50 protein-coding genes, 1 tRNA gene and 1 pseudogene (2 of these 52 running past the window's edge) are annotated in these 57,671 nt (G+C 47.1%); 20 read left to right on the top strand and 32 right to left on the bottom strand.

The window, feature by feature from the left end; translation table 11 throughout:
- Window positions 1-289, top strand: the end of a protein-coding gene (locus tag ACZ45G_RS01005; RefSeq protein WP_464174747.1) for an MBL fold metallo-hydrolase. Its footprint begins 857 nt before the window's first position; only the last 289 of its 1,146 coding nucleotides appear in the window; its start codon lies beyond the left edge, outside the window; its stop codon occupies window positions 287-289.
- On the opposite strand, the gene ACZ45G_RS01000 is transcribed toward ACZ45G_RS01005, so the two are convergent.
- From ACZ45G_RS01000 to nifJ, 6 genes are all read right to left on the bottom strand, one after another.
- Window positions 286-1,428 carry a lipocalin-like domain-containing protein gene (locus tag ACZ45G_RS01000; protein WP_464174746.1) on the bottom strand — a complete coding sequence of 381 codons (1,143 nt, stop codon included), beginning with the start codon at window positions 1,426-1,428 and terminating at the stop codon, window positions 286-288. The two genes, ACZ45G_RS01005 and ACZ45G_RS01000, sit on opposite strands and share 4 nt — an antisense overlap.
- A 5-nt stretch (window positions 1,429-1,433) precedes the next feature.
- Window positions 1,434-3,974 (bottom strand): FtsX-like permease family protein, encoded by a 2,541-nt coding sequence (locus ACZ45G_RS00995; protein ID WP_464174745.1) that lies wholly within the window; start codon window positions 3,972-3,974, stop codon window positions 1,434-1,436.
- Window positions 3,971-4,660, bottom strand: a complete 690-nt coding sequence (locus ACZ45G_RS00990) for an ABC transporter ATP-binding protein (RefSeq protein ID WP_464174744.1) — start codon at window positions 4,658-4,660, stop codon at window positions 3,971-3,973. Before ACZ45G_RS00990 ends, ACZ45G_RS00995 begins: the two co-directional genes overlap by 4 nt.
- A 200-nt stretch (window positions 4,661-4,860) precedes the next feature.
- Window positions 4,861-5,745 (bottom strand): LuxR C-terminal-related transcriptional regulator, encoded by an 885-nt coding sequence (locus ACZ45G_RS00985; RefSeq protein WP_464174743.1) that lies wholly within the window; start codon window positions 5,743-5,745, stop codon window positions 4,861-4,863.
- Between the two features lie 584 nt (window positions 5,746-6,329).
- Entirely contained in the window at window positions 6,330-6,449 is a 120-nt protein-coding gene (locus tag ACZ45G_RS00980) for an acyl-CoA dehydratase activase-related protein (protein ID WP_464174742.1), read from the bottom strand.
- Between the two features lie 154 nt (window positions 6,450-6,603).
- Window positions 6,604-10,113 (bottom strand): pyruvate:ferredoxin (flavodoxin) oxidoreductase, encoded by a 3,510-nt coding sequence (gene nifJ / locus ACZ45G_RS00975; RefSeq protein WP_464174741.1) that lies wholly within the window; start codon window positions 10,111-10,113, stop codon window positions 6,604-6,606.
- Between the two features lie 696 nt (window positions 10,114-10,809).
- On the opposite strand from nifJ, the gene ACZ45G_RS00970 reads away from it, so the two are divergent.
- The 6 genes from ACZ45G_RS00970 to ACZ45G_RS00945 all read left to right on the top strand — a co-directional run bounded on the left by ACZ45G_RS00970 (window position 10,810) and on the right by ACZ45G_RS00945 (window position 19,389).
- Window positions 10,810-11,262, top strand: coding sequence for a universal stress protein (locus ACZ45G_RS00970; RefSeq protein WP_464174740.1), 453 nt, complete (start codon window positions 10,810-10,812; stop codon window positions 11,260-11,262).
- Window positions 11,263-11,376: 114 nt separating this feature from the next.
- Complete coding sequence (ppsA, locus tag ACZ45G_RS00965; RefSeq protein WP_464174738.1) at window positions 11,377-13,788, top strand: phosphoenolpyruvate synthase; 2,412 nt, start codon at window positions 11,377-11,379, stop codon at window positions 13,786-13,788.
- A 195-nt stretch (window positions 13,789-13,983) separates the two neighbouring features.
- Window positions 13,984-15,561 (top strand): anaerobic glycerol-3-phosphate dehydrogenase subunit A, encoded by a 1,578-nt coding sequence (gene glpA, locus ACZ45G_RS00960; RefSeq protein ID WP_464174736.1) that lies wholly within the window; start codon window positions 13,984-13,986, stop codon window positions 15,559-15,561.
- Entirely contained in the window at window positions 15,558-16,865 is a 1,308-nt protein-coding gene (gene glpB / locus ACZ45G_RS00955) for a glycerol-3-phosphate dehydrogenase subunit GlpB (protein ID WP_464174735.1), read from the top strand. Before glpA ends, glpB begins: the two co-directional genes overlap by 4 nt.
- Window positions 16,862-18,547, top strand: coding sequence for a 4Fe-4S dicluster domain-containing protein (locus ACZ45G_RS00950; protein ID WP_464174734.1), 1,686 nt, complete (start codon window positions 16,862-16,864; stop codon window positions 18,545-18,547). Before glpB ends, ACZ45G_RS00950 begins: the two co-directional genes overlap by 4 nt.
- A complete protein-coding gene (locus ACZ45G_RS00945; RefSeq protein WP_464174733.1) occupies window positions 18,544-19,389 on the top strand; it encodes a CoB--CoM heterodisulfide reductase iron-sulfur subunit B family protein in 846 nt (281 codons plus the stop codon). The genes ACZ45G_RS00950 and ACZ45G_RS00945 overlap by 4 nt, the downstream gene beginning before the upstream one ends.
- Window positions 19,390-19,439: 50 nt before the next feature.
- Here ACZ45G_RS00945 and ACZ45G_RS00940 read toward each other — a convergent pair whose 3' ends face one another.
- From ACZ45G_RS00940 to ACZ45G_RS00910, 7 genes and pseudogenes are all read right to left on the bottom strand, one after another.
- Window positions 19,440-19,661, bottom strand: coding sequence for a hypothetical protein (locus ACZ45G_RS00940; RefSeq protein ID WP_464174732.1), 222 nt, complete (start codon window positions 19,659-19,661; stop codon window positions 19,440-19,442).
- Window positions 19,662-19,725: 64 nt separating this feature from the next.
- Window positions 19,726-20,229 (bottom strand): ferritin-like domain-containing protein, encoded by a 504-nt coding sequence (locus tag ACZ45G_RS00935; protein ID WP_464174731.1) that lies wholly within the window; start codon window positions 20,227-20,229, stop codon window positions 19,726-19,728.
- A 570-nt stretch (window positions 20,230-20,799) separates the two neighbouring features.
- Window positions 20,800-21,597 carry a hypothetical protein gene (locus tag ACZ45G_RS00930; protein WP_464174730.1) on the bottom strand — a complete coding sequence of 266 codons (798 nt, stop codon included), beginning with the start codon at window positions 21,595-21,597 and terminating at the stop codon, window positions 20,800-20,802.
- Window positions 21,598-22,014: 417 nt separating this feature from the next.
- Window positions 22,015-22,959, bottom strand: coding sequence for a UV DNA damage repair endonuclease UvsE (gene uvsE / locus ACZ45G_RS00925; protein WP_464174729.1), 945 nt, complete (start codon window positions 22,957-22,959; stop codon window positions 22,015-22,017).
- 48 nt (window positions 22,960-23,007) lie between these two features.
- Window positions 23,008-23,478 carry a phosphohistidine phosphatase SixA gene (gene sixA / locus ACZ45G_RS00920; protein WP_464174728.1) on the bottom strand — a complete coding sequence of 157 codons (471 nt, stop codon included), beginning with the start codon at window positions 23,476-23,478 and terminating at the stop codon, window positions 23,008-23,010.
- A 56-nt stretch (window positions 23,479-23,534) separates the two neighbouring features.
- Complete coding sequence (locus ACZ45G_RS00915) at window positions 23,535-24,350, bottom strand: ZIP family metal transporter (RefSeq protein WP_464174727.1); 816 nt, start codon at window positions 24,348-24,350, stop codon at window positions 23,535-23,537.
- Between the two features lie 171 nt (window positions 24,351-24,521).
- Window positions 24,522-24,716: pseudogene (locus ACZ45G_RS00910) on the bottom strand (hypothetical protein); the annotation flags it as partial.
- A 47-nt stretch (window positions 24,717-24,763) separates the two neighbouring features.
- Here ACZ45G_RS00910 and ACZ45G_RS00905 point away from each other — a divergent pair.
- Entirely contained in the window at window positions 24,764-25,129 is a 366-nt protein-coding gene (locus ACZ45G_RS00905; RefSeq protein ID WP_464174726.1) for a hypothetical protein, read from the top strand.
- On the opposite strand, the gene ACZ45G_RS00900 is transcribed toward ACZ45G_RS00905, so the two are convergent.
- The 3 genes from ACZ45G_RS00900 to ACZ45G_RS00890 form a co-directional block, all read right to left on the bottom strand.
- Window positions 25,076-25,498, bottom strand: a complete 423-nt coding sequence (locus tag ACZ45G_RS00900; RefSeq protein WP_464174725.1) for an acyl-CoA thioesterase — start codon at window positions 25,496-25,498, stop codon at window positions 25,076-25,078. The two genes, ACZ45G_RS00905 and ACZ45G_RS00900, sit on opposite strands and share 54 nt — an antisense overlap.
- Window positions 25,499-25,530: 32 nt before the next feature.
- Window positions 25,531-25,986: a tellurite resistance TerB family protein gene (locus tag ACZ45G_RS00895; RefSeq protein WP_464174724.1), complete on the bottom strand. Its 456-nt coding sequence runs from the start codon at window positions 25,984-25,986 to the stop codon at window positions 25,531-25,533.
- Between the two features lie 230 nt (window positions 25,987-26,216).
- Window positions 26,217-27,188 carry a patatin-like phospholipase family protein gene (locus ACZ45G_RS00890; protein ID WP_464174723.1) on the bottom strand — a complete coding sequence of 324 codons (972 nt, stop codon included), beginning with the start codon at window positions 27,186-27,188 and terminating at the stop codon, window positions 26,217-26,219.
- 167 nt (window positions 27,189-27,355) lie between these two features.
- On the opposite strand from ACZ45G_RS00890, the gene ACZ45G_RS00885 reads away from it, so the two are divergent.
- From ACZ45G_RS00885 to ACZ45G_RS00860, 6 genes are all read left to right on the top strand, one after another.
- The gene (locus tag ACZ45G_RS00885; protein WP_464174722.1) at window positions 27,356-28,207 is read left to right on the top strand and encodes a DMT family transporter; all 852 of its coding nucleotides are present in this window, start codon (window positions 27,356-27,358) and stop codon (window positions 28,205-28,207) included.
- 164 nt (window positions 28,208-28,371) lie between these two features.
- Window positions 28,372-30,099: an ABC transporter ATP-binding protein gene (locus ACZ45G_RS00880; RefSeq protein WP_464174721.1), complete on the top strand. Its 1,728-nt coding sequence runs from the start codon at window positions 28,372-28,374 to the stop codon at window positions 30,097-30,099.
- On the top strand, window positions 30,089-31,897 hold the full coding sequence (locus ACZ45G_RS00875) for an ABC transporter ATP-binding protein (protein WP_464174720.1): 1,809 nt from the start codon (window positions 30,089-30,091) through the stop codon (window positions 31,895-31,897). The genes ACZ45G_RS00880 and ACZ45G_RS00875 overlap by 11 nt, the downstream gene beginning before the upstream one ends.
- Before the next feature lie 266 nt (window positions 31,898-32,163).
- Window positions 32,164-32,598, top strand: a complete 435-nt coding sequence (locus ACZ45G_RS00870; protein ID WP_464174719.1) for a DUF3842 family protein — start codon at window positions 32,164-32,166, stop codon at window positions 32,596-32,598.
- Between the two features lie 7 nt (window positions 32,599-32,605).
- On the top strand, window positions 32,606-32,791 hold the full coding sequence (locus ACZ45G_RS00865) for a CooT family nickel-binding protein (RefSeq protein WP_464174718.1): 186 nt from the start codon (window positions 32,606-32,608) through the stop codon (window positions 32,789-32,791).
- 197 nt (window positions 32,792-32,988) lie between these two features.
- Window positions 32,989-34,803 carry a hybrid sensor histidine kinase/response regulator gene (locus tag ACZ45G_RS00860; protein WP_464174717.1) on the top strand — a complete coding sequence of 605 codons (1,815 nt, stop codon included), beginning with the start codon at window positions 32,989-32,991 and terminating at the stop codon, window positions 34,801-34,803.
- Window positions 34,804-34,813: 10 nt separating this feature from the next.
- Here the strand turns inward: ACZ45G_RS00860 and ACZ45G_RS00855 are convergent, their stop codons facing one another.
- The 15 genes from ACZ45G_RS00855 to ACZ45G_RS00785 all read right to left on the bottom strand — a co-directional run bounded on the left by ACZ45G_RS00855 (window position 34,814) and on the right by ACZ45G_RS00785 (window position 50,556).
- Complete coding sequence (locus ACZ45G_RS00855) at window positions 34,814-35,626, bottom strand: MBL fold metallo-hydrolase (protein WP_464174716.1); 813 nt, start codon at window positions 35,624-35,626, stop codon at window positions 34,814-34,816.
- The gene (gene pnp / locus ACZ45G_RS00850; RefSeq protein ID WP_464174715.1) at window positions 35,613-37,703 is read right to left on the bottom strand and encodes a polyribonucleotide nucleotidyltransferase; all 2,091 of its coding nucleotides are present in this window, start codon (window positions 37,701-37,703) and stop codon (window positions 35,613-35,615) included. The genes ACZ45G_RS00855 and pnp overlap by 14 nt, the downstream gene beginning before the upstream one ends.
- Before the next feature lie 259 nt (window positions 37,704-37,962).
- A complete protein-coding gene (gene rpsO, locus ACZ45G_RS00845; protein ID WP_464174714.1) occupies window positions 37,963-38,232 on the bottom strand; it encodes a 30S ribosomal protein S15 in 270 nt (89 codons plus the stop codon).
- A gap of 163 nt (window positions 38,233-38,395) precedes the next feature.
- Window positions 38,396-39,310, bottom strand: coding sequence for a tRNA pseudouridine(55) synthase TruB (truB, locus tag ACZ45G_RS00840; RefSeq protein WP_464174713.1), 915 nt, complete (start codon window positions 39,308-39,310; stop codon window positions 38,396-38,398).
- 20 nt (window positions 39,311-39,330) lie between these two features.
- Complete coding sequence (gene rbfA, locus ACZ45G_RS00835; RefSeq protein WP_464174712.1) at window positions 39,331-39,753, bottom strand: 30S ribosome-binding factor RbfA; 423 nt, start codon at window positions 39,751-39,753, stop codon at window positions 39,331-39,333.
- Window positions 39,754-39,762: 9 nt separating this feature from the next.
- A complete protein-coding gene (gene infB, locus ACZ45G_RS00830; protein WP_464174711.1) occupies window positions 39,763-42,825 on the bottom strand; it encodes a translation initiation factor IF-2 in 3,063 nt (1,020 codons plus the stop codon).
- Between the two features lie 66 nt (window positions 42,826-42,891).
- Window positions 42,892-44,364, bottom strand: a complete 1,473-nt coding sequence (gene nusA, locus ACZ45G_RS00825; protein WP_464174710.1) for a transcription termination factor NusA — start codon at window positions 44,362-44,364, stop codon at window positions 42,892-42,894.
- A 17-nt stretch (window positions 44,365-44,381) separates the two neighbouring features.
- Complete coding sequence (locus ACZ45G_RS00820) at window positions 44,382-44,834, bottom strand: ribosome maturation factor RimP (protein WP_464174709.1); 453 nt, start codon at window positions 44,832-44,834, stop codon at window positions 44,382-44,384.
- A 187-nt stretch (window positions 44,835-45,021) separates the two neighbouring features.
- Window positions 45,022-45,097, bottom strand: a tRNA-Gly gene (locus ACZ45G_RS00815).
- Window positions 45,098-45,146: 49 nt separating this feature from the next.
- Window positions 45,147-47,585: a phenylalanine--tRNA ligase subunit beta gene (gene pheT, locus ACZ45G_RS00810; RefSeq protein WP_464174708.1), complete on the bottom strand. Its 2,439-nt coding sequence runs from the start codon at window positions 47,583-47,585 to the stop codon at window positions 45,147-45,149.
- A 1-nt stretch (window position 47,586) separates the two neighbouring features.
- Complete coding sequence (pheS, locus tag ACZ45G_RS00805; RefSeq protein ID WP_464174707.1) at window positions 47,587-48,594, bottom strand: phenylalanine--tRNA ligase subunit alpha; 1,008 nt, start codon at window positions 48,592-48,594, stop codon at window positions 47,587-47,589.
- A gap of 12 nt (window positions 48,595-48,606) precedes the next feature.
- Window positions 48,607-48,960, bottom strand: coding sequence for a 50S ribosomal protein L20 (rplT, locus tag ACZ45G_RS00800; protein WP_464174705.1), 354 nt, complete (start codon window positions 48,958-48,960; stop codon window positions 48,607-48,609).
- A 74-nt stretch (window positions 48,961-49,034) separates the two neighbouring features.
- The gene (gene rpmI, locus ACZ45G_RS00795; RefSeq protein WP_464174704.1) at window positions 49,035-49,232 is read right to left on the bottom strand and encodes a 50S ribosomal protein L35; all 198 of its coding nucleotides are present in this window, start codon (window positions 49,230-49,232) and stop codon (window positions 49,035-49,037) included.
- Window positions 49,233-49,393: 161 nt separating this feature from the next.
- Complete coding sequence (gene infC, locus ACZ45G_RS00790; RefSeq protein WP_464174703.1) at window positions 49,394-49,927, bottom strand: translation initiation factor IF-3; 534 nt, start codon at window positions 49,925-49,927, stop codon at window positions 49,394-49,396.
- A 98-nt stretch (window positions 49,928-50,025) separates the two neighbouring features.
- Window positions 50,026-50,556: a nucleoside deaminase gene (locus ACZ45G_RS00785; RefSeq protein ID WP_464174702.1), complete on the bottom strand. Its 531-nt coding sequence runs from the start codon at window positions 50,554-50,556 to the stop codon at window positions 50,026-50,028.
- 144 nt (window positions 50,557-50,700) lie between these two features.
- Between ACZ45G_RS00785 and ACZ45G_RS00780 the strand changes: the two genes are divergently transcribed.
- Both ACZ45G_RS00780 and ACZ45G_RS00775 read left to right on the top strand, forming a co-directional pair.
- Entirely contained in the window at window positions 50,701-51,798 is a 1,098-nt protein-coding gene (locus ACZ45G_RS00780; protein WP_464179833.1) for a deoxyguanosinetriphosphate triphosphohydrolase, read from the top strand.
- A gap of 27 nt (window positions 51,799-51,825) precedes the next feature.
- The gene (locus ACZ45G_RS00775) at window positions 51,826-52,377 is read left to right on the top strand and encodes a hypothetical protein (RefSeq protein ID WP_464174701.1); all 552 of its coding nucleotides are present in this window, start codon (window positions 51,826-51,828) and stop codon (window positions 52,375-52,377) included.
- Here the strand turns inward: ACZ45G_RS00775 and ACZ45G_RS00770 are convergent.
- On the bottom strand, window positions 52,343-53,686 hold the full coding sequence (locus tag ACZ45G_RS00770; protein ID WP_464174699.1) for a PP2C family protein-serine/threonine phosphatase: 1,344 nt from the start codon (window positions 53,684-53,686) through the stop codon (window positions 52,343-52,345). The two genes, ACZ45G_RS00775 and ACZ45G_RS00770, sit on opposite strands and share 35 nt — an antisense overlap.
- Before the next feature lie 264 nt (window positions 53,687-53,950).
- Here ACZ45G_RS00770 and pta point away from each other — a divergent pair, with 264 nt between their 5' ends.
- The 4 genes from pta to ACZ45G_RS00750 form a co-directional block, all read left to right on the top strand.
- Entirely contained in the window at window positions 53,951-56,062 is a 2,112-nt protein-coding gene (gene pta / locus ACZ45G_RS00765; RefSeq protein WP_464174698.1) for a phosphate acetyltransferase, read from the top strand.
- A gap of 24 nt (window positions 56,063-56,086) precedes the next feature.
- Window positions 56,087-56,371: a hypothetical protein gene (locus ACZ45G_RS00760; RefSeq protein ID WP_464174697.1), complete on the top strand. Its 285-nt coding sequence runs from the start codon at window positions 56,087-56,089 to the stop codon at window positions 56,369-56,371.
- A 390-nt stretch (window positions 56,372-56,761) separates the two neighbouring features.
- Window positions 56,762-57,625 (top strand): phosphocholine cytidylyltransferase family protein, encoded by an 864-nt coding sequence (locus ACZ45G_RS00755; RefSeq protein ID WP_464174696.1) that lies wholly within the window; start codon window positions 56,762-56,764, stop codon window positions 57,623-57,625.
- Window positions 57,606-57,671, top strand: partial view of a pyridoxal phosphate-dependent aminotransferase gene (locus tag ACZ45G_RS00750; RefSeq protein ID WP_464174695.1) — the 5' end (the start) only. Its footprint extends 1,038 nt past the window's final position; only the first 66 of its 1,104 coding nucleotides appear in the window; it begins with the start codon at window positions 57,606-57,608; its stop codon lies beyond the right edge, outside the window. Before ACZ45G_RS00755 ends, ACZ45G_RS00750 begins: the two co-directional genes overlap by 20 nt.

The following is a 57,671-nucleotide window of genomic DNA, read 5'->3' as shown; positions in this document are numbered from 1 at the left end:
CATCGACTATGCCTTCATGGCCACCACAGCCTACCACCCCCGGTGGTTTATGCAATACCAGCACATGAACATCCAAGAGGCTGTCAAAGGATTTGAAGAGATTGGGGCCCGAATCTTTATCCCCACCCAATGGGGCACCTTTCATTTGGGAAGCGAACCCGCGGGATATCCGGGACTGGACCTGGCCCGCCACATCCGAAACAACCGATTAGAGCAGGATCGATTCAAGATAATGGATATTGGTCAGATTCTCCCCATGGACCATCCCTATGACCATCAGGCAATCTAATATCCGGTCATCTCCACATATCCTTCCCCCTGTATCTCGTGGCTGCCCCCTTTTATCTTTACCGCCCCTTCCCAATAAACCATTTGATGGGTGTGCTCCTGGTCGGGGATGACGGGCGCAAGGTGCAGAAAAAGGTCCTGGTCCGGCACGGCTATCTCCCATTCTCCGGGATATCGTTTGCCCGTGGACGGGCTTGTCCAGTACCCGGTTGGGGTGATGGTAAATTGATCCGCTGTCAGGATCTCATAGGTCCCGTCGGGCCGGGAGAAACTGCCGAACCCATATCCGTTGGGCTGACCAGCCGCATCTCTGATCTGGCAGACCATCAGATCCCGGCCATCTTTCAGGTGAATTGAAAACCAGTCCCACCCGATCACATCCCGGCCCAGGGCAGTGGTGCTCCATTCATGGTCAAACCAGGAGTTCCCCTTAACCCTGTGGGTTTGGGACCCTATTTTCAGGGTTCCCCGTGTCGTCAACCGGGGCAGGGAATAATAATAGGAAGCGTTGGACACCCCCGGGCCCTTCCGGCTGAACCCCTGGTCCCCCTGCAAAACAAGTGGACCCTCCCGGGTCAGCCTCAGGTTCAGGGTTGTGTCCTTCTCCCTGGCCATTAAAACCATTTTGTCCAAAGTCCCGCCGGCAGACCAATTGTCAACCCATACGGCAAAAGGGGCGGCCGTGCCACCGGCAATCCCCAGGCTTTGCCGGTTCATGCGGGAACTTGAATAAAACCGATTGCCAAGGGTATCTGTCACGGCAAAATGCGAAAAATAAACCTGCTGGGTTCGCCATTTGGAGCTGCCGCCTGGGGGTGCGGCAATTGATTCACAGGCCAGTGCCCTGCGAAAAAAAGTCAGCTGGTATCCGAAATCTTGTCCTTCATCTGTCCGAAGGTTGCCGGTATAATACCACCATTCGGTCTGAAAAGCAGGATGAGGGCCATGATCTTGCGGGAATTTAAGGGCGGCAGGACGGGTGGCCGCCTGATAGCAATCACCACTTGCTTCAACGGAAAGGGCCTGGACAATATTGATACTCTCCGTTTCTGCGGGCCGGCAGCCCCCCACCGCCAGAAAGATCAGGGCGGACAGCAACAAAAAGGAGCAGAAAAGAAAAAAATTAATACCTTGTTTCATTAGGGTTACTCCATGTGAATGGCTTGTCCAATATTGGTTCTGCCGGCAGAAATCCCCGGAAACACTCCGGCAGCTACAGCTGCGACACTTGCCAGCAAAAGCGCCTGAATAAAAATCCATGGGGTCACCACCATTTCATAGGTCCATCCAAAAGACCGGAAATTGACCACATGAACCAGAATCCAGGCAAGCCAGGCCCCAAGGGGTAGGGCCATCAGACCGGATACCACGCCGCAGACCAAGCATTCCCACAGCAACAGCCGAAATACCTGCTGCCGTTCGGCACCACAGGCCCGAAGGATTCCCATCTCCCTTGTCCGTTCCAGCAACAGGGCCATGAAAGAATTCAATATGCCGGTCAGGGCCACCAGGGCGGTGAGAATCTGAAGCGCAGAGGTAATGAGAAAGGTTCTGTCAAACACCGCCAGAATACTGTGTTTGATGGAAACCCCCGACACCACCCGAACCATGGATGTTTCCGGGATAAAAGCGTTGATCCCATCGATCACCGGTGCCACGGGGACCCCCGGATCTAAAAAAACCTGGAGGGCCGTGACATCATCATGGCCCCAAAAGTCGGTCATCACCTCCCGGCTGACGACAATCCGTCCGCCCCCCATGAAAAAATCCCTGAAAATACCGGCAATTTTAAAGGAAACAGGACCCTGTTGCGTCTCTAACACCACCCTGGCAGAGGTGGTGGGAACAATATTGTTTTGCCGGGCAAAAATTTCAGACACATAGATCCATCCCTGGTCAAGCAATTGGGGAAGCCTTGCTTCCTCCGCAGCCGTCCAGGTCCATCTTTTCTTTGAAAGATCCCGGACATAGGAGAAAATATGAACTTCTCCCGATGTTTGGGAAAAAATCCGGTGAATATTATAGGCGGAAATATCGGCAACCCCCGGAAAATTGCGGATAGTCTCCACCAGCACAGGATCCAGAAACCGTTGAGTCTCGTCGGCGGAAGAGACATGAACGTCACCGCCGATATGGCCATCCACCCAGTCCTCAATGGAAATCCTAAAACTTTGGGTCATGATATCCACCCCGATATACACCGATGTGACCACGGCCAGTGTTGCAATGAGCACGCTGGTCCGACTCAGGGACCGGACAATATTTTTCATGGCCATTCTGACGATCCCCCGGACAAAAGGGCTTGTCACAAATAGCACCCCTCTGATGAAACCCAAAATGAAAACAGGTGCCAGAAACCCATATCCCAGGAAGGCCAGAAACACACCGATAAAATCAGATTCCGGCGACCCGGGGAATCCAAAAATGACCCCCAGGGCAATCCCGATAACCAGCAACCCGCCAAGGGTCAAGGCAGGCAGTCGTTGGTTCAATGTGCTTTCCGATGCAGATCGCTGCATAAGGGTAATCGGCTGGATGTGTGCTGCGGTCACTGCCGGGAAGAAAGCCGCCAGAGCTGAACTGAGCATACCGGCCAACAGCCCCTTTACAAGAGTGGATGTGACAATTTCCACCTGGCTTACGGTCAGGACAAAATACATATCTGAAACCGTGCTGCAAACCGCAGACACCACCCCATGGCCCAGCAGCACCCCCAGCAAAACCCCCAGAACAGACCCTGCCAGGGCATAGATCATCACCTCGATCATCACCGCCCAAAAAATCTGACTTCGGGTTGCGCCCAAGGCCCTCAGGATTCCATTACGCTTTCTTTGCCGGGCCACGGAAAAGGAGACCGTGTTATAAATCAAAAAAATCCCCATGAACAGAGCCAGCATGGAAAAGGCGGTCAGGCTGGTTTCAAATGAGGCGGAAAGGCTGCGGACCACACTGTTCTGCCGGCTTGTTTCCACCAGGAGTGTGCCCCTGGGCAGGATCTGACGGATCTGATCTGCCTGGGAGGCATCGGTTAACATCAGATCAATCCGGCTGATCTTCTCTCCCATCCCCAAAATTTCCTGGGCAAGGGAAATATCTGCCAGTATTACCCCGTCCAGCATCTTGTTTGAGGCGGTATCCAAAGTGTCCACAAACCCTGCTATCCTAGTTTCCTTCCTACGATCCCCAAATAAAAGCGTGAGGGTATCCCCCGGCTTCAAACCGTATTGCTCGCCATGGCCTTTTGACACCAGCACCCCGTTTGCCTGGGTTAAAAGCCCGGCAAGGTTCGGGTTGACAACCCCCTTCCGGGCCTGGACCACAAGACGTCTAAAATGGGTTTCGGAAAAAGGATCTACTCCCATCAACGTCAAAACCCCTGCCCCCAACTCCTTCACCCGCACATGGGTTTCGATCACCGGGGCGGACCGGGCAATTCCCAGACCGGTTCTGATCCGGGTGAAAATAGACTGGTCAATTTCAAACCGGCTGCCCTTTATCTGGTGGGTGGCCCGTGATGTAAGCGCTGCCGTGGACAATTCAAAGGACCGGTTCACACTGGTTTTGGCCACATCAATGGCCACCACACAACTGACACCCAAGGCAATTCCCAACACCATCAACACCAGGCGAAACGGGTGTTTAAGGCTGCCAAAAAAAAAGAGCTTTATAAGACGCAATGACATCATGCCCCCACGGATCCGGGCCGGGCAATCAGAGTATGATCCGCCACTACATATACCTGATCGGCATAGGCAATTGCTTCGGGACTGTGGGTCACCATAATAAGGGTTTTACCGCTGTTTTTGGCCAGATCGGTCAGCATTTTAAGAACGAGATTACCGGTTTCCTGGTCCAGGTTCCCCGTGGGCTCGTCAGCAAGCAGAATATCCGGATCATTGACCAGAGACCTGACAATGGCCACCCGCTGCTGCTCCCCGCCGGAAAGGTTGTCCGGATAACGGCGGCACAGGTCTGACAGCCCCACCGTGTCCAACAGCGAAAGGGCCTTTTCCCTGGCAATACGGAGCGGCACCCCGTCCAGTTCCGCCACCAGGGTCACATTTTCCAATACCGTGAGCACAGGGATCAGGTTAAACGATTGATATACAAACCCGATATGCTGTCTTCTGAAAATGGTTCGCTGGGTATCGTTCATTTCACAGACGCGATGGGGTCCAATGGTAATGCGGCCTTTGCCGGGCAGATCGATCCCGCTGATTAAATTGAGCAAAGAACTTTTACCCACACCGCTTTTCCCCATAATCACCGAAAACTCACCCGAGGGGAAAACAGCTGTCATTCCGTCAAATATAACCCGTTGGTCGCCGCTGTCATCATATGCCTTAAAAATATCATTGAGTGAAATATCCACACCATCCCCCTCCATGAACCTGTCAGCGCCTCGTTGAGGAACTGACAGGTTGCTGTTTACTTATCCGCCTGCTTATCCGCTTATTTATCTGGCGACGTCGATGCCGGGATCACATCCCAAATGTGAATCAGGCGCTTCACATTCAAAATTTTTCTGCCGGGTATCCACATGGACTTGGCCACTTTCTCGTTCACTAAAGGCTATGACATGGATAACAAGAAAGAACGAAGATTGGTCTGTTTGTTTTTCAGCCCCAATTTTGACCGCAAATTTTTTCTGTGAAAACTGACGGTTGCCTCTGAAACAAAGAGGACCTGCGCAATTTCAGATGTGGTTCTACCATCCTTCACCAATGTTGCCACCTGCATTTCCTGGGGGGTCAGCAAAACATGGGCATTGGATAATCGCACAATCAAGGGGGACATGATATCATTGAGCTGATCGTCGAGTATGCGGACCAGGGTGCGGTCCTTTTCACTTAAACGACTCTCCTTGAGCCGTTTAATATAGGGCAGCACAAAGGACTTTAAATTGGTTAGAATTTTATTTTCCATTTCGGACTTGTCGGTTTCACGCTGGGCAATCACCACCTTCAAAGCAATATTGACCTCTTCCAGGCTTTGATTTCGATCCTCTAAAATCTTCTGATGCGCCTTTAATGACTCCTGGGTCAGTTTCAATTCCGTGATATCTTCATGACTGATGATCAAGTGCAAATCCCCTTCATCTGCCATGGGAACCACCCGCATGTAAAACCATCTGCGGCCTTCCGGCGAATGGCAGGGATAATCGTATCGGAATTCATCGATTTTTCGATCTATGACTTGCCGGATCCCTGCCGCAACCTTGCAGGCATCCTCAGCGCCCTCAGTGGTTGCGGCCTCACAGACATGCAGATAATTCATCTGGTTGAAATCCATATTTTCCGGCAGCCCGTTGGAAATGGAAAACTGTTTCCAGGTCCTGTTGGTTTCCAGGATTACCCCATTTTCATCAATAATAGCAATATGGGCGGACAGGGAATCAAATAGGGTGCGAACCAGTTTGTCTGAAAACGAAATGTTATTGTTTTGCTGTAACCCCATAATTTTTATTAGGCTCTCCTCTTTTATCCTTCTTATATTGTTTATATTTTTCAATATTTATTGTATTTTTTCAACAAAAATCTCTATATTATACAACTATATCTAATTTTCAAATGAAATATATTGAAAATATTACCATTATTTCAGGTTTAATATGGCACAATCATCACCATATGATGAGGCTGTTCCCGTTGCCAGCATTGCGGTGCAGACCTACGGGGATTTTCAAAATTTTAATCCACATCTCCATGCTATCGTTTCTGATGGATGATTTCTGGACGATGGCAATTTTAGCACGGCACCCGGCTTCATGATGAATTGATTTACGATGATTCAGACTCCCAGATTCCAGCATTTGACTATTGGAGTCGAGGCCTTACCTGTAGGATGTATTTTAAAAATTGACTTGTGTGACTTACGGAGTTACTGGTGAGTTATGATCAAAATCAGCAAAAAATTGATAGTTTTCGATCTTTTCATATAAAAATCCAGATTATTTCCATCACCTCACTTTAATGCCTATATTTTATTTCAAGAATTTTCTGACCCAGTCGGGATCGAGCACATATTTCAGCTTTTGGAATCTATTTCATACTTCTATTAACAAAAAGCGTCTTCCTATCTATGTCCACTTTTTTTTCTATCAGATCCATGACATGGCCGTGAACAAGCTTGGCTGGAAAACAGATACTGTCGGACATCACGGTCCCGTCCGAATGGGGATATAATTTTTATTAGTGGCCAGGCTTTTTTCGGCTAAAAATATAATTTATTGCGGCTTTTTAAGAAGCCAAGATCAGTTTATTATTGCCTGAATTTTGCGAGCAAAATTCAGGCAGTATTTTTTTTCTTACCAGCTTATTCTGCTGCTGCTCTTAGTTCCATAGCTTCATAACGCTCCGTAAGTTCTTCTTCAATACGGGCACGCAATTTTTTTGATTCTTCCGGAAAGGTTTTTTCCAGGGAAGCATATCTTACTTCTCCGCTTAAAAATTCCTGAAGAGTTCCATTCGGCTTTTTGCAATCAAGTATAAATGGGTTCTTTCCCTGTGCTTTCAATTCGGGATTATAACGATACAGGGGCCAGTAACCCGATTCAACTGCAAGCTTTTCTTCTTCCTGGCTTTTGCCCATACCCTTTTTAATGCCGTGGTTGATACATGGCGCATAGGCCATAATCAAAGAGGGTCCGTCATAGTCTTCGGCTTCTGTCAACACTTTCATAAGCTGCTTTTTACTGGCACCCATTGCTACACTGGCAACATATACATAGCCGTAACTCATCATCATGCTTCCCATATCTTTTTTGGCTGTTTTTTTGCCCGAAGCGGCGAACTTTGCAACTGAACCTGTGGGAGTTGCCTTGGAAGCTTGGCCGCCTGTATTGGAATAGACTTCTGTATCCAATATAAGTATATTAATATCTTCTCCTGAAGCCATGACATGGTCAATACCGCCAAAAGAAATATCATAGGCGCTGCCATCACCTGCAAAAATCCAGTATGATTTTTTTGTAAAGAGTTTTGACATCTCGTTGATTTCGCTTAAAAGGGAATGATCCTTGTAACCGGGTAACAAAGCTTTGAGCAGGTCTCCATATTTATTTGATCCATCAGGATCATTCATATTGTCCAGCCACCCGGACATGGCATCCTTTACGTCCTTGGTGATATCGGAATTGAGTGCTCCTTGCATCATCGCAGCCAGCTTTGTGCGTTGATGAAAAGCACCTAAAAACATACCATAGGTAAATTCCGCCGGATCTTCGAACAGGGAGTTACCCCATGTAGGTCCGAAACCGTCCTTATTCACACAATATGGAATTGCCGGAGCTGATCCGCCCCAGATAGAAGAGCATCCTGTTGCATTTCCTACCACCATTCGCTCGCCAAAGAGCTGTGTAAGTAGTTTTACATAAGGTGTCTCACCGCATCCTGCACATGCGCCGGAGAACTCTAGGAGCGGCTGAAAAAACTGGCTCCCTTTAACCGAAGTCCTCTTAACCAGATCGTCTCGCACAGGAAGTTTAACCGCATATTCATGGTTTGGAACCTGGATCTGGGTTTGAGTTTCAAGGGGCTTCATAACCAGAGCGGGCTTTTTGGCCGGGCATATATCAGCACAATTACCGCAGCCAAGACAGTCTAAAGTATTAACCTGCATGCGGAAGTGATAACCTTTCAGCTCCTTTCCGACAGCTTGTTTGGTTCCAAATCCTTGCGGTGCATCGGATAACTCTTTATCTGTTAAAATAACAGGACGTATGGCTGCATGGGGGCAGACCATTGCGCACTGGTTGCATTGGATGCAGTTATCCATATCCCACTCTGGAACCAAAATTGCCACACCGCGTTTTTCATACTGTGAGGTGGCCACAGGAAAGATACCATCCGGCCGGAATGCGCTCACCGGAAGCCTGTCGCCTTGCTGGGCCAGAATGGGACGCATTACATTGGTTACAAATTCCGGTTCATTCTTTACGCTTATAGACTGATCCTTGGCATCGCCCCAGGATTCGGGGCACTTTATTTCTACAAGATTATCAAGTGTATTATCTACTGCTGCAAAGTTCATATTAACGATCTTACCTCCCTTTTTCCTGAACAGCTTTTCAATCTGATCTTTGAGATAAGAGATAGCATCCTCTACCGGAATTACGTTGGCAAGTTTGAAAAAAGCAGTTTGCATGATCATGTTGATTCTGCCGCCCAGACCGATTTCAGATGCAATCTTAACAGCATCTATATTATAAAATTTAATCTTCTTTTTAACCAGGGTGCGAAGCATATGGGCTGGAAGTTCTTTTCCCATGTCATCAGCAGACCAGTGTGAATTAAGCACAAAGGTTCCGCCTTCTTTGATTCCCTCTAGGACATCGTAGGTATGAATATAGCTCGATTTATGACATGCAATATAGTCTGCCGCATTAATAAGATATGTTGACTGAATCGGAGTTTTGCCAAACCTCAGATGGGATATGGTAACACCACCGGATTTTTTAGAATCATATGCAAAAAAACCCTGGGCATACATATCAGTGTGATCGCCTATAATTTTGATAGCGCTCTTATTGGCTCCAACGGTTCCGTCTGCGCCAAGACCCCAGAATTTACACCGAACTGTTCCTTCCGGGGCAACGTCAAAGCCCTCTTCTACTTTTAAAGATGTATGTGTGACATCGTCAGTGATACCTACCGTAAAATGGTTTTTTGGTTTAGCTGAGCTCAGGTTGTCAAAAACCGCCTTAACCATGTCAGGGTTAAATTCCTTGGAACCCAGGCCATAACGTCCATTAACTATTAAGGGCAATTCACCGCGCTCGAAATAAGCAGTACATACATCAAGATACAGAGGGTCGCCGGGTGCCCCTCTTTCTTTTGTCCTGTCAAGGACTGTAATACGTTTTGTCGTGGAAGGGATTGCTTTAAAAAGATGCTCAGCAGAGAAAGGACGGTACAAGCGTACCTTTACCAGCCCGACCTTTTCACCTTGTCGGGCCATATAATTGACAACCTCTTCGATGGTTTCACATGATGAAGCCATTGAAATGATAATATTCTGTGCATCAGGTGCACCTACATAATCAAAAAGGTTATATTTACGGCCGGTCAAATCGCTGACCTTTTTCATGGCATTTTCAACAATTCCCGGAATTTTTAAAAAATAGGGATTTGACGCTTCTATTCCCTGGAAGTAAATATCAGGATTTTGAGCCGTACCTCTGAGTTCAGGTCTTTCCGGACTTACCCCCCTGGCTCTGAATGCTTTTACCGCATCCTGGTTTACCAGTTTTGCCATGTCATCATATTCGATCATTTCGATTTTTTGAATTTCGTGGGAAGAACGAAAGCCATCAAAAAAATGAATAAAAGGAAGGCTGGCATCAATGGCCGAAAGATGTGCCACAAGACCCAGATCCATAATTTCCTGCACAGAAGCTGATACGATTTGCGCAAAACCTGTCTGGCGAACCGCCATTACATCCTGGTGATCGGCAAAAATAGAAAGTGCATGCCCTGCCACTGACCGGGCTGTTACATGAAAAACAGCGGGCAGAACTTCTCCGGAAATTTTATACATGTTTGGAATCATCAAAAGAAGACCCTGGGAAGCTGTAAATGTAGTTGTTAAGGCTCCTGCAACAAGACTGCCGTGTACAGCTGCTGCGGCTCCGGCTTCCGACTGAAGCTGGCGCACCGTCATGGTCTGGCCGAATATGTTTTTAAGGCCATCGGCTGCCCATTCATCGCACATCTCTCCCATACCTGAAGAAGGTGTAATTGGGTAAATAGCGGCGGTATCACTCATTGCATACCCCACATAAGCCGCTGCTGTATTTCCATCGATTGTTTTCATTTTTTTTGCCATTTGACTGCTCCTTATTGCTTGTCTTTTCCCGATTTTTTGGAACCCAGACAAAAGGATACTTGCATTCCCTTGTCGTATGTCTTAATAGCAAGAGCCTCACTATTATAGTTATTAATCAAAAGCCTCCTGTTTTGTGATTTTTGAGCGGTTCACATTATAGGAGGTTTTCGTATGTCCCCCGGAATTGCTAAACTCTGGGTGTCTCCCCTGCCAAAGCCGTGGGTTTCCTTTCTTATTAAGGTATAACAGCAATTAATGTGCCAATTCGAGTGTCAGGAAATCTATCATATAAGCACCTGATATTATATATTAATTATCATGACAACGGAGGAAGGAAGTACGTGTCTTGGTAAGGATTAATCGTCAGGTATTTTTATAGACAGTAAAAATAAGTAAAAATTGTAAAAAAGCAGTTTCGAAACGATCTGTATTACCGGCTCAATGTGGTGCCGTTAAAAATACCGTCTGGTGTAATCATTTTTACAAAGTGTAAAAAGACCTGACATGTTCATGGACAGTTCGGGCAGAGAGAACGGAAACATGTTATTGCATAGCGAGAAAAGACTGACTGACCTCAGTATCTTCCCGTTACCATTGGGCATTTCGCCTCTTTTCCTGGCACATTTATTGCTGATAATTTATTTTAACCAAAGGTTCAGCAAAGTGTTTAATGATTTTTTTTAGGAGAGGCAAAAAATGTATCAAACAATACTTGTTCCGGTGGATGGATCCAAGCGGGCAGAAGCGATATTGAGTCATATCGAACACCTGGTCAAAGAGAATGATGCCACAGTAGTTTTTCTTAAAGTTGAGGAAGAACCCATTTTACTGGGACGTGATGAAGTGATTGATGCAGAGAACTATTGGAAAGCATATGAGGCGCGAATTGAGCTCTCAAAGGTCTATCTGGATACCCTCAAAACCATGTTTCGTGATAAAGGAATCACTGTTGTCACACGGATAGCAAGCGGGGCGGTTGTTCGGGCCATATTAAGCGTGGCGGATGAGATCGGTGCTGACCTGATTGCCGTGGCCACTCACGGATTCAGCGGTCTGGCCCGGGTATCTTATGGGAGCGTGGCCGCAGGGGTGCTGCAGGCGGCCGATATTCCCATTTTACTGATCAGGTCTTGTCATGACAAAAAATAAAAAATAAGTTGATGGCCAAAAAAACAATTTCCCCACCGCATCAGGCGTTAATTCAGCGGGAAGGCAACACCATCATTTTTCTCTTCGTTCCTTAACCTCAAAGGAGGCACATAAATGGAAAAAAATAACAATTCTATTCTCTGGTTTAAAGATATTACCAATGACGATGTCGCCCTCGTGGGCGGTAAAAACGCCTCTCTGGGTGAAATGTATCGCGAACTCATGCCCCACGGGATTCAAATTCCCAACGGATTTGCCATAACGGCCCAGGCATATCGTAATGTTATTAAAGCCGGTGGGATTCAAGAATCACTGAAAAAAGCCATGGCCGGCTTCAATAAAACCGATATCGATGAACTTGCCCGGCGCGGGAAAATAGCGCGTGATCTCATCCTGGGAGTGGGCATCCCTGATAATTTATGGGCGGAAATTCAAAACGCCTATGACCATCTTTGCCAGGAATACGGTGCAGACACGGATGTTGCAGTCAGAAGTTCAGCAACGGCCGAAGATCTTCCAACAGCGTCATTTGCCGGTCAGCAGGAAACCTATCTGAATATTCGCGGCTACCATGATCTCCGGCAGGCCTGCAGCAAATGTTTTGCATCCCTTTTTACGGATCGAGCCATCTCCTACCGGATTGACAATCAATTTGATCATTTCGACGTTGCGCTTTCCATTGGTGTGATGAAAATGGTCCGTTCGGATCTGGCGTCAAGCGGGGTTATCTTTACGCTTGATACTGAAAGTGGTTTCCGGGACGTCATTTTTACCACCGGCGCCTATGGCCTGGGGGAAAACGTTGTTCAGGGCGTTGTCAACCCTGATGAATTCTATGTATTCAAGCCCACACTCAGACAAGGGCACCCTGCGATTATCAAAAAGCTTCTCGGGTCAAAAAAGATCAAAATGGTCTACGGTATGGGGGATTCCAAAGTATTGACACGAAATATTGAGGTTCCGGAAACCGACCGGCGGAAATTTTGTATTTCCGATGATGATATTTTAACCCTGGCCAGGTATGCGGATGCCATTGAAACGCATTATTCCGAAAAAGCCGGCATGGTTCGGCCCATGGATATTGAATGGGCTAAAGATGGGATTACCGGCGATCTGTTCATTGTTCAGGCCAGACCGGAAACCGTCCATTCCCAGACATCCCTCGAGACACTGGAAACCTATGTTCTGGAAGACAAAGGTCCGGTCCTGACCATCGGCAAAAGTGTCGGTGAAAAGATTGCCGTGGGCAAGGCCCGTCTGATCCATAATCTTTCGCAGCTTCATGAATTTCAACCCGGAGAGATTCTGGTTTCCAACACCACCACGCCGGACTGGGAACCGGTGATGAAAACCGCAGCAGGCATTGTTACCAACCGGGGGGGCAGGACGTGTCATGCCGCCATTATCAGTCGTGAACTGGGCATTCCGGCAGTTGTGGGGGCTGAAAATGCCATGGAAACCATCACGACCGGACAGGAAATCACCATCAGCTGTGCTGACGGAGACAATGCGGTTGTTTACGACGGGTACCTGCCCTATCATGTTGAAACGGTCAGTCTCAAAAATCTTGAGCGTCCCCGGACAAAAATCATGATGAACCTGGGCAACCCCGAAAAAGCGTTTTCTCTGTCCAGAATTCCCAATGACGGTGTTGGTCTGGCCCGCATGGAATTCATCATTAACAGCTACATCAAAATACACCCCATGGCATTGATTCATCCCGAAAAGATTGACGACAAGCGTGAAACCGCCGAGATTGATCGGCTGACCTTTGGTTATGAAAACAAAACCGAGTATTTTGTTGAAAAACTTTCCCAGGGTGTGGGCACGATTGCCGCTTCGTTTTATCCCAAACCCGTCATCGTACGGATGAGTGATTTCAAAACCAACGAATATGCCAGCCTGATCGGCGGCCGAAATTTTGAACCCCGGGAAGAAAACCCCATGATCGGTTTCCGGGGGGCTTCCCGTTATTATGATCCGCGTTACAGAGAAGGGTTTGCTCTGGAATGCAAGGCCATTAAGCGGGTTCGGGATGAAATGGGATTAACCAATCTGATTATCATGATTCCCTTTTGTCGGCGGGTCGAGGAAGGCGAAAAAGTGCTGGAAGAAATGCTGAAAAATGGTCTGCGCCGCGGTGAAAACGGACTGGAAGTGTATGTGATGTGTGAAATTCCCAACAATATCCTGCAGGTGGATGAATTCAGTCGGCTGTTTGACGGATTTTCAATCGGGTCCAATGATTTGACCCAGTTAACACTGGGGGTTGACCGGGATTCGGAACTGCTCGCCCATGATTTTGACGAACGGGACCCCGGGGTCATGAAATTTATCACCATGGCCATTGAAGGTGCCCACCGAAATAACCGGCATAGCGGTATCTGTGGACAGGCCCCCAGTGATTATCCGGAATTTGCTGAATTTCTGGTAAAAAAAGGCATTGATTCGATTTCGTTGACACCGGATTCGATCATGAAAACCACCCTGAAAATCATTGAACTGGAAAAACATCTTCCTATATAACCGGCATGGCCGGAGCACGGTATTTGCTCCTGGCCACAACGAAAAATGAAACTCCTATAATTGCAATATTTTGGCCGAAGTTTCATATAAAAATACTTAGAAGCCTGATTCTCCCTGGGGGATGTCAAAAAAAATGGAGGATCAGGTTTGTACCCTGTGGATGGGCAAGGGTAATTGGACCCAAAAGGATCTGCAATGGAAAAGACAATCGAAACCCAGGTGCTTGTGATCGGAGGCGGTGTAACAGGGACCGGTATTGCAAGGGATCTCACCCTTCGCGGGGTCAAGGTCATCCTTATTGAGAAAAGTGATTTAAATGCCGGTGCTTCCGGGGCAAACCACGGGCTTTTGCACTCTGGAGCTCGGTATGTCCATACAGATGTCAAGGCTGCCATGGAATGCCGGGCAGAAGGATTAATCTTAAAGCAGATCGCCCCCCATTGTATTGAGCAGGCCGGTGGAATGTTTGTGGCGGTACCCGGAGATGACGAGGCTTATATCGCTGATTTTCCTGGAATGTGCCAGCGTTCCGGCATTCCCTGCCAGCCCTTGGATTTAAAAGATGCCAGGGAAATGGAGCCCTGTTTGTCTCCGGATCTGATCGCCGCCTTTGGGGTGCCAGATGCGGCCATTGATCCATTTAAACTCTCCATTGAAAACCTGAATGATGCTTTGAATCGGGAAGGGCAATATTATGACCATGCCCGACTGGAAGCATTTATCCTTGAACACCATAGGATTGTGGGTGCCAAAATTTTGAATCTGGAAACCCGGGAATTGTTTATAATCAGGGCCAAAATTTATGTGAGTGCCACGGGTGCCTGGGCTGATCATGTGGCTGCCCGGGCCGGGGTTCATATTCCCATGGTCTATTCCAAGGGCAGCCTGCTGGTCACGGGCAGGAGAATGGCAACCCGGGCCATTAACCGACTTAGACATCCCAGTGACGGTGATATCCTCATGCCCGGCGGCGTGGTATCCATCCTTGGCACTACATCTGTGCGAATGGATTCTCCGGACAACCTTTTTTCCAGTGTTGACGAGGTGGACTTGATTATCGACCAGGGAAGACAAATGATACCCGCCCTGGGGCATCGCAGGTATATCCGGGCCTATTGCGGGGTCCGTCCCCTGGTCAGTGCAGGGGGGGGCGAAGATCGAAGCGTGTCCCGGGGGTTTTCCCTCCTGGATCATGCAAAAGACGGGGTGGATAATCTGATCACCATTACCGGGGGGAAGCTGACCACTTACCGGTTGATGGCGGAAAAAACCTCAGATATGGTCTGTGGCAAGCTTGGCATTTCATCTGCCTGTCAAACCCGGGACCTTACCCTGCCCAAAACAGCAGGAGGGGAATGGACCGAGCCAGGGGTTGCCCTGGGCCGGAAATTTTTTTCCCGGACAAAAGGGGACCCTCTGCTGTGCGAATGTGAAATGGTACCGGCCAGCGCCATTGACGCCATTGTTTCCACCATCCGTAAAAACCGGGGAAAGCCAGACCTTTTGGCGATTGCCCTAAGAAGTCGTATCGGCAAAGGTCCCTGCCAGGGATCTTTTTGCAGTGTCCGGGTGCTGTCCCATCTGTACAACCGGGAAGAGGTGGCCGGACCGGAAGGGGCAGATGGGCTCCGGCGTTTTTTAAATGAACGGTGGAAGGGGGAACACGCCTTGTTGTGGGGAACAGCCCTTGCCCAGTCCTCCCTGAAGGAAATGATCCATTGTGGTCTATTCTGCCTTGAACTGGAACCACAAGATCAAACAGGAAATCAATGATGAGCGGACCAAAGATGAGCGGACACATGGACATGGACTGCGATCTTCTGATCATCGGAGCGGGTCTGGCCGGTATGATTGCGGCTACCCGGGCGGCACACCTTGGGCTGACAACGGTGCTGGCCGGAAATTCCGGGGGACTGCTTCTGGTGAGTGGGCTCATGGACTATCTGGGAATTTATCCCATGGATGCAAAGGAGCCTTTGGACGACCCGGCCCAGGGATTTGCCTGGCTTCAAGTAAATGATTCGGCCCATCCCTATGGGGGTGCCCATCATGAACAGATCCTTCAATATTTTGGGTTCTTAAAACAAGTTCTGGGCAAAGCGGGTCTTGCCTACCATTTGTCCTCGGGCCGGAATCTTCCGGTTTTAACGGCCCTGGGTACTTTTAAACCCAGTTTTATGGTGCCCAGAACCATGGAAAAAGGGACCCGTCTTTTGGACGGGAAAAAACGCCTCCTCGTGATTGACATAAAAGGCCTCCAGGGGTTCAGCGCCAGGCAGGTGGCAGCCAAGGTTAAAAATCGTCTGTCCCATGTCATCCCCTTAAGTGTTGAAATTCCGGGCGTCAAGACAAGCGTTACGCCTCTTGTCCTGGCCGAACGATTTGAAGATCCCCGGGTACAGGCCGTTTTTGCCGACCAGGTGCTTCCCTTTTCAGATCAAGCAGATATTGCAGGTATGCCGGCTGTCTGCGGTATTCATGACAGTCTTGGCCTCCAGGAAAAACTGGAAAAGATGATCGGATTGGACCTGTTTGAAATTCCGGGTATCCCCCCTTCCATTCCTGGATTGCGGCTGAAAAATGCCTTTGATCAATCATTGGCTTCATCAGGAGTGACATTTCTAAGCAATACCATGATCAAGGCACCTGTATTTAACGGCAAAAAATTTATCTGCACCGGTGTCACAGACAGCCGGGATTTATCCATTTCTTCCAGAGGCGTGGTGCTTGCCACGGGAAGATTCTTGGGCAATGGTCTCCACGCCCGCCGGGATCGGATTGTGGAGACGGTGTTTAACTTGAATGTGTCCCAGCCGGTAATGCGTAACCTCTGGCACGGAACAAATTTTTTATCCCGCGCGGGCCATAAAATAAATCAGGCCGGTGTTGAAACCGACTCAAAATTCAGGCCCCTCAACCCCAAGGGTCGGCCCATGTTTCCCCATCTTTACGCCGTTGGCAGTATTCTGGCCCACAATGACTGGATGCGGCTCAAATCCGGGGTCGGTGTTTCCCTGGTCTCTGCCTGTACTGCGGTGGATGCTTTTTACCAGAAAAATACAGGGGCAGGATCATGATATTTCGAATTCTCTTATACAGTAGTCTGGTCCTTTTTTTGGCAGGTCTTGTCCATCGTTTCAGGTCCATTGCAAAAGAATACCGGTCTTTTGAAAAGGGCAGGACGTTTCAGGCAAAAACAAAATTGGGTCTCAATATCAAAGGGGGATTGTTAAACACCCTGTTTCAGATAAAATTGTTCCGGGCAGGAAAATTGAGGTGGCTGGCTCATTTTCTGGTTGTTTTCGGGTTTGGCTATCTCCTGGTTTTCCATGCCATGGATGATGTGACCTCGGGTTTTTTTTATGGGTACCAGCCGGGGATTGCACCCTTCAGGTTCCTGAGAAATCTTGCGGGTGTGTTTGTTGGTCTGGGATGTATCACTTTTTTGTTTCGCCGCCTGCCTTTGTTCAGGCCAGATCTGTCCAATATAAGTGCCTCCAGTATAAACAGATCCAGAATGAATGGGGAACCGGAAAATCAAAACAAGGGGTCCCGATTCCAGGGGATCGTATCCATCCTGTTGATCCTGGGCCTTGTGGGATCCGGATTTTTGTTGGAAGCCACAAGGATCATGTCTGAACCCCGGTTTGACGAGATGGTAGCAGACTATTCCGACCTGGATGAAGAAAACGGTCTCATGGAGTTGACTCACTTTTGGGTCCAGCAGTATCACCTGGTGGTGCAAGACACAACTTTTAAGGCAGGAACGTCTGAAACGGGCAGAGAAATGAACCAGGAATACTGCCTGGACTGCCATGACAGACCTGACAGCGCTTTTGTCTCAACCCCCCTTGCAGGGATCGCAAAGGAACTTGGCAACCGACTTGCCCGCTTCCGGGTGGACAATCTTCTGTACTGGCTCCATTATGGGTTCATCCTTGTTTTATTGGCCTTGCTTCCTTTTTCCCTGTTTCATCTGATCGCCATTCCCGTGGCAAGTACCCGGAAGCGGGTCACGCCCCAATGCCTGAAACAAGGGGGAGAGGGGCTGGATTTCTTCAGCCTGACGGCCTGCACAAACTGCGGATTTTGTTCACAGGTCTGCAGTGTATATCCAAATTTTCAGATTACAGGAAATGCAGGGATTCTGCCCCATGTAAAAATTGAGGCCATCAAGGCCATGGCAAAAGAAGGGCTCAAGGATGCAAAAACTGCAGTCCTCCTGCGATCGGGAAATGATGATTGTACCCGGTGCGGCCGGTGCGCGGATATCTGCCCTTCGGGTATTGACCTGGTTCGGTTATGGGAATCGGCTGATCGCCTCATGGAAGGTCTGGGCTGCCCGGACAATTATACCCAGGTTTTTGACACATCCCTTGACCAGTGGACAGAACACCCCCTTCCTTTACAAGACCCGGGCACCATCCCTTTCCTTCCTGGTTTGGCCGACAGGGTGGAATCCTTTGAAAATTGTGTCCAGTGTACCATCTGCACCAATGCCTGTCCCGTGGTGGCCTATGACCCCGATGAAACGGACCTGGGGCCCCACCAGGTTATGAACCTGTTGCGACTGGGAAAAAAAGAGATAGCAACAGCATCCCCCATGGTCTGGAATTGCCTCACCTGTTATGCCTGCCAGGAACTATGCCCCCAGGGTATACGGATAACAGATATCCTTCTTGAGCTTCGCGCCCAGGGGCAAAACAGGGCAGAACAAATTAAATTGTCCCAATTAACCTTTCAGGAGGCTGACAAATGAGAGTGGCCTATTTTCCCGGATGTCAAATTACTTTTTTTCTCAAGTCCTATGGAAGGGCAGTGGAGGCGGTCATGGCCGAACTGGGGGTGACCCTTGTCCGGCTGCCGTTTAATTGCTGCGGAAATCCGTCCCGGGGAAAAAACCTTGAAGTGAGTGTCTTTTCTGCCATAAAGAACCTGGCCCTGGCAAAAAAATATGGCCTGGATATCATGACGCCCTGCAAATGCTGCTTTGGCCAGCTTAAATACGGGGTGTACTGGTACGAAAACAGCAAAGCGCTTAGGGATAAAATTGACCGGTTGCTGGCAGAACAAGGGCTTTTTTACCGGGGTTCCCCTGATAGCACCCCCAGGGAACCGCCAGAAATAAAACATATGCTTTCGTTTTTGTACCATGACATTGGGTTAGATACCCTGAAAAAAAAGATCAAAAGGCCTCTGGAACCCGAAAAAATTGCCCTTCAGCATGGATGCCATGCCCTGCGACCTTTTTCTGTCACCGGGTTTGACACCCCCTCTGCACCTAAAATATTTAAGGCCCTGGTGAATATCACAGGCCTTGAGGCCATTGACTGGTCATTGGAAACACAGTGCTGCGGCAGCCCCGTGGCCAAAGACAATGAAGCGCTGGCCCTGAAAATGATCACCCATAAGGCGGAAACTGCCTGCCGGGAAGGCGCTGCGTATATCTGCACCGCCTGTACCCATTGTCAGATCCAGTACCAGGGGAAAGAGGCAGCTCATATTTTTTCAAAAAAAAATCTTTCGGCCGTTCCCTATCCCACTTTCCTGGGTGCGGCCTTGGGGATTTCCCTGGAAGACAATCTGATTTCATCTTTATAAAAAAATGTTTATCCATAGAATATAGAACGGTTTGTATCCCCGATCATTTTTCAAGGAAGGCGCTTGTTGAAAATAATTTCAGATGTGGTTCTACCATCCTTCACCAATGTTACCACCTGCATTTCCTGGGGGGTCAGCAAAACGTGGGCATTGGATAATCGCACAATCAAAGGGGGCATGATATCATTGAGCTGATCGTCGAGTATGCGGACCAGAGTGTGGTCCTTTTCACTTAAACGACTCTCCTTGAGCCGTTTAATATAGGGCAGCACAAAGGACTTTACATTGGTTAAAATCCATACTTGCCGGACAGCTGTAAACCATATATCCCATGTGCTAGGCGCTCGCACCGTGTATTTTTTTCAAAAAGCCACTCAACTGGGCCACATGGTTTTTCTCTTCACCAATAATGCCGGAAATTTTATCCCGGCCATATTTGGCCGGAACCATGTCCTCAAGCCCCAGATAAAACAGAATGGATTCTTTCTCAAGGTCAATGGCCGTGACAATGATTTCTTCCATGGTCTCCTTGCCGTTGAAAAGACTGAGAATATCAGGATTCCCTTCTCCCCCGTGGGAATCGGCCATGGCCTTCAGGTAAAGCAGCAATTCTTCATGGGGATCAAAAACCGTTTGGGTCTTTTCAAGATCCGATATCTGCTGTTTCATGCCTTCAAATGTTTCCTTGTGACGGTCTTCCATGTCGGCAAGGCTTTCTAAAAATAACTTGTCACTCACATCTTCCCGAAGTTCTGCCGCCCGCCGGTAAAAGGCAGCCCCATTTTCTTCAATTTGAATGGCCATTTCAAACACTTCTTTTGCCGTATAATCATACATCATCTGTCTTCTCCTGAAGTTGAGCATTGATAAGGTTACCAGTGACTACCTCGATCCGGTTTCTGTTGGGTAAATAAAAGCTGACCTAAGTTTTATACGTCCCTTCTTAAAAATCAAGCCTTAATATGGAAAAAAATAAGGATATCGAATTAAATAAGTGCCGCCAGTTCTGCACCCTGGCCAATGGCGCGCCTGGCATCGGGTTGTGCCCCAACAGATGATATCTTTCTCAATTATTGGCACTTAGGTCCACAATAGGATAAACTTCTTTTTTAAAACCAATCAAGCCAGATTGAATTTCAGCTTAAAAGGATTGGCCCATGATCATAAAACATGAAACCACCGGCAGTATTGATGCCCTGAAGACACTTGTCCGTCAGGTTTCAGCCATTGAATAAATCAACGGATTACTGATCTTGAGTTGCGATGAAAATCACTTTACAGCCAACCATGTTGACCCGATTCTTACACAAAGCAGCCTGCCGATTTTCGGTGGTATCTTCCCTGCCATTGTTCATGGGAAAATTGACAGTCAAAAAGGAACGTCTGACCCATTCTGGAGTTTGGATAGATCTATACTGATTTTTTATTTGAGGGGTGGGGTGAATGGACCGTTAACATTTTTTGGGATAATTTTTTGACTCTTGCCCGGAATTGTTCCATTTCATCGAGAGTGATGGAGACCGCATAATCCGTTCCCGAATCGGAACAATTTTCTTTTAATATGGGAGGCATCTGTTTGGAGGTGGATTTGGATGAAATCCCAGAAAATGCAAGATGGGTGAATGATTTTTGAAGGGAGATTCCATTTTCATCGTAATATCCAGACCTCCCGGTTGAATCCTTATGCAAAAACGCTTTAAATTGTGTGCCGTTATTGATGAAAATAGCGGCCTGTATGTTTCCATACTCCATAAATTTACCATCCAGATACCGTTTTTCAATAAGGAGATCGAATTGGTCACCGGGCTGGATATTCCTGAAAAAATCAATATCCCAAACAAAAATATCCGACAGCTTCCATGCAAGATCTCGTCGTTCCCCTGCTTTTCTGACCGCTTCTATCAGGCTGGATATAATGGGGACAGAGACCACCGATAAAATTTTATCATACTCTAATGGCATCTGCATGATGGAAAAACCGATTTTCTCCCTTTGAATGACTAACTTGTCTTGTTTATTGTTCTCATATTCAAATCCGATCAGATTGCCTTCCTGGAGAATGAATTTATAGGCCTGCCCTTTTTTGACCTGGTGGGATGAAAGATATTGTACGCTTTGACGGTTTAACCGGTAAATGGTTTGCATGGGAAGATATCGGTTCAGCAGGGAAAAGATGGTATCTCCCGTTTTAATGACCCCTTTAACCACTTGAGACTCCGGCTGTACCGCCATTGGTTGGTCAAGGCCCAATTGAATCTGTGGTTGGAAAATCCGCAGGGGTGTTTTTATCTCATCTATTGGGTAAGAACCCAAAACACTGGAAACCGAAGGGGTTAAGAATATACTAAAGAAAAATAGGAATGCAACGCACCTTTTTATAACCATATTTGAACCTTTTTCGCATAAAAAAATCAAAAGTCAACCTGTTCAATGACTTGTTTAAACAATGACATCTTCAAGAGAATATTTTCAATATTTATGCCAACCGAATGAATACTAAAAAAATAAATATATTATCTTATAAATGCAAGTATTTCTAGTAATTGAGCAAAATCGAATTCTTAAAGGATTGATTAAATCAAATCAAAAAAATCTAATAGAAGCAATGCCGGGAAATAAAAATGGTTAAATATCGATGGCACCAAAAGGGTTAATGTTGAAACCAGGGCGATGGGGATCCCTGTTTAATTCTTCCATGAGCTTTATGATGGCCAGTTCCTTGGCTTTTGCCTCGACCTCAACGGTGATTTCCATGGAACGCCAGGAATCCGGCAGGTCCGTCACATCGATATAATCATGGTGCTTTCGGATATCGGGTGCTTCCCAGCCGTTTTTGGGTGAAGAAAGGTGAAATACGGGTTCCCGATCCCATGTTTCAACGCTCCTGAGTGTTGCTTCCGCTATGGAAAGGCGGTCTTTTAAACATCGATGGTGGTGGACGTCATAGACCAGGGGAATCCCCATTCGCCTGCAAATGGGCAAAAGATCTTCCGGGGAATAGCTTCTGTCGTCATTTTCAAGGGTCAGGCGTTTTTTAACCGGATCTGAAAGGGTTTTAATGGTTCGTTCCAGGCGCTTAAGGGCGGAGGCCTTATCCCCATAAACACCGCCTGCATGAATATTGATCACATCTGCATTGACCCATTGGGCCACCTGGGCCTGATATTCAAGATCTGCAATGGAGCGCTTCACCACGCCCGGGGTTGGAGAAGACAAAATAATAAACTGGTCCGGATGAAAGGTAGTCCGAATGTTATGGGTCCGGCTGAATATGCCGCATGCCTTGAAGGCGTCGATAATTAGATCTGAATCAGGCAGATCAAAAATGTCATACCCAACATCCGGGTGGGTTTTTAACGGCAGAATCTGGCTGTTAATCCGGAAATCACCGATATGATTTTGAAGACAAAATTCCAGGGCACCCATTAAACTCCGGGAATTGGTCAAGCAAAGTTCAGATAATCTTGCCCGCTGCTCCCCGGGGGTAAACCTTGAAAGATAGGTGGCAGTGGTTCGCCTGAATTTGATGGGGTGTTCCTTAAAGATGCAGCACAGCCCGAATCTGATCATCGGTTTTTATCCCCTAAATAGTGTCATCAATTTTTCTCAAACCCAACATCAGGTAATATTCGGATTGAGGGTCCATTTGAGGAACCAGTCCGGCGCCCCATCCCTGCCTTGTTCACAGTCAAGGCAGACAATCCCGGAATTCTGGAACCGATAGACCCGGATCTCTTGAGACCCGGTGGTCAAATAGGAAACCAGCCTTTCCATGAAGGGCATATGGCCCACCACCATCCAGTTGGCCCGAGGATCAATGCGGGCAGCAAAGGGCCTTACATCGTCCAGGGGATTGATGCCGGAAATCACCTCCAGGGGTGTTTCCAGTGCCAGGGCCCTGTGATAAATAACCGCTGTCTGCTCCGCCCGCTTCTTGCCCGAATGAACGATGGTTTGAACGGGTATGCCATATCCTTTTGCCACCGGTGCGATCCGGTTTGTTTCTTCAATACCAAGATCGGAAAGGCCCCGTTCAGGGTCCGTCGCCTTGGACAAACTTATGCCGTGCTGAACTAAAAATAATGCCATACTGCCACCACACCTTATTTATTATATTGTTACGGCCGAAAACTTGCTTGATCCCATCACCCCAAGGCCACGTCCAGACTCATCATTACCGTAAACCCGATCATGGTTGCCATGGTGACCGTATCAATGTGTGATTCGGTCCGCTGGGATTCGGGAATCAGTTCTTCCACCACCACAAAAATCATGGCACCGGCAGCAAAGCATAGGGCATAGGGCAAAAAATCCTGCATATAAAGAACAAATGCCGCCCCGGCGACTCCGGCAATGGGCTCCACTATGCCCGAGGCCTGGCCCATCAAGAAACTCTTGGTCCGCCCCATGCCTTCCCGGCGCAATGGTAAGGAGACAGCCGCGCCTTCGGGAAAATTTTGCAGACCGATACCAATGGCCAGGGCAATGGCGCCGCCAATGGTCGCCGACGGAAGATTAGCGGCCACCGCCCCAAAGGCAACCCCCACGGCAAGGCCTTCGGGGACATTATGCATGGTGATGGCCAGCACCAGCAGGGTACTGCGCTGCCAGGAGGTCTTTATCCCCTCACTTTCCTCGGTCTTCAGTCCCAGATGGAGATGGGGCAAAAAAAGATCCGTGAGCCGCATAAAAATACCGCCCCCCATGAATCCGATAACGGCGGTTAACCAGGGGATCTGTCCCATCTGCTCGGCCATTTCTATTCCCGGGGCAAGTAAAGACCAGAAACTTGCCGCAATCATGACGCCGGCAGCAAATCCCAGCATGGAGTCCATAAACTTGGGATTTACCTTCTTTGTAAAAAATACCATTGCGGCACCGGCCGCAGTGACACCCCAGGTGAAAAGTGTGGCCATAAGCGCCTGGGTAATGGGGCCATATTGCTGAATAAAATCGATCACGATATTTCCTTTCCTAACCGAATAATGGGATTGGTTTCATGGTTGCCCTGATTGTTTGCGAATTAGGCCACCTTTTCAATTTTCACAAAAAAACTATAGAGAAAAATCAATCCCATGTCAACCAATCATACATCTCCATTATTTTAACAGCTGCCCACCCAGGTTCCTTTTCTAAACGGGTTCATGTATTCTATTATAACTTCTTTTTTCCGGATATTTTAATATGTCTTTTTCCGTGCCCGTGGGTAAGTTATAAATGGTCGATGTAAGCCCCTTGGCAATAGCAAATTTGGTCAGCCCTGCAATGGTGTGGATATTCAGTTTCTTTTTCAGGTTGTTGCGATGGATGTCAACAGTTTTAGAACTGACGCTGCGTTGCCCAGCGGATTTCTGTCAGCTACCATCTTTCGGCCATGACCCTTGAAGAAACCGGTGCTTATATTGCCTACCGCCTTGAAAAAACCGGCGGGAGTCCCGCCCTTTTCCCCATGGATGTTATTGAAAAAATATTTGTTGCCGCTGCAGGTATCCCCAGAATCATAAATTTATTATGTGATACCTCCCTTGTTTACGGGTATGCGGACCAAACAAAAGACATCAGTCTGGATCTGCTGGCCCAGGTGATTGAAGACAAGGGCGGCATGGGGATCTTTACAAAACAAAAACTCAATAACAGCCGTCATTTTTTTTGGGGGACGGCCCAAAGCAGCCCATGGCTTAGATATTTAGATAAAATAAGAGACAAATGCCTCTGGGATATGGGTAACCTTGTTTTTTAAATAGTCAAAAAAAACAACACCGGTTTTTGCAAGGACAACCACGTCACCTGTTTTAATGTTGGTTACCCTGTAAAAGATATTGCAGCCATATTTGTTAAAGTCACCGGCTCCGATTTCAAACTTTAAGCGATCTTTATAAAATGACTGTGACTTGTATGAAACCGCAAGATCAGCAATAATTAAGCCCGTTTCTTCACCGCCTGGTATCGGAAATCCCAGGGAGGCCAAAAATTGTACCCGGGCTTCATTCATAAGCGAAACAACGGCATCATGCCCCAGGTGATTCGCCGAATTGATATCGGCCATTCTCACCGTAAGTTCCGTTACAAAGACAAAGTGGTCTATCATTTCAATTTCAATGCGTGCCATGATGGTCCTTTAAAAATTTTGCTGCGATTTAATCATGAAAGCTGTTTTCTTGCCCGCAGCTTGGCATCGATCAATTGACCATGGTTCAGCTGAAGGAGGTTTGCAAGTTTGTGGGCAAAGTGGTCCTCATGGGCTTCAAGGTGATCGTCCAGCAAAATGATACGCCAGACAGATTCCATTATGTCAATTTTTTGCGCTTCGGAAAAATTGTTGTTTATGAAGCGCGTATAGCGAAAAAGACTCACATACTCTCTGTCTTCTTTATCCCTTTCAGCGAGCAGGGTATCGATTTCCTGTCTGGAAATTCCAAAATCGGTCACAAGTGTTGCAACCAGATGCTCTTTTTCTTCTTTACTGCACTCACCGTCTGCATAGGCGGCTTCAAGCAGCAGTACGGTCAAGGCCAGATGGGCATTGATCACATCCTGATCCGTCGTCTGGGCATTTCCATTGCTGCTGCCAATTATTTTTTTTATTAAATCAAACATTTTCCTGTAATATCCTTTTTTTATCCTGACCATGGCCAGGGGTAATTGACTCACTTTTTCTGCCACTATAAGGGGATATAAACAACGGGTCAAGGGATCAAATTACGAGGAAGATTCTGCTCCGAATACAAATTTCCCTAATAAAGCCGGTATTGCGAAATCATCTTTCTGATATGCTTGAAAAATGGTCAAAATAGACATTGGTCAGCCATAGGGCTATCTGCCTGCCATTATTTTTCATGGATGTTCTCTTGATGATGATTTTGAGATACCTGTGTTTCCAGTAGCATCCGAATATCATTAATCTTGTCCCGGGTGGCGATGTAGCCTTCTTCAATGGAATGCGCGACCTGATCATAATCCAGCATTTTAAGATCTCCCAGGCGGGGGGTGATGAGAATATCCGGAGGGTTCACCGCAAAATTAACCCGGGTGATTCGATCCTGCATGAGCTGGATGGCAGCGTTGATAACCTGGCGAGTACCGGGCGGCCTGAGTTCCTTGTTTTTCGGGAACTCCAGGCGTTCCCGAATCGTTTTTTCCACGGCTTCATACCGGACGGCCAGCTTTTTTAAAAAATCGTTGCGGGCCAAAGAGTTTTTAATTTCAGGCGCAACACCGATTTCATGGTGGCGCCTGCGGGATACCAGTTCAGAATCCAGATTGACGGCAATCACAATGTCTGCACCCATGGCCCGGGCGATCCCCACGGGAACCGGGTCGACCACTCCGCCATCTATCAGCCATCGCCCCTTGTGGTATATCGGCGCAAAGAGACCGGGGTAGGACATGGATGCCCGAAGCGCTTTGAGCAAGTCTCCGGAATCTAAGACCACCTGCCCTCCGGAATGCATGTCCGCAGCAACAACTTTCAAGGGAATCTCCAGCTCATCAAATTTTTTTTTATTGCTGTGCATGCAGAAGAGTTCCCGAAGTTTTTTATCTCCGTCCAGGAGCCCTGATCGAATAAGGGTCAGGTCTGAAAAGGAGAACATGCTTTCACCGTCCATGTCAATGACATATTTTTTCAACTGCTCCAGGCCGCCACTGGCAAAGATAGCCCCCACGAAAGCACCCACACTGCATCCTGCCACAAGATGGATGGGGATGCCAGCATCCTGAAGGGCCTCGATCACCCCGATATGCGCCCACCCCCGGGAGGATCCACTTCCCAGCACCAGCCCAACCTTATATGTATCCATAAGTTTGCTTCCTTGAAATTATAAAATATTCCCAGGCCTTTCCAATTCTTGTTTATATAATAGGACAATGTATCGATTTAGTACATGGCATATTTCCGGGGTGACGATATAATCCCAAAAATGTCCAGAGCTTTCCAAACCTTGTTTTTCCTGATAATAATACCCAAATGATTACAGGATATCTTTTTATCATAACAGCTGCAACCTGCTGGGGACTTATCGGGATCTTTTCAAGTTTTGCCTTTTCCCAGGGAATCGGGCCAATGGAAGTGGCCTTCTGGCGGGCTGTCTTGACATGGCTTCTTTTTGGCACCCAGGCCATTCTTAAAAAAGAAACCCGCATGGATAAAAAAGATTTTCCCCTGTTTTTCATATTTGGTATTTTGGGCATTTCCCTTTTCTATATTTCCTATCAGTTTGCAGTAAAAACAGCCGGGGCAGCCTTTGCTTCGGTCCTGCTGTATACGGCACCCGCCTGGGTAGTGGCCTGTTCCTATTTTATTTATAAAGAAAAATTGACCCTTATAAAATCCATGGCAGTTGTTCTTGTGATCCTTGGGGTGTTTCTGATATCAAAAACCGGGGGAAATACCCAGGCCAGCGAACCCATAGGCTGGATTGCCATTCTTTCCGGACTTACGGCCGGGTTTAGTTATTCCCTTTACTATACCATTGGAAAATATTTTTCCGCCAGGTATTCCAGCGCCAATATTTTCCTATGGGTGCTGCCCATTGGGGCCCTGGGAATCCTTCCCTTTGTGACCTTTTCACACAAGTCCCCCGTGGCCTGGGCTGCCATTGTGTCCATGGCCTTATTTTCCACCTTTCTTGCCAACTATTGCTATTACCAGGGCCTTAAATATCTGGAGGCCGGAAGGGCCTCCATTGTTGCAACATGTGAACCGGTGGTGGCGGCTGTCACCGCCTATTTTTTTCTGGGAGAATATTTTACATTTATGGGATATATCGGTGCAGGACTGATACTTTTGGCGGTGATCGTAACCATTTATGAACGATAGTACAAAAAAAAGTCCCCCCCAAACGCCTATCCTTACCGAAAAAAGAGCCCCCTTAACATCATGGAAAAATCAGATTCAATAAACATTGACAATGGACAAATGGCTCTGGCATACATAGAGTGTACACAGGGAAACCACAAAATCAACACGTCAAGGGGCTATTGTTGAAACTTATTCTACCCTATTTTAAACGAAACTGGCACAAAATCCTGGCAGGCATTCTCTGCATGATCCTGGTGGACGGGGCCCAGCTCATTATTCCCCAGGTAATTAAAACGGCCGTGGATACCCTGACCACAACCCAGGTTGACCGATATATTTTGATGCGCCAATGCCTTCTCGTTGCGGGTCTAGGGCTTGCCATGGCCATCCTGCGGTATGGCTGGCGAATATTGCTCATGGGAAGTGCCAGGGATGTGGAACGAGGAATTCGGGATGATCTTTACCGCCAGGTCCTGGAGCTGGACATGGCCTATTTTGACCGGATGAAAACAGGGGATATCATGGCCCATGCAACCTCTGACATTGCCCATGTCCGCATGGCCTTTGGATTCGGTCTCATTGTTCTGGTGGATACCCTCCTTTTGGGAGGCACCACCATCGGCATCATGATCTGGACCGACCCGAAACTCACCGCCCTTGCCCTGCTCCCCATGCCGTTTCTGATCTTGTTCACCAAGCATCTGGGCCAGAAAATGCACATTCTTCATAAAACAGCCCAGGAATCATTTTCCATGCTCACCGAACAGATCCGGGAAAGTTTTTTCGGTATCCGGGTAATCAAGGTGTTTAACTTTGAAAAAACCATTGAAAAAAAGGTAACCCTGGCCTCCACCGATTATTTTAAGAAAAACCTGAAACGGGCCTTTGTGAGCGCCCTGCTCCGGCCCATGCTGGTTCTTTTCTTTAACCTGTCCACCTTAATCATTTTGTTCTACGGCGGATTTCTGGTCATGGAGCAACGCCTTACCCCAGGGGAGCTTGTGGCCTTTCTTCAATACATGGGGGTATTGGCCTGGCCGATTATCGCCATTGGCTGGATGACCAATCTCTTTCAACGGGGAATGGCCTCCTTGAAACGAATCAATGAACTGCTGGATGCAAAACCCCTGGTGCAATCCCCCCAATCCCCGGCCCGGCCCGTCACCATAAAGGGCCGGATCCGCTTTAACCAGGCGCAGTTTTCCCATGACCCGCAGCATCCGGTACTCGCCAACATCACTATGGATATCAGCCCTGGAACCCGGGTGGGGATCACAGGCCCGCCCGGCAGCGGGAAAACCTCCCTTGTCCAATTGATTCCCAGACTTTACAACCTTACCGCAGGAAGCCTTTTCATTGATGACCATGAGATTTCCTGCCTGGACCCGGACCATATAAGGGATCACATTGCCTTCATGCCCCAGGAAGCCTTTCTTTTTTCAGGCACCCTGGAGGAAAACATCCTCCTGGGACGAAAGATTGGAAAAGAACGCATCAACCAGATCATCCAGGCCTGCGACCTGACCGCCACCATCAAGGCCATGCCCGACGGACTGAACACCCTGGTGGGGGAGAGGGGAGTGACCTTGTCCGGCGGCCAGAAACAGCGGGTGGCCATGGCCCGGACCCTGATCATTGACAAGCCGATCATTATTCTAGATGATCCCATAAGTCAGCTGGATACCCAGACCGCCCAGACCATCATAAACCGGCTCAAGCGCATGAACCCAAAGGCCACCTTTATCATCATTTCCCATCGGCTTTCCGCCCTGGCTGCCTGTGACTGGATTTATATTTTGGACAAGGGACGTATAACCGGGCAGGGACGTCATCAGGACCTGATCGAGTCCAACAAATTTTATGCGGATTCCTTCCGGGTCCAGCAGTTTGAGGCGCACCATGAAAACTGATCCCCAAGCCACAATTGCCGTGGAAGAAAAGGAAATTACCTTAAACAACCTCACCCTTTTAAAGGCACTGTGGCCCTTTATCAAACCCTATGCCTGGATGCTTTGCTTGACCACCCTTCTGGTCTTTGCCGTCACTTTTTTTGAACTGGTCATGCCCCTTTTAACCCAGAAGGCCTTTGACGGATTTATCCTGCCCGTGGGCTTAGAACCCGGGGTAACACTTGCAGGGGTTAAGATCACCTCATTCACCCGGTTCTGCCTGATTTTTGGAGCCATTACCTGCACGGCCTTTGTCATTGATTTTTGTCAGAGCATGTTCATGGAATACACGGGTCAAAAAATCATATTGCGTCTGCGGACGGCCCTGTTCGCCCATATGACAGAACTACCGGTGGCATATTATGATAAAAATTCCAGCGGTCGCCTGGTATCCCGGGTGGCAGGGGACATTGAAAACATGAATGAAATGTTCACAAGTGTCCTGGTCTTCATCTTTAAAGACCTGGCCCTGCTGATCGGAATTCTTGTGGTCATGTTCTTTCTCAATGTCCGGATGGCCGCAACCATTTCCCTGGTCGTTCCGGTGATTATCATAAGTGTCCTGGTCTTTTCAAAAATTTTAAGGAACGCTTTCAGGACCATCCGCCAGAAAATTGCTGAAATCAATCACAGTTTTTCCGAAGGGATTACCGGCGTAAAAATCATCCAGACCACATCAAGCAAGGGTCGTTTCGTGGAACGGTTTAAACAGCTCAACCAGGCCCATTTTACAGCAGCCATGTTCCAAATCAAAATCTTTGCCATGTTCATGCCTTTTATCGGATTTTTAAGCGTCATCAGCATTGCTCTCATCCTCTGGACAGGAAGCTTTGCCGTGATGGACCATACCCTGACCCTGGGCCAACTGGTTGCCTTTTTGAGCTATATAAAACTTTTTTTCAGACCCTTGAGAGACTTGTCGGAAAAATTCAACCTGCTCCAGAATGCCCTGGCCTCAGCGGAACGGATCATCCTGGTTCTGCAACAACCAAAGGCAAAAAAACGAACCACCAAAACCCGCAGCCCCCTTAAAAACATTGACAGGATAAAATTTGAAACAATCAATTTTTCCTATACCCCCAAAGAACCGGTACTCAAACAAATAAATTTTTCCCTTGAAAAGGGAAAATCCATTGGCATTGTGGGGCAGACAGGATCTGGAAAAAGCTCCATCATCAATCTGTTGACAGGTTTTTACCAGCCCGATTCAGGACAAATCCTCATCAACGGCATCCCCCATAACTCAATGAACATCAAGGATATCCGGAGTAGAACTGCTCTTGTCATGCAGGACCCCGTCCTTTTTTCCGGAACGGTAAGGGAAAATATAACCCCCCGAAAAAATTTGTCAGCGGATGTGGTTCTTGAGTCCGCTCTGAAAAAAGCCAATTGCCACTTTTTATTTGAAAAATTTGCAGGTCTTGATACCCAAATCAGAGAAGGGGGACGCCCCCTTTCCTCCGGGGAAAAACAATTGGTCTGCATTGCCAGGGCCTTTGCCTTTGACCCGGATCTGATCATCTTTGATGAAGCCACCTCCTACATGGATTCCCAGTCAGAGCAAAAAGTTCACGATGCCATGAAAAAACTCATGGCAGGCAGACTGTCCATCATCATTGCCCACAGGCTTTCCACCATAAGAGAATGTGACCAGATTCTGCTGCTCAGGGAAGGAATCATCAGGGAACAGGGCTCCCACATGAAATTGGTGGACATTAAGGGGGAATACTATCACCTGCTGGAAAAAGAAATGATCTGAATCGGAACACCCGGTTAAACCCTCACAAGAGAATAAAAATTTCCTCCCTTTTATACAGACAAAAACATAATGCTTGACAGCTGACAGATTTTATTTGAAAATAATTTAATTAGCAGACATGAAGCCTGCCATTATAGTCACCTAAATATTACAAAAAAATGATTTAACCACGAAGGTTTGCGTATATTCTCACGCCAGCTTTGCGTGGTTTTTTTACATGCCGGTTCGGATGGGTTAAAGCGTTTGTGTTTAAACAAAGGTTTATTATGGATAAAGATCCCAGGAAAAAAATCTGTATCATTGACGGCCAGGGTGGCGGCATCGGTTCTACCATCATCAAACGTATCAAAGAGCGGTTTGATGAGAAAGTAGAAGTGATTGCCCTGGGCACCAATGCCATTGCAACGGCTCAAATGCTCAAAGCAAGAGCAAACAAAGGCGCATCCGGCAGCAATGCCATTGTACAGACCGTTAAAAAAGCAGACGTGATTATCGGACCCGTGGGTATTATCATGCCCCATGCCATGATGGGTGAAGTCACAGGGGAAATGGCCCAAGCCATCTGTCTTTCCAATGCCCGAAAAGTGCTTTTGCCCCTGACCCAGGAGAATATCGCCATTGTCGGTGTGACCGGGCTGCCCCTACCCCAACTGGTGGATGAACTCATTGATACTCATTTATCATTTCTAAACAAGGAGTAAAAAAGTTATGTGTGAAGCAAATGCTTATATCATGGAACAAGACAAGGAAAAACTGGTGATGGAAGCCGTGGACAAGGTAGAACCGGTAGAAGACGGCGTTATTTTGGTATCAATCTTCGGTGAACAGAAGTTTATCAAGGGGTATGTTCATTCCCTTTCCCTTGTGGATCACAAGGTATATATTAAAACTTAAATAGGGTAGGAGATTTCCTATGTAAATTCAACTAATTGGTCCAGGGAGTGGCGGAGACGGGGTGGCGGTTCCCCTGCCCGATATCCCAATGCCACCAGCACCGCCACTTTTAGAGCATCCCAAAAATTCAATTTTCTTATGGTGAAATGCGGTATGATCTGGTAACTTTAAGCATACTCAGAAAACCTTGGATGCCAATGATTTTAAAAAAACAAATTATAGATCTTATGGCCTTACCCCGGCAGGCAAAAGAAAGCGGCATCGATCATTTTCGTCAACAGCTTTTACACTACTTGCTTCTGGGCTTTGCCATCTTTGGTTGTATCGCCTATCTGCCCAGTATTTATTATTCTGTTCTTTATAAATTCTATGGGATTGCGTTTCTGGACACCCTCATCCTTGGGGGTGTTTTTTTATTGGCGATAAAACAACAGATCTCCTTTTTCAATAAATCCCTGGGACTGCTCTCCCTGTTTTATATCCTTGGCGTGGGGTTGCTCATTTTTCTGGGCCCCAATGGGGCAGGTTTTCTATGGCTGCTCATGTTCTCCATTATGACAGGGGTCCTTCTGGGGATGAGGCCTGCTTTGGTCTCCCTGGGGATCAACCTTGTTACCCTGCTGGTGCTGAGCCTGTTTGTACATAACCGGGCGTTACCCTGGCAGCAACTCCAGCTGGACCCAATAGCCATCTGGATTGTTGTCGGCGTAAATTTTATTTGCATTAATGCCGTCGCAGCCCTTTCCGTTGCCTTTCTCATCAACAAAATCGCTCAAATGGTCCAGGCCGAAAAAAAAGGACGCATCCGATTAGAGGATGAAATTAAAACCCGCATCCAGGCGGAAACACAAAACAAAGAGCTGCTCAGAAAACTGTATCATTCCCAAAAAATGGAAGCCCTGGGCACCCTGGCAGGAGGCGTTGCACATGATTTCAATAATATTCTCGGGGCGATCCTTGGGTATGCCGAACTTTCCCTTCTGGACCTGGACAAACCCCATCCGGTCTATGAAAACCTCGAACATATTTGCCAGGCCACCGAACGGGGCAAGGGAATCGTCCATCAAATTCTGTCCTTCAGCCGCCAGACCCCTTCCCATAAAGAGGCCTGTGATCTTTGCCAAATTATCCGGGAATGTGTTAATTTTTTTAAGATTGCTCTCCCCGGCACCATTGAACTGACCACATCCCTCCCGGATACCCCTCTTCTTGTTTTGGCGGACAAAACAAAACTTTTCCAGGTTATCATGAACCTGCTGACAAACGCCATGCACGCCATTGAACTGGACCATGATAAAAAAAAGGGAAAAATTTCCCTGGGGGCCAAGTTTTTCCCCATTGCCCAAAAAAAACCTGAATTTACCTCTCTGGAACCTGGAAATTATATTGAACTGACAGTGGAAGATACGGGATGCGGCATTCAAAAAAATGAGATCCCCAGAATTTTTGAACCCTATTTCACCACAAAAGAAATCGGCAAAGGGACGGGCATGGGACTCTCCATTGCCCACGGCATCATCCGGGACCATGGCGGAAAGATTATGATATCAAGCGTACCGGGTAAAGGCAGCTGCTTCATGGTCTATCTGGCCTGTCATACCCCCCTCACTATTATGGAAAAGACAGAAGAGATAGAAACGGATCCAAGGGGAAAGGGAACCATCCTCTTTGTTGATGATGAACCGGAACTGGTTGAGATTTATACCCGGTTTTTGGAAAACTTCGGTTACCAGGTGATCGGGTTTACAGATCCCCTGGCAGCAAAGGAACGATTTGAAAAAACCCCGTTTTTCTTTGATATAGTGATCACCGATAAAAAGATGCCGGGCCTGACCGGTGACCTCTTGGCAATTGCCATCAAAAAAATAAATCCCGACATTCCAATGATTTTATGTTCCGGGTTTACCGAGTTATCCGATGAAAACATCTTTGACAAGATTTTGATAAAACCGGTTAGCAGCCAGATGCTGGCAGAGCAGATCCAAAACCTGTCGGCGACAGCCGAAATTTAAAATCAGACGGTTAGACAGGCAAAAGCCGGATCATTTCCCCGGGGCGATCCGGTCCTGCCACATGCAGGGAGACCCCGGAACCATTAAGCCCCTTGGCCACTTCAATAGCAGCCTTTTTGGGACAATTATTCTCTTCGCTTAAATGGGCAAGAATCACATGCTGAAGTGCTGGTTTAACATCAGGATCCAGCTCTTGACCGAGTATATCTGTTAAAAGCGCCCGGGTATCCATGTTGGACAGATGCCCTGTTCTTGATTTGACCCGCTGTTTTAAAAACCAGGGATAGGACCCATTGAGAAGCATCTCTGGATCATGGTTGGATTCTATATACAGCACCTGGCAATTTTTTAAATGTTCCCTGACAAGCCCTGTGACAATGCCAAGATCCGTGGCGATGCCAATTTTGTTTTCCTTAAAGGACAGGGTCAACCCGGCAGGATCTGTGGCATCATGGGAAATGGAAAAAGGCGCAACCTGCAGCTCATCAATGCAAAAGGAACTTCCGCATTCAAAAAAATGAAGATGGTCGATTTTTCCCAGATTTTTACAAGCGGCAAAGGTCTGGGGGGTGATATAGACAGGGATATTAAACCTGCGGCTCAATATCCCTGCCCCTCTTACATGATCGGAATGCTCATGGGTAATGATGATACCGGCGAGCTTTTCCGGTGTTTGCCCCACCAAGGTGAGGCGTTTTTGAATTTCAACACCGGACAGCCCTGCATCCACTAATACGGCAGTTTCCGGAGTGGAAACGAATACAGAGTTCCCCTTGCTGCCGCTGGCAAGGGGACAGATACTAAAAGCGTTATTTTGCTTCATCTTTTAAAGCTGCTTTGTAACTCAGCTTAACTTTTCCATCCCGTGTAATGTCAAGAACCTTTACACTGATAATCTCGCCTTCTTTTACCACATCGGTGACCTGTTTGACCCGATGCTCGGCCAGTTCTGAAATATGAACCAGGCCGTCGGTTCCAGGCTTAATATTAACAAAGGCCCCAAAATCAGTGATTTTTACCACTTCACCCTGGTAGATGGCGCCGATTTCGGGATCCATGGCAATATCAGATACCATTTTTACGGCCGCGTCGGAATCTTCCTGGTTTTCAGCAGCAATCTTAATGATACCGGAATCATCCACCTCAAGAACCGTATTGGTTTCAGACTGAATCGCACGGATCACCTTGCCACCAGGTCCGATGATGTCCCGGATTTTGTCTTTGTTGATCTGAATGCTCACAATTTTAGGAGCAAGGGGAGACAGGTTCTCCCTTGTTTTATCAAGGGTTTTCATCATTTCAGTCAGAATATGAATCCGACCGATCCGGGCCTGGGCCAGGGCGGTTTCCATGATCTCCTTGGAAAGTTCTTTGATCTTGATATCCATCTGAAGGGCGGTAATGCCTTCTGTGGTGCCGGCCACCTTGAAATCCATATCTCCGAAATGATCTTCATCTCCCAGAATATCAGACAAGATAGCGGTTTTATCCCCATCCTTTACAAGGCCCATGGCAATACCGGAAACAGGCGCCTTAATCGGCACCCCGCCATCCATGAGGGCCAGAGTACCTGCGCAGACGGTTCCCATGGAAGAACTACCGTTGGATTCCATGACTTCTCCCACCAGGCGAATGGTATATTCAAAATCTTCGGCCGAAGGCAAAATTCTTGAGAGTGCTCTATGGGCCAGATCACCATGGCCGATATCTCTACGGCTGGGGCCGCCGGCCCGTTTAACTTCACCCACTGAAAAGGGAGGGAAGTTATAGTGAAGCATAAAAGACCGGGTGGTATCTCCGTTGTTCAGGGTTTCGATGCGCTGCTCGTCCCTGCCGGAACCAAGGGTCAAAACACCCAGTACCTGGGTTTCCCCCCGGGTAAAGATAGCGGATCCATGGAGTCTTGGCAGGCAAGCCGCTTCACAATTGATATCGCGAATCTCATCAAAAGCCCTACCGTCAATCCGCTTGTTTTCTGTCAGAACAATGTTACGGCTGACAGATTTTACGGCTTTGCTGAATGCCTCTTTGACCTCGTCGATCTGATCTGGATATTCATCTGCAAAATGCGCCTTTACCTCATCTTTTAAAAGGCCCAAGGCTTTTGCACGTTCGATCTTTGTTTTGATCTGAACCGTCTCATGAATCTTGTCTGTGGAAAAGGCAATTACCTTTTCTGCCAGGGCCTCATCTTTTGCTGCCGGGACAAAGACTCTTTTTTCTTTTCCAAGGGTTTTTTTGAGTTCCACCTGGAGATCAATGAGGGGCTGCATGGATTCGTGTCCAAAAAAGATGGCATCCAGCATATCTTTTTCAGATACGATATTGGCGCCGCCTTCCACCATTACCACACCGGTTTTTGAACCGGCAACGGTCAGGTCGATATCACTTAGTTCCATTTGTTCGGGTGTGGGGTTGGCAATAAACTCACCATCCACCCGACCCACTTTAATACCGGCAATGGGGCCGTTAAAGGGGATATCAGATATTTCAAGGGCAGTGGAAGCTCCCACCATGGCCAGGACGCCGGGATCACAAAGTTTATCCGTGGACAAAACCGTTGCAATCACCTGGGTTTCAAAATTATACCCCGGTTCAAACAAGGGACGAATGGGGCGATCAATCATCCGGGCTCTCAGAGTTTCGTTTTCCGAAGGCCGGCCGATTTCCCGTCTAAAATAATTGCCCGGGATTCTACCGGCAGCATAAATCCGCTCCTGGTATTCAACCGTAAGGGGCAAAAAGCTTACTTCTCTTGGGTTCTTCGCCGCCACAGCCGTTACGATTACCCTGGTTTCTCCGTACTGGACAATAACCGATCCAGATGCCTGTTTGGCAATTTTACCGGTGGTGATGGAAAATTCTTTTCCGCCGATGGTTGCTGTTCTCGTTTGTTCCATAATTTCTCCTAATAATAAAAAAGGCGGAGACCTTGAGATACCTTACAAATAATAAACCCGCATCTTTGCAATCAAACCACTGCTTGATGGCAAACATGCGAACTTATTTAAAAGCATCCCAAACGACCGCCGCCCCCAGTTAAAAATAAATCCAGCCAATATACGATTGGTCAGGATACGATTGATTGATATAAACCAATCGTTAAACACAAAACCGGTTTTTGACCCAAAAACGATCAAAAACCGGTTCATGGTCATTCTACCTTCTAAGTCCGAGTCTTTCAATCAAAGAACGGTATCTGTTTATATCTTTTTTCTTCACATAATCCAGAAGGCTTCTGCGCCTTCCAACCAGAATCAGAAGACCCCTTCTTGAATGATGGTCTTTTTTATGAATTTTAAGATGCTCAGTAAGATAGCTGATGCGGTGGGTTAAAATTGCCACCTGTACTTCGGGTGAGCCAGTATCGGACTCGTGGAGCTTGAAGCCCTCAATCATTTCCTCTTTGTTCTCTGCTAATAAAACCACTTTTGGTCTCCTTTGTCTGGAATAAATAAAACATGGTATAAACGCTGCACTTTTTTAATCCTCCTTTAATCCGATATTCCATTCAGAAAAAAAGATGCTACAAAAAGAGGACAACACGGATAAAATACCATCACAAAACTGTATAACCTAACGTATTTACCAGTTAACCGGTAAAAACGCAACAATAATTATAGAGGGAGCCCTCTTTGGCAGGTTCTATAAGGGCCAGCAATCGATCTGAAAAATCCACCACTTTGATAAAGGGAGCCGGGGCAATATCCGGGGGAAGTAAAGGCGCAATCTCTTCTGTAGAAAGCTTCTGGCCGTAGGATATTTTCTTTTCAAGAAGGGTATCGGCCTGGATAGAGGGCAGGAAAGCAAGACAGTCTGACATGGGAAGAATATAGGGTTCAATCTCTTGGGGCGCCATTTTCTCCAGATCCCCAAGGGAAATGGCAGCGTTCAAATCAAAGGCGCTGGAGCGTGTCCGGCACAGCCCTGACAAATGGGCACCACAATTGAGCTTTTTTCCGATATCATAGGCCAGACTGCGAATATAGGTACCACCGGAGCAATGAACATCCATTTCAAACTCGGGCAGATCCATGTGTTGAACCGATATGGCGTAAATTTCAATCTTCCGGGGGGGCTTTTTGATCATCTCCCCCTTGCGGGCCAACTTATAAAGGGGCTGTCCCTTATGCTTTAAAGCGGAAAAACTGGGGGGAATCTGCTCCTGGCTACCGGAAAATCCGGCAACGACCTGCTGGACATCTTCAGGGGATATGGCAGTCACTACCCCTGGATCTGCCTCAAAAACTATTTTTCCCGTGCAATCGTAGGTGTCGGTTTCAACCCCCAGGGTCACCCGGGCAGTATAGTGTTTGCTGCCATTGAGAAAAAACCGAGAAATCCTTGTGGCTTTTTGGACTGCGATGAGCAAAAGCCCGGTTGCAAAGGGATCCAGGGTACCGGTATGGCCTATTTTTTTAACGCCCAGGACCCGTTTTACCCGGCCCACCACCCCGGCAGAAGAAATCCCCGCCGGCTTATTAATTGCTAGAATACCATCTTTCATTTAAATTTGACCGAAGAGGGTTATCGGTCCCCGGAGAGATCTGTATCAAGAAGCTCTTCGGTTTCCCCAGGTATCTTGGAATCGGGTGTCTTGGCATCGGAATCTGCGGCAGCTTGAATCAGGGCATCCATTCGTGCAGCTTTGTCAAAGGAATCGTCATGGAAAAACCGCAGTTCCGGCATGAATTTAAGCCCCAGTTTCGGAGCAATGTTTTTTTTAATATACCCCTTTGATTCTTTAAACCCTTCCATGGCCTCTGCAATTTTTTTCTTGCCGCCGAATACGGCCACATACACATCGGCTATCCGAAGGTCGGCAGTGAGCTTGACTCCTGTGATAGTAGCCATTTCGACCTTGGGATTTTGCATTTTTTTTCTCAAAAGATCCGTAATCGCCACCTGGATCATGCCGGAAATTCTATCTGCTCGTGTATAGGGTTTCATTCTTTTACCTTACTCACCCTTATATTTTCTTTCTTCGACTTCATAGCACTCTATGGAATCGTCTACCTTGATGTCATTATATTTTTCAAGGCCGATACCGCACTCGTAGCCCTGATCCACTTCCTTGACATCATCCTTGAACCGTCGCAGAGAGGAGAGCTGGGTGTCACATTTGATGATACCGTCCCGAAGAAGGCGAACCTTTTTACCCCGGACCATTTTACCCTCCATAATGTGAGAGCCTGCAATGGTTCCCATCTTTGGAACCACAAAGGTCTCCCTGACTTCGGCCCGTCCGATGATGATCTCATGGAAGGTGGAGGGCATCATGCCGTCCAGGGCTGCCTTGATGTCATTGATGACATTATAAATAATATCATAGAACCGCATGTCCACATGTTCGTCCTTGGCCAATTTACGGATCTGGGGAGAGGGTCGAACGTTAAACCCGATAATAATGGCATCAGAAACGGCTGCCAGGGCCACGTCGGATTCGTTGATAGTTCCGGCACCTGAATGGACAATTTTAATATCCACCTCTTCCTTGGCAAGGTCTTTGAGCGAATCGTTCAAGGCTTCAATGGAACCTTGGACATCTGCCTTGACAATAAGCTTAAGCTCTTTAACTTCAGCAGAACCCAGGTTCTCAAACATTTTTTCAAGGTTGACACGGCTCTTTTTGGCCAGTTCCTTGGCCCGCTGTTTCTGCATTCTGTGGGAGGCAATCTGTTTGGCTTCCTTGTCGGAATCCACAGCGGTAAATTCATCTCCGGCATCGGGTACACCGGTAAGTCCCACAATTTCAACGGGGGTACTGGGACCTGCGGCATCAATTCTATCACCGGAATCATTAATCATGGCCCGAATACGACCGGAATGCAGACCACACACGATGGGATCTCCGTCCCTCAAGGTTCCTTGTTTCACCAGAACCGTGGCAACAGATCCCCTGCCGACATCCAGTCTTGATTCCACCACATATCCTGTGGCCTTTCGTTTGGGGTTGGCCTTAAGTTCAAGCACCTCGGACTGGAGAAGAACCATTTCAAGCAATTCATCGATCCCTTCACCTGTTTTGGCGGAAACCTTTACAAAAATAACCGTCCCCCCCCATTCTTCGGCCAACAGATCCAGTTCTGACAATTCGCGCATGATCCGGTCGGGATCTGCCCCCACCTTGTCCATCTTGTTCACCGCCACAATCACCGGCACACCCGCTGCCTTGGAATGATTAATGGCCTCTATGGTCTGGGGCATGACACCATCATCTGCCGCAACAACAAGAATTACAATATCGGTTACCTTCGCCCCCCTGGAGCGCATGGCGGTAAAGGCAGCATGGCCTGGTGTATCCAGAAAGGTAATCCGACCGCCATTAGGGCTTTCCACATTGTAAGCACCAATATGCTGGGTAATACCACCGGCTTCACCGCTGGTAATTTTTGAGGTACGGATGACATCCAGTAATGAGGTCTTTCCATGGTCAACATGGCCCATAATGGTGACAACCGGCGGACTTTCAATCAAATCTTCCTCGGCATCTTCGGCCGTCTTGATCTGGAGAAGATCTTCCTCCTGGGAATTGGCCTTTTCCAGTTCAAAATCAAATTCAGTGGCCACAAGAGTTGCCGTTTCAAAATCGATGGTCTGATTCACGGTGGCCATGACCCCCATGCCCATCAATTTTACAATCATCTCATTGGCCTTGATCCCCATCCGTTTGGCAAGCTCTGACAGTTCTATGGCCTCATCGATCTTAATCCGTCGTTTAATGGCCTTGGGCGTTGTAATCTGGGTTTTCTGGAAATTTCCTTTTTTACTGCCACGGATATCTTTCTTACCCCGTTTTTTCCGGCCCCGGTTCGTGTACAGAGCATCCCCTTCAACAACTGATTTTTGTTTGCGTTTTTTGCGTTTCCCTGCAAACTCAGACACCGGCGGGAGCTCCCGTCGCCTGTCTTTCTTTCTGAGGCTGGGGTCACTAGGCGGAACGGCCATATTCGGTCGGCCGGGAGTAACAGCTCCTGGACGGGATGGCGCTGCAGGTCTCTGCTGTGCCGGCCTTTGCGTCGCTGGACGCTGAGAAGCGGGTCTTTGCTGTGCGGGCCTTTTGTCAGCATAACCAGGACGAGCATCCCCTCTAGCACCCGGACGTTTTTTCTCTTCCGGTGATTTTAATTTCCTTAAATTCTCAAGGACTGCCGGATCGGCAATCTTCACTATTTTAGCCGGGGTTGACTTGCGTTTTTTCTTTTTCTTTTTGTCTTCTTCTTTGGCGTCTTCTTCTTTGGCGTCTTCTTCTTTCACGTCTTCTGATGCCGCCCCTTTGGATTCAACCGGTTCAGGTGCTTCTTTTTCTGCCCCACCCTCGTCGGCCTCTTCAGTTTCAGGCCCAGGCATCGAGATTTTTGCGGCAGACAAGTCCACCTTTAAGTCTTCCGGGACATCCCTCTTGGTTTCCGAATCCTTATCTCCCTTTACAACATCCTCCGCCCTTTTATCCACAGCCTTGGCCTCAGTAATAACCGATTCCACAGCTTTTTCCATTACGGGTTCAGGCGTTAATTCAGGGGCTACCTCAACCGGCCTTACAATCTTAGCAGGTGTCGATTTTTTCACCTTGGGCTTTGCAATTTTCTTTTCTAAATCAGCCCCCTTAGGTTCAACCACTGGTTCACCCTCATTTTTATCGGACTGTTCTTCTGCCAGTTCCTTTGATTGTTCCGTTGGAACTTCTTTGATGGAATCCTTGGTTCGGTTAGACGTCACCTGTTCAGCGATATCCTCGGCCTTATCATCCGAGAGCTCACCCGATAGTTCAACTGGGGACTCATCATCATATTCTTCCTCGTGGGGTTGTCTTCTCCGGCGGATGACAGCAGTTTTTACCTTAACGTCATCTGCCTGTTTCTTTTTACCCGACAGGCTTTTTTTAATTGCAGCGACCGCACTATTTTCCAGAGAACTCATGTGGCTTTTAACTTCGATTTTCAGTTCCTTCATTTTATTAAGAAGCGCTCTGTTTGTCATGTTCAGATCTTTAGCTAACTCATATACTCTGACCTTCACCATTCGTTGCCCCCAGTAATCCTCTTTTAATATTTTTTTCTCTTGCCTGCTGCCTGCTTCGTTTACAATCTAACCCTCAGCGTCTTCCGTCTCATCATCCACTGCAGTTGCCGAAGAATCCATGGGATCTTCGGCCACAGAAGCGGCCTGATCTTCTGCCAGGCGCACCTGTTCTTCTTCAGCCAGACGTGCTTGTTCTTCTTCAGCCAGACGCGCTTGTTCTTCTTCAGCCAGACGCGCTTGTTCTTCTTCTGCCAGACGCACCTGCGCTTTGGCTTCCCGCTCCAGTTTTACAGCCGTCCGCTCTTGTTCAAGAATTTTTACAGCCTCTTCAATGGTGGCCTTGGCATCCTCGGGAGGAATATCCATCACAGCTGCAAGGTCTTCCACAGGGGTTTCCGAAATATCCAAAACAGAAGCATATCCCGCTTTGAATAAATTCTCCGCCATGGCCAGTCCCACACCACTCAATTTCATCAGGCTGTCATACCCTTGTTTGACCTCGCGACTATACTCTTCTTCACTTGTCACTTCCAGGTGCCAACCGGTAATCTCACAGGCCAGGGAAACATTTTGCCCTCCCTTGCCAATGGCAATGGAAAGGTATTCATCATTCACGATCACTTCCATGGACTTGTTATCTTCATCAATAATCACCCGGGCGATCTCAGCCGGAGAGAGAGCATTACAAACGAACCTGGCAATATCCGGGCTCCACTGCACAATATCGATTTTCTCTCCCCTCAACTCCTGAACAATACTCTGGACCCGGTTGCCCTTCATTCCCACACAGGCGCCCACAGGATCCACGTCAGAATCAATTGAAGAAACCGCTATTTTTGCCCTCAGGCCCGGCACCCGGGCCGAAGCCCTTATGGTAACAATTCCTTCGGCCACCTCTGGCACCTCGGTTTTGAACAATTCCGTTAAAAATTCGGGATGGGTTCTGGAAAGAATAATCTGGGCACCCTTTGATTCTTCAAGCACATCCTGCACATAGGCCCGGATTCGATCCCCTCGTTTATAGTTTTCCTTGGGCATCTGATCTCTGGGTCTTAAAATTGCTTCGGCCTGGCCCAGGTTAACCACCAGATTGCCCCGGTCAAACCGCTGGACAATCCCGTTGATAATTTTACCCTGCTTTTGAATAAAATTTTCATATACCGCATTTCTTTCGGCTTCCCGCATTTTCTGGATAATGACCTGCTTGGCTGATTGGGCCGCTATCCGGCCAAAATCCTCTGTATCAATATGGATACCAAGACTATCACCGATCTCACATTCCGGGTCATATTCATACCCTTCTTCCAGGGTCAGCTCGCTATCGGCGTATTCAACTTCCTCGACAACCTCTTTAAAATGGAACACTTCAACATCACCGCTCTTTTCATCATAATGGACTTCGATATCCGCCCGGGGCCCGATTTTCTTTCTTGCAGCAGAAACAATGGCCTCTTTGATTGTGGTGATGAGTATTTCCGCATCAATACCCTTTTCACGGCTTACCTGGTCAATTACCCTTTTAATATCTGTGATAAACATGTTAAGCGTTCTCCATATTACTGACCTGAAAGCATTGCTTTGCTGATCATAAGATCTGGTATTTCAACTTTTTTACCATCAACTGCAATTACGACAGAATCATCATTTGTCTTCTCAAGAACTCCCGTAAATTTTTTCTGTCCTTCAATTGCCTCGTATGTTTCTATTTTTATTCTCTCACCTGTAAACCTGTGGAAATCTTTTTTTTGATTTAAGGGCCTTTTGGGTCCCGGAGAGGACACTTCAAGCCGGTATCTGCCCATGCTCGTAAGCTGAATATCAATCAAATCCCCCAGTTGCCGGCTGACCAAGACACAATCATCCATGGTAATGCCACCTGGCTTATCAATGTAAACCCGGACCATTGCTTCCGGATCACCGGGAACATACTCGACATGAACAAGTTCGAGATCCTCATCCTGGCACAGGGGCAGTGCAACCGCCCTGATTTGTCCCGCCAACGTCCCCATTTCTTGTTTTCCAAAGCCCATAAAGCAACCAAAATCCCTATCTAATTTACACATCCCCAAATACAAAAACGGGCAGATGCCCGTTCCTAGTAATACAACTTTAACAAAACCTTCACCCAAAATCACCGGTTCAGATCATATCTTTACCTCACTAAATGGAACCACCTGCCATCCTCCAAAAAAAAGATGGAGCGGGCAACGAGACTCGAACTCGCGACATCAAGCTTGGGAAGCTTGCACTCTACCAGCTGAGTTATGCCCGCATTAGCAGCACAATATAGCAACCACCATCTCTTTTGTCAACACCCCATTTTACTCGGGCAAATCAGCCTCAAATTTATCCAGAATACTCGCTGACATATGGGTGTGAACCTTTTTAATATTTTTTTCCGTAAGAGTTTTGGTGGCGGATCTGTAGACAACCCGGAAGGACAAAGATTTTTTCCCCTCTTCCAAAGGCTGCCCTTCAAATACATCGAAAAGAAAATAATTTTCAACAAGAGATTGACGTTCAGCAAATATTTTCATCTGACCCAGAATGGCGCCCACCTCAATCTCCTTGTCCAGGATAAAGGTCATATCCCTTGAAAGGGATGGAAACTTTGGCAGAGGATTGGCTAGAAGGGATTCAGGCATCAAACTTAAAAGCAGTGCCAAATCAAGGTCAAAGACATAGGCATCCTGCTTGAGACCAAAGTTTTTGAGCACCTGACCCTCAATTTTTCCCAGGGAACCGACCACTTTATCCGCTATTTTCACAATGGCGCCAAAACCTGGTTCAAAATAGGGACAGGCATCTGCTTCTATTTTTGAAAAAAGAACATCTGAAATCATCAGACTCCGCAGCAAACCTTCCACAACCCCTTTCAGGTCATAAAAATCAACACCTGCTTTCTTGGAGAACCAGGACTGCTCTGTACGGTTGCCGGTTATAAGACCTGCCACCATTTCTCGTTCCTCGGGCAATTTTCCTTTTTGGGTTGCAAAAAAGACTTTGCCGATTTCAAAAATTTTTATGGAGTCCGACTGTTTAGAATTATTCCGCTTCATGGTTTCAAGCAATCCGGGGACAAGGGAGGTCCTCAGTACCGACATCTGGTCTGAAATAGGATTTAAAATTGTTTCCACGGATCTTCTCGGATCGGTATCAGATAACTTGAGCCGGTCGCAGGATTCTCCATGAATAAAATTATAATTAATGGCTTCATAAAAAGAAAACCCCGGCAAAATCTGCCGAATTTTCTCCCTAAGCAATAATACAGGAGATAGAACCTTTCCTTTAGCAGGCACCAGAGGATAGCTGGTCTTAATATTATTATATCCCCAGAGACGGGCGACTTCTTCGGACAGATCTTCCGGCCGCACCACGTCCACTCGAAAGGAAGGGACAAGAACATTTAATTGATTCTCTGAGGTTTGCTCAATCTGAAACTCAACCGAGCGTAAAATTTCCACAATGGCCTCGCAGGAAAGATCAGTCCCCAAACGAGTATTCAAGGCATCTGTGTCCAGGGAAATCGTTACGGGCTCGGACTTTAGCGGATGTTCATCAATAAAATCTTTTGCAATGGATGCGCCGCAGATATCTGCGATTAAAGAAACCGCCCGTTTCATTGCATATACCGTCCCTTCAGGATCCACCCCCCGCTCAAATCTATGGGAGGCATCGGTTGCAATCCCCGTCCGCTTGGCAGTTCTGCGAATGGAAATGGGATTAAAGTAGGCGCTTTCTATCAGAACACGGGTGGTGGCATCGGATATCTCCGAATTCTCACCGCCCATAACCCCGGCCAGGGCAACAGATCGTTCCCCGTCACAGATCATGAGCATCTCGGGCTCAAGTTTGTGTTCTTTGCTGTCCAGGGTGGTAAAATCGAGGTCAGATCCGGCTTTTTGGACAATAATCTTTCCCTTTGCCAGATTGTCAAAATCAAATGCATGGAGGGGTTGTCCGGTTTCAAGCATGACAAAGTTGGTCACATCCACCACATTGTTGATGGGGGTCTGCCCGACAGCTTCCAGTTTCTGGCGGAGCCAGAAAGGGGACGGTCCCACTTTAACATCAAACAGCATCCCCGCAGAATACCGGGGACAAAGATCTGGATCCTTGATGGACACTTGCACATGGTCATGGATGGACTTGTCCACTATTTTTTCCTGGGGCAGGACAACTGCAGGCTTTTTCACACGACCCATGGGCTCGGTAAAGGCACCCACTTCCCTTGCAACCCCGATCACACTCAAGCAATCCGGCCGATTGGGCGTCAAATCAATTTCAAAGACCGTATCGGAAATAGCCAGTGCCGTTTCCAGAGGTGTTCCCGGCAAGAGACCTTCTTCAAGATCCATTATCCCGGAAGCATCGTTGGCAAGCCTCAGCTCAGATCCGCTGCACAGCATTCCACAGGAGCGTTCCCCCCGAAGTTTGCTTTTTTTAATTTTCAAATCTCCGGGCAGCACGGCACCAGGAAGAGCACAGGCAACTGTCATCCCCTGCCTTACATTGGGTGCGCCACAAACAATCTGAACCGGCTCATCCCCTCCAACATCAACCATACAGCAGGAAAGTGTGTCTGCATTGGGATGCTTTCGAAGTTCATCCACTCTTGCCACCACAACATTGTCCAGATAATCATACAGGCTTTCAACGGAATCAACTTCAAGTCCCGCCATGGTAAGCCTGTCAGAAATGTCCTGGGGATCGAGATCAACGGGAATGTATTCTTTTAACCAGCTTAAACTGACTTTCATATTAAAACTGCCCTAGAAAACGAAGATCGTTTTCATAATATTTTCTAATATCATCAATACCATACTTGAGCATGGCCATCCGTTCTATACCAATCCCAAAGGCAAACCCGGTGTAAATGTCTGTATCATAGCCGACATTTTCAAACACCGCAGGATGAACCATGCCAGCCCCTAACACCTCAAGCCATCCTGTTTTAGAACAGATACGACACCCCTTGCCCTTACACATCACGCAGCGGATGTCCACTTCAGCACTGGGTTCGGTAAAGGGAAAAAAGCTGGGCCGAAACCGCAGGGAAGTTTCTTTGTCAAAAAACTGATGCACAAAGGTGGTTAATATTCCCTTAAGATCACCAAAGGAAATATTTTTATCCACCATCAGCCCTTCGATCTGATGGAACATGGGAGTATGGGTCAAATCGGAATCACACCGGAACACCTTGCCCGCAGAAATGATACGCACCGGCGGATCTGTTTTTTCCATGGCCCTGGGTTGGGAAGGAGAGGTGTGGGTTCTTAATACAATATTGTCTGACACATAAAAGGTATCCTGCATATCTCTGGCAGGATGATATTTCGGAATATTCAAGGCCTCAAAATTATAATAATCTGTTTCAACCTCAGGGCCTTCTGCAATATCAAATCCCAACCGCATAAATATACCGGACATCTCATTTAAGACCTGGGTAACAGGATGCAAGCCACCCCTGACAGCCGGACGACCGGGCAGGGTCACATCAATTCCGGCACCCCTGCTTTTTGCGCCTCCCTCAAGAACAATAGCCGCCTGTTGAATCAAAGATTCAAGCTTTACCTTCAATAGGTTAGCGTTCTTTCCGGCATCGGGTCGGTCTGCCTCGGGAAGGGATGAAATATTCCTCAAAAATCCGGTAAGCTCACCCTTCCTGCCAAGATAGCGGGTGGCTACCAACTCAAGGGCATCAGCGGATTCGGCACGTTCAATATTCTCAAGGGCTTCTTTTTCAATATCAGCAATACTGTTTTGCAAAATACCCCCAGTCTAATTTAACCGGGCAGTTGCCTGGGATGCCAACTGGGAGAAACCAGCAGGATCACAGATAGCCAGATCTGCCAACACTTTACGGTCCAGCTCACAGCCAACCAGCTTGAGACCATTCATAAACTTAGAATAAGAAAGGTCATTCATTCTTGCACCGGCATTAATCCGGACAATCCAAAGTTTTCTAAATTCTCTTTTCCGAACACGCCTGTCCCGGTATGCATACATCAATGCCTTATCAACCGCATCTGCAGCCGTTCTGTATAATTTGCTTCTACCGCCCCTAAATCCTCTTGCAAGCTTTAAGACTTTATTTCTACGCCTGTTTGCTTTAAATCCTCTTTTAACTCTCATCGACCTGACTCCTTACTATATATTGGGTTCCGAATTGATCCCCAACCTGTATACGGGTAATCCGAAAAAAAAATTTAGCCGTTCGGCAGCATACGTCTGACTGCTTTCAAATTAGACGCATCAACAATCTGATCCAGACGTAAGGACCGTTTTCGCTTGGTACTTTTCTTTGTCAAAATATGACTGGCATGGGATTTACGGAATTTAAATTTCCCAGACCCTGTTTTTTTAAACCGTTTTGCTGCGGCCCTGCATGTTTTAATTTTAGGCATCTTAACCTCTCCCTGTGTGTTGCAGTTTACTAATTAAGCTGCAATTTACTAAAAATGTTGCAATTTACTAAAAAAAATAGAAGGTGGTATAAAATATATACCACCATATATTACCATATGTATATTAAACAATCTGCTAGTTTGAACTAAACGGACAAAGACTAACTTTTAGGCCCCAACAGCATTGTCATTACCCGGCCTTCAAATTTGGGAGGCTGTTCAACCACCGTAAATTCCTCGGTCAGGTTAACAATTTTTTCCAAAACAGCATTGGCCTGTTCCCTGAGCATAAACTCTCTCCCGCGGAAAACCAATGTGATCTTAACTTTATCATTCTTACTGATAAATTTCTCAATATGCCGAACCTTGGTTTCAAGGTCATGATCATCTGTTTTAGGACGTACCTTTATTTCCTTAATCTGAGAGCCTTTCTGCTTTCTCCTGGCGTCCTGTTTTTTCTTGGTAAGCTCATACTTAAACTTTCCATGATCCATGATCTTACAGACAGGCGGATTGGCATCCGGAGACACTTCAACCAAATCCATGTTACCGTCCACGGCTATTTGCAACGCCTCAGCAATGGGCAAAACCCCTATCTGTTCGCCGTCAGCACCGATTACACGAACTTCTGCGGCCCGGATCCCCTTATTCACGATTGTCTGGTCCTGTCGCCCTCGTTTATTAGATATTTTCACACCTTCCGCTTTGGCACGCCTCCCTAATGTTCATCAATAGTATAAGTAAGTATAACCTTGTGATTATAACGGCTTGCTCTAAGAAATGCAAGTATTATTTATTTCTCAGTCGACGATCTTTTCTTTTGGTCCAGAGTATACGCTTCCAAAAAACTGTTTTTCCAGTATTGGTTTGTCTCTTTATTAAAAAATTCGTAGAAAAGATCAAGACTTTTTTCCCGCAACACACCCGGAACCACCTCTATTTTTGCATCTTTATATAGAGGTGCCATTGAAGACAGATCACAGCAGGTCCCTCCCCCCATTGGGTCTTCATAGGCATAGACAATTTTTTTTATGCCGGAAAGAATAATTGCGGCAAAACACATTAAACAGGGTTCCATGGTACAAAAAAGAACAGATTTCTCCGGAATAAACACCCGGCCATTGACCTCGAGAGATTTTAATGCTCTTATTTCCGCATGATCAATTTCACTAAAAAAAGAATTCCCAACACGGGTTCCCTGACGAGCCCCTGTGGCAATCACCTCTCGTCCCTGGACAATCACGCACCCAACAGGAAACTCTCCTCGTGTAAACGCTATTTTGGCCTGGGTCAGTGCCATTTCCATAAACGCTTCATTTGCCAAGATCTGCTGTGATTCCTTATATAGAAACTAACTATTACCTATTTCCCCTGAAGAACTTAAGATTGGAATACGGGGAGTCACTTGCTTTTTTTGATAACTATTGTATGGTATTCGGATATTAACAAAATTTCAACACCAAAATTTATGAATCTAATTAAAAAACAAATAGCACCCCTTAAAAAAGAGCCTTGCATAAGGGAAATCTTTCAACAAAGGGAACAAAGTTTTCTTTCTGAATATGGGACACCCAGCACCCAGACCACCAGAAGAAAAGAGGAAACAAATACCTGTAACATTCGGACCCCTTTTCAAATAGATCGGGACAGGATTGTCTATTCCAATTCATTCAGACGCCTGAAATATAAAACCCAGGTATTCTTGTCCCCCTTAGGTGATCACTATAGGACCCGTCTAACCCATACCCTTGAGGTGTCAGAAATTGCCAGAAATATTGCCCGGGCCTTTGCGGTAAACGAAGATCTTGCCGAAGCCATCGCCCTGGGCCATGATCTGGGCCACACCCCCTTTGGTCATGGTGGAGAGACCGCCTTGATCGAAGTCCATTCCCCCCATTTTTCCCACGCATACCAGAGTCTGCGGGTGGTGGACGTGCTTGAAAATAAAGGTGAAGGCCTGAATCTCACCAAACAAGTCCGGGATGGAATTCTCAAGCATTCAAAGGGCTTTGGCAACATCCTCCCCGCCACACCAGGTCAAACCGCCATCACTGTTGAGGGCAGAATTGTACGGGTGGCGGACATCATTGCCTACCTTAACCATGACCTGGATGATGCCCTCAGGGCAAAAGTCATCTCCAAGTCGGAAGTCCCCGATATCTGCCTTAAAAAACTGGGAAAAACCCATTCAGCCAGAGCCAGCACCATGATAGAATACCTGGTATACAACTCCGGCCCCCATAAAGGTAAATTTGTCCTGGATATGGGAGAAGATGCCTTCCATGCCATGACCATTTTACGAAAATTTCTCTATGACAAGGTCTATCGTTCCCCTGTGGTTCACAATGAATTTTTAAAGGCCAAAAAAGTTATTATGGGCCTTTATCATTATTTTATCGAACACCCGGATATGATGCAAATAGAACTGGAAAAAATGGAAATGGCCCCCTGGGACGCACAAAAAAATGTCTTAAAACGATCTGTTTGTGATCTAATTGCCAGCATGACAGACCGGTATGCACTGGATTTGTATACAAAATTATTTTTCCCCAATCCCCTGGTATAACACCTATTATAACAATTGATATAACCCATGACACATAAAGCATTCCAACAACTCGCTGATATTTACACAACCATGGACAAGGCATGGGACATGACAGCCTCCCAATACGGTTTTCAATGTAAGGGATGTGAGGACAATTGTTGCACCTCCCTGTTTTTCCACCACACCTTTGTCGAAAAAGCATTTCTGATCCACGGGTTTGAACAACTGGCCCCGGACATAAAAAAAGAAGTCCGGACAAAAGCCATGATCTATTACCAGAAAACCTTTCCGGATGGACAGATGCCGACATCCCAAAAGCTCATGTGCCCCCTCAACCAGGATGGTCGCTGTCTGGTCTATGGATATCGCCCCATGATATGCCGGCTCCACGGCCTTCCCCACGAACTTCACAAGCCAGGGTCAGCCCCATTTAAAGGGCCGGGATGCCCTGCCGGTAAATTTAACGAAGCCCCCTATATTCCCTTTGACCGAACCCCTTTTTACAAAGGAATGGCAACGGTTGAAATGAAATTTCGACAAAGAACCGGCAAGACTGAGAAAATCAAAGAGACCGTGGCCCAGATGATTCTCTTTTAAAACAGACCAGTGTCAAATCATCACTTTGGTGCCGCTCCCTGGAAAAAATATCCACGGAATCGACAATCTTCCGGACAAGCAAAATAGGATCTGTCGGGCAATTTTCCACGACCCTCTCCAAACGACTTGCACCATACAATTTTTGGTCTATATTCTTCGCTTCAATGATGCCGTCAGTATAAATCAGGATCATCCCCCCCTTTTTTAACAGGAACCGATCCTGCCCATATTCAGCATCAGGCAATATTCCCAGGGGAGGCCCCTTGGCCTCCTGACTGCCAATTATCTGAACACCTTGTTCATCCACAAAAAGCGGTGAAATGTGCCCGGCATTGGAAAAACAGATCTGTCCTGTTTCAATATCCAGAAGAATATAAACCAGGGTGACAAACATTCCCTGTTTTGCCCGGTCACAAAGCTGTTTATTTATTTTTGAAAAAAGCTTTCCAGGGTCTTTGTAAAGGGAAGCATAATATTGAAGGTCGCTGCTGAGCCTTGCCATAAAAAGAGATGCAGCAATCCCCTTACCCGACACATCCCCAATGACCACCCCAAGCCTATTTTTCGGCAGTTTAAAAAATTGATAAAAATCTCCTCCGACTTCAAGGGCAGGCCGGTTCATGGCGGCAAAGCAAAACCCTTCTATCCTAGGAACCCGGGCCGGCAAAAAACTTTCCTGTACCGCCCTTGCCAGCTTAAGATCCCTTTCCATAGCTCGTTCACGAAGGCGGTTCAACTCATCTAATTTGATATACATCTGTGCGCTTTCAATGGCCAGGGCCATATGGCTTGCCGCAATCTTCACAACCTCGACCGCTTCGAGGTTAAAATGATGGGGAAGCGGGTGCATCAGGGTGACGATGCCGAACAGGAGGTTCTGTTTAACAATGGGAACTGCCAGAGCAGATCTTACCGTGTAAGGTTCTTCGGGCAGGGACAGCCACCGGGGATCAGTTTTTGTATCCTCGATTATCCCTACCCTGCCATGGGCACGAACCCACCCGGCAAGCCCCTTGTCTAAAACAAAACCTACAATTTTAGACTTCAGCCCCGGGCTGACGTCTCCCCGGGTGAGAAGGCTTTCCGTCACCACCCCTTCCGGGTTCAATAAAAAAAGGCTTCCCATTTTCGCACCTGATAATTGGACGGTTACCTCAAGGGTTTTGAGCATGGAAATTTTGAGCATTTTTTCTTCGGCAGCAGACCCGGCCATTTCAATCAATCGCTCAAATAGTCGGCTTTGGGCCTTATAGGCACTATTCTCCTGCTTTAACAATCGGTTTTCTTTTTGAAGCTTTACCAAATCCATAGCAATCACCCTTGTATTTCCTAAATTTTTGGCTTAATTATTCCCTATTCCTATACGCTTCACAATCTTTTTATTGAATAAACCAGTCTTATACTTTAAAGCCTTGCAAAACAAAAAAACTTGGCAAAAAGAATTGATATTTAAAGGACTTTCTTATAGAATCATTGAAGGGTACTGGAATACAACGGATAAGGTGTATTCCCTTGCCCCATTGGCTTACACAAATATTTACACACTTATATTCGAACAGAGGAAAAAGAATAGATGTCCAACGGACTATACATAACAGCAACTGAATCGGGAAGCGGAAAATCGGCCATTGCATTGGGGGTCATGGAGATGCTTTTCAGAAAATTGGACTGTGTCGGTTTTTTCCGGCCCATTATCAACCCAGACCAAACTTCCCAGGATCCTGATATCCTGCTGATGGCAACCCGGTTCAACCTGAACCTGCCCTATGAAAAAATGTACGGTATCACCCAAACAGAGGCAGAGCGTTTGATGGCCCTTGGGAAAAAAGGGGAAATCATTGAACGAATCATTGAAAAGTACAATGAGGCACAAAAACATTGCAATTTTATCCTCTGCGAAGGAACCGATTTTGTTTCCTCCACAGCCAGTGTTGAAATTGATATCAATGCCAGTATTATAAAAAACCTGGCATGCCCGGTATTACTGGTTGCAAATGCATTTCAAAAGCCCCTTGAAGATGTCGCAAGGCTCATCAGCCTGACCCTGGAATCCCTTGTTGAAAAAGGATGCCAGATTGTCGGCACCATCATTAACCGTGTCACCGCCTCAACAGAGGATGATATTATCCATCGCATCAAAGCTGCCGGCCTTGTTCGGAACCAATTGATTTACGCCATACCCGATGAAGCCGTCCTGGCAAAGCCCACCCTGTCCGAAGTGGCCAAAACCCTGAATGCCGATATTCTATGCGGGCACAAGCAAATGTACCGCCATGCCAGAAGTTTTACCGTGGCTGCCATGCAACTGAGAAATCTATTGCCCAGAATCGTCCACGGCACATTGATCATTACCCCGGGAGACAGAGCCGACATCATTGTTGCCTGCCTGGCTACCCTTTCTTCAACGTCCATGGAAAAAATATCCGGAATTATTCTCACCGGAGGACTAACACCGGAAAAACCCATCTGGGAACTCATTGAAGGATTCTCCGGCATGGTACCCGTCCTCAGTGTAGCCACAGACACCTTTCAAACAACGGTTGAGGTTGAAAAAATTCAATCCACCATTTCTCCCAGGGATGATCGGAAAATCACCCGGGCCCTGGCCTTGTTTGAACAGCACATTGACATAGAAAAACTGGTAAAAAAAGTCATCACCACTGAAAGCACCATTGTAACGCCAAAAATGTTCGAGTTCAAAGTTATTCAACGGGCAATATCCGATAAAAAGAGAATCGTTCTGCCCGAAGGATCGGAAGATAGGATTCTTCTGGCGGCAGAAGCCCTTCTTCGCCGGGAAATAGTGGATATCACCCTTCTTGGAAATGAACAAAAAATCCACCAGAAAATTGCCAAAATGGGATTGCGCATGGGAGAGATTGAAATTATAGAGCCACTAAACGCCCCCAATCTGGATCTTTATACTGACTCCTATTATGAATTGAGAAAACACAAGGGGATCACAAGGGAAAACGCCAGGGATCTTGTTTGTGATGTCAATTTTTTTGGGACCATGATGGTTCACCACAATCATGTGGACGGAATGGTTTCAGGCGCTGTTCACAGTACAGCCGCCACCATTAAGCCGGCCTTTGAAATCATCAAGGGCAAAGAAAAATCGACCCCGGTTTCCAGCCTGTTTTTCATGTGCCTCTGGGACCGGGTAATAGCCTATGGAGACTGTGCCATAAATCCAGATCCAGATGCCAGGGAGCTGGCTGAAATTGCCATCACCTCTGCCGAAACTGCAACAATGTTTGGCATCACTCCCCGCATTGCCATGCTTTCCTATTCCACCGGGTCATCGGGAAAGGGAAAGGACGTGGACAAGGTTCGGGAGGCCACGGCACGGGTCAGAGAAAAACGACCCGACCTGCTCGTGGAAGGACCCATCCAGTATGATGCCGCCATTGAGCCCAATGTGGCCAAAACAAAACTTCCGGACAGCCAGGTGGCAGGAAAGGCCACCGTCTTTATTTTTCCGGATCTCAACACAGGCAACAACACCTATAAGGCCGTACAACGATCCTCGGGTGCCGTTGCCATCGGCCCCGTGCTCCAGGGACTGAACAAACCGGTCAATGATCTGAGCCGGGGCTGCCTGGTTGAAGATATTGTGAACACGGTCGCCATCACGGCAGTACAGGCACAGGGGGCACAAAGTCCCAAAATTACAAAAATTTAAAGTATGAATCTAAACGGAGCTCCAATGAACCTAAAAAATGACCCCACCACTATTGACCTGGCCGAACTTTTAATGCCGCTTAATGACAATGCTTCAGACCATATCACATGGGTCAATTTTGATGGAGAAGTCCACATTTCAAAAACAAACGCCATAAAAGAAAATGCTAAATTCTGGTATGAAACACTTGCGGCGGGAAATGGATATGTCGGACCACAGGCTGCTAATGACCCAGACTATTTAGAAAGAGAACTGAGCTGTCTAAAACGGGATTGGTCAAAAGATGCCAAGGGGCCTATCAATTTTTAATGCTGACCCCGGTGTTTTTAAAAACCCGTCAACCGGTCTTTTCAGGCTCACCGGGTCCGGATATTTATACAGATATCCCACCCGGTGAGCATACATTTTGTGGGACGCACCGAAGCATCGCCCGGAATGCAAAAAAAATGCCAACCCATAAAAAAAAATATTTGGTCCTTGACTTTACTTGATAACCCTATACCCTGTTAATTGCCCCCCGGATATAAAGGATACGCAAACGTTTCCTTCTTAAGGTGTATTTCCCCAATCTGCAAATGTGGTTTACCCCCAAAGTCAGAAGCCTTTATCTTTAATAAAACTTGTCCAATGCACAAAAAATCTCATCTTCAAAATAGATGAATATTTTTTGAATTCGTTAATTGTTAATTAAGGAGGCCCATGAAATCAGAAAAGAAACCTTATCCCCAAAAACGCATCACAACAGCCCTGTTACTGGCAGCCGGCACTGGAAGCCGCCTGCTCCCCCTCACAAAAAAATCACCTAAATGCCTCACACTCGTGAATGAAATTTCCATATTAGAACGGTTGATAAAAAGTCTGAATCAAAACGGTTTCAAACGACTGGTTGTGGTTACCGGTCACCTGGAAGACTGTATTCGAAATTTTTTGGAAACCCGGGCAGGCAATCTTACCATTGAGTATGTTTTCAGCCCCTTATACAAAACAACCAATAATATATACTCCTTATGGATGGCCAGAGACGTCATTAATGAACCTTTTTTGCTCATTGAAAGCGATCTTGTTTTTGACCCATCCTTATTGAAGGAGATGCTTTACCCTGACAGGATTGCCATTGCCAAAATGAAACCGTGGCTGAACGGTTCAACCGTCACAATCAATGCATCCAATACGATTAATGCATTTCACAGTGATGGGGCAGAAGGTTCCGGCGGCATTCGTTATAAGACTGTAAATATATACAGTCTTTCAATTTCCTCCTGGTACCTGGTTATCGCAAAACTAAATCAATTTATTCTGGCAGGCAAGGTGAATGACTATTATGAAAAGGTATTCAGACAATTGGTCATTGAACGATCACTATCCCTTGAAGCTGTCTTTTTTGACCATAAGCCATGGTATGAGATTGACACCGCAGAAGACCTTGCCTCTGCTGAAAGATTGTTCCCCTCAAAGGTGGGCTTGCCCTTTGATATTTTAGGTACAACCTATCTACCAAAAACAGACCTGCCTGCCCGCAAAAAAGTTCTTAAAGGAAGCCTTTATGCCCAATCCCGATTATAACAACCCGGCGGAAAGATATGACTATATCTCAGGTCAGCATGGTGGA

It is taken from the genome of Desulfoconvexum algidum (genome assembly GCF_055382125.1).
Note: the sequence above shows the minus strand (reverse complement) of the source record. Positions and strands in the feature narration are given on the sequence as shown.

Bases quoted from the DNA above. Each gene is read 5' to 3' on its own strand.
- ACZ45G_RS00780 (WP_464179833.1), top strand. From the start codon at position 50,701: ATGAATCTAATTAAAAAACAAATAGCACCCCTTAAAAAAGAGCCTTGC.
- pta (WP_464174698.1), top strand. From the start codon at position 53,951: ATGTCCAACGGACTATACATAACAGCAACTGAATCGGGAAGCGGAAAA.
- ACZ45G_RS00860 (WP_464174717.1), top strand. From the start codon at position 32,989: ATGATTTTAAAAAAACAAATTATAGATCTTATGGCCTTACCCCGGCAG.
- ACZ45G_RS00855 (WP_464174716.1), bottom strand. From the start codon at position 35,626: ATGAAGCAAAATAACGCTTTTAGTATCTGTCCCCTTGCCAGCGGCAGC.
- ACZ45G_RS00760 (WP_464174697.1), top strand. From the start codon at position 56,087: ATGAACCTAAAAAATGACCCCACCACTATTGACCTGGCCGAACTTTTA.
- rpmI (WP_464174704.1), bottom strand. From the start codon at position 49,232: ATGCCTAAAATTAAAACATGCAGGGCCGCAGCAAAACGGTTTAAAAAA.
- ACZ45G_RS00890 (WP_464174723.1), bottom strand. From the start codon at position 27,188: ATGGATACATATAAGGTTGGGCTGGTGCTGGGAAGTGGATCCTCCCGG.
- ACZ45G_RS00905 (WP_464174726.1), top strand. From the start codon at position 24,764: ATGACCCTTGAAGAAACCGGTGCTTATATTGCCTACCGCCTTGAAAAA.
- ACZ45G_RS00870 (WP_464174719.1), top strand. From the start codon at position 32,164: ATGGATAAAGATCCCAGGAAAAAAATCTGTATCATTGACGGCCAGGGT.
- ACZ45G_RS00950 (WP_464174734.1), top strand. From the start codon at position 16,862: ATGATATTTCGAATTCTCTTATACAGTAGTCTGGTCCTTTTTTTGGCA.
- ACZ45G_RS00895 (WP_464174724.1), bottom strand. From the start codon at position 25,986: ATGTTTGATTTAATAAAAAAAATAATTGGCAGCAGCAATGGAAATGCC.
- ppsA (WP_464174738.1), top strand. From the start codon at position 11,377: ATGGAAAAAAATAACAATTCTATTCTCTGGTTTAAAGATATTACCAAT.
- ACZ45G_RS00935 (WP_464174731.1), bottom strand. From the start codon at position 20,229: ATGATGTATGATTATACGGCAAAAGAAGTGTTTGAAATGGCCATTCAA.
- glpA (WP_464174736.1), top strand. From the start codon at position 13,984: ATGGAAAAGACAATCGAAACCCAGGTGCTTGTGATCGGAGGCGGTGTA.
- ACZ45G_RS00770 (WP_464174699.1), bottom strand. From the start codon at position 53,686: ATGGATTTGGTAAAGCTTCAAAAAGAAAACCGATTGTTAAAGCAGGAG.
- ACZ45G_RS00755 (WP_464174696.1), top strand. From the start codon at position 56,762: ATGAAATCAGAAAAGAAACCTTATCCCCAAAAACGCATCACAACAGCC.
- pheT (WP_464174708.1), bottom strand. From the start codon at position 47,585: ATGAAAGTCAGTTTAAGCTGGTTAAAAGAATACATTCCCGTTGATCTC.
- glpB (WP_464174735.1), top strand. From the start codon at position 15,558: ATGATGAGCGGACCAAAGATGAGCGGACACATGGACATGGACTGCGAT.
- ACZ45G_RS00900 (WP_464174725.1), bottom strand. From the start codon at position 25,498: ATGGCACGCATTGAAATTGAAATGATAGACCACTTTGTCTTTGTAACG.
- ACZ45G_RS00945 (WP_464174733.1), top strand. From the start codon at position 18,544: ATGAGAGTGGCCTATTTTCCCGGATGTCAAATTACTTTTTTTCTCAAG.
- uvsE (WP_464174729.1), bottom strand. From the start codon at position 22,959: ATGATCAGATTCGGGCTGTGCTGCATCTTTAAGGAACACCCCATCAAA.
- truB (WP_464174713.1), bottom strand. From the start codon at position 39,310: ATGAAAGATGGTATTCTAGCAATTAATAAGCCGGCGGGGATTTCTTCT.
- nusA (WP_464174710.1), bottom strand. From the start codon at position 44,364: ATGTTTATCACAGATATTAAAAGGGTAATTGACCAGGTAAGCCGTGAA.
- rbfA (WP_464174712.1), bottom strand. From the start codon at position 39,753: ATGAAACCCTATACACGAGCAGATAGAATTTCCGGCATGATCCAGGTG.
- infB (WP_464174711.1), bottom strand. From the start codon at position 42,825: ATGGTGAAGGTCAGAGTATATGAGTTAGCTAAAGATCTGAACATGACA.
- nifJ (WP_464174741.1), bottom strand. From the start codon at position 10,113: ATGGCAAAAAAAATGAAAACAATCGATGGAAATACAGCAGCGGCTTAT.
- ACZ45G_RS00820 (WP_464174709.1), bottom strand. From the start codon at position 44,834: ATGGGGACGTTGGCGGGACAAATCAGGGCGGTTGCACTGCCCCTGTGC.
- ACZ45G_RS00875 (WP_464174720.1), top strand. From the start codon at position 30,089: ATGAAAACTGATCCCCAAGCCACAATTGCCGTGGAAGAAAAGGAAATT.
- ACZ45G_RS00970 (WP_464174740.1), top strand. From the start codon at position 10,810: ATGTATCAAACAATACTTGTTCCGGTGGATGGATCCAAGCGGGCAGAA.
- sixA (WP_464174728.1), bottom strand. From the start codon at position 23,478: ATGGCATTATTTTTAGTTCAGCACGGCATAAGTTTGTCCAAGGCGACG.
- ACZ45G_RS00865 (WP_464174718.1), top strand. From the start codon at position 32,606: ATGTGTGAAGCAAATGCTTATATCATGGAACAAGACAAGGAAAAACTG.
- ACZ45G_RS00985 (WP_464174743.1), bottom strand. From the start codon at position 5,745: ATGGGGTTACAGCAAAACAATAACATTTCGTTTTCAGACAAACTGGTT.
- ACZ45G_RS00885 (WP_464174722.1), top strand. From the start codon at position 27,356: ATGATTACAGGATATCTTTTTATCATAACAGCTGCAACCTGCTGGGGA.
- pnp (WP_464174715.1), bottom strand. From the start codon at position 37,703: ATGGAACAAACGAGAACAGCAACCATCGGCGGAAAAGAATTTTCCATC.
- ACZ45G_RS01000 (WP_464174746.1), bottom strand. From the start codon at position 1,428: ATGAAACAAGGTATTAATTTTTTTCTTTTCTGCTCCTTTTTGTTGCTG.
- ACZ45G_RS00995 (WP_464174745.1), bottom strand. From the start codon at position 3,974: ATGATGTCATTGCGTCTTATAAAGCTCTTTTTTTTTGGCAGCCTTAAA.
- rplT (WP_464174705.1), bottom strand. From the start codon at position 48,960: ATGAGAGTTAAAAGAGGATTTAAAGCAAACAGGCGTAGAAATAAAGTC.
- ACZ45G_RS00775 (WP_464174701.1), top strand. From the start codon at position 51,826: ATGACACATAAAGCATTCCAACAACTCGCTGATATTTACACAACCATG.